The organism is Aquimarina agarilytica ZC1 (assembly GCF_000255455.1).
Taxonomy (GTDB): domain Bacteria; phylum Bacteroidota; class Bacteroidia; order Flavobacteriales; family Flavobacteriaceae; genus Aquimarina; species Aquimarina agarilytica.
The window spans coordinates 57,672-110,378 of the sequence record NZ_JH621258.1 but is presented as its reverse complement, the minus strand read 5'-3'; the positions used below and the strand labels follow the sequence as shown (position 1 = coordinate 110,378).

The following is a 52,707-nucleotide window of genomic DNA, read 5'->3' as shown; positions in this document are numbered from 1 at the left end:
AGAGTAGATGATTTTGGCATCCTTAAATATACGAAATATTTATATTAAAAGCGTATTATTATTAGAAGTTTCAGCTAAAGGAAAGCCTAGTTCTGCTTCAAATGTTCCCGTAAACAATATTATAGTTAAAGGGATACACCATATCCGAAATATTGAGACCAATCAAAATATAATTGCACCAACATGGGCTGATCACAATGCACAAATGCATAATGTGTTAGAAGCAAACGACCAAGTTTGGGAATTTGAGCATTTAGGTAATAAAATACATCAAATTAAAAATATAGGTACTGGTCGTTATTTAGAAGTTTCAGCAGGTAAATGTGCTAATAACGCGAATATAAATACATGGACAAAATCAAATGTGAATCATCATAAATGGTTTGTAACAAAACAAGGAGACAATGTTTATTTGCGACCAGTACATTGTGATAGTCACGCTTTAGATAAAAGTAATGGAACAAACGGCAATGTAAAGTTATGGAAATACAATAAAGATAATTCTAATCAAAAATTTAAGTTGGTTCCAATAAAATTAAATACCACTAAAAATGTAGAAATTAATGGAGTTTATACCATTCAGAATAAAGCAAACAAACAGAATATAATTTCGCCAAAATGGGATAACTATAATGTAAGGATGTATAGAAAATTAACAGCGACTGATCAACAATGGAAATTTGAACATATAGGTAAGGGAGTTCATAAAATAAAAAATATAGGCACTGGTCGTTATTTGAAAGTTCCTTTTGCTAAATGTGAGCGTAATAGTAATGTTGGTACTTGGACATCAGCTAATGCTAATCATCAAAAATGGATTATTATTAAGGAGGGAGATAGTCATTATTTACGTCCAGTACATTGTGAAACATTTGCAATTGATAAAAGTAGTGGAAACGATGCTAATGTTAAATTATGGAAATTCAATGTAAACAATAAAAACCAACAATTCGATTTAATTCCAGTAAAAGGAGCAAAAGGATTAGAGGATGAATTTTTTATTGATATATATCCTAACCCTACAACTAATGTGTTATACATAACAAACTTAAATGCAAGTAAGCAAGTTGATACTATTGTAATTTATTCTCTTACGGGAGAAGTAGTAAAAACAATTACTAAACAATTTGATACTGTAGAGGCAATAGATATGTCGAATTTAGCAAAAGGTTTATACATGGTTAGCTGTAAAGCTAATGATAGTACAGTAGGAGTTTTTAAAGTGTTGAAAAATTAAACACACAATAGCAATAAACAAAAAAAGCAGCTACAGTGCTGCTTTTTTGTTTTATTAGATTAATCAAACAAACGTTTTAAAAAATCATTGGTAAACATTTCTTTGGGATCAAGTTGCTGTTTTAGTTTGTTAAACTCTTTCCATTTAGGGTAAAGAGCAGCCAATTGTTCTTTACTGTAAAAAGTGACCTTGGCCCAATGTGGTCTTCCTTGATGAGCTGCAAAAATATCATGAACATCTTTAAAGTAAGTGCCAAAATCAATAACCTTACCATAGGGTTTATAGGCAATAATACCTATATAACAAGTAGGTGTTCCATGCGCCATACTCAAAGCGGCATCGTCTTTAGGAGCAAATCGAATTTCAATAGGCATATGAACCCGATGATTTTTTTCTTCCAGTAACGTATTTATTTTTAATAAAACAGCTTTTGTTTCTTCGATAGGAATACCATATTCCATTACTTTTTGCTTCACTAAAATAGGTAAGGTAAAACCATCTAAAAAATTAACCACTTTATCTTTAGTTTCGGGCTCCAATAATAGTTTATACATTATTTTATTAAGCCTTGGGATATTTTTGAAATTAAATGAAGTGAGCCATAAGCCTACTTCATGAAGTATATTGCCTTTAAAAATATCATTAAACCACGTGAAATTAGATTTTGTATCCACATTATGTTGTGTTTTGGAAGCTTTCCAATACTGTACTTTATCTGTATGCGGTGCCCACCAAAATCGCATATATTCATCGGTATAAGCAAGGTCTAGCTTTTCGATCATTTCTTTAAAATTAAGTGTGGTGGTGTTAATTTTTAAATGATAGTCAGCTACTAATTGTATGGTGACAGATGATATAATACCTAAAGCTCCCAGGCTTACTACAGCTAAATTAAATTCGGATAGATTAAGGCGTTTATCAAAAATTTTTAAATGACCATTAGCGGTGATCAGTGTAAAGGCAACAATGGATTGATCTATGGCATCATGTTTTAATCCAGATCCATGTGTGCCGGTACTAATGGCACCAGAAATTGACTGTTCAACTATAGTACCTAAATTGTCTAAGGCAAGTTTGTTTCTAAGAGCAAAATTAGCTATTTTTTCTAGGGATGTTCCAGACTGTACTGTTAATAATTTATTTGTAGCATCAAAATGGATTACTTTATTGTAATTTTTAAGGTCAATTAAATAACCACTTTTGGTAGCAGCAATTAAAGAACAGGAGTGTCCAGAGCCTACAACTTTAATTTTTTGATTGGTGTCTTTTGCTGTTTTAGTTAATTGAACAAGTTCTTGCTCGGTAGCCGGGTAAACAATTTGATCTGGGTGAGATATAAATGAGTGTGACCAATTAATCCATTTCAAACCTTTATTCATGTTTTTTTAAGCAAATTAACTGTCTTTTTGTGAATAATTAACATACTTAACGTTTATTTTGTATTAGATTAAGTTATTTTAGAGTAGCAATTTGATTTCCAGTGAATTTAAATTTGTTACCTATTTAATGATGTCAATGGAATGTTGCCACGATTGTGGAACTTTTATACTTAATCCAATACAAAATAATTTACACCATTTATATGAATTCCTTGTCGTAACCCATATAAAATAATTATTCAGAATATGAAACCAGCATAGCGGGTGTCTGCGTGTTGAATAAGTATTTAGAATAGTTTGAATACAATCTTTCTAAGTATTGTTTGGCTTTAGCTTCACTTTTTACTCTACTTACATTCATGTAGAATTTAATACCAGTATCGTAGCTGTTATCTTCCATAAATTGTAAAGCAATAAGTTCAATTTCTGAAATGTATTTGTATTCAAGTTCAGGATGTTCACTTATAAAATCATCATAAACAGTATTACTATCATTTCTTAAATGTATCGAAGCTTCGTTTACATTTGTCATGTCTAATTCGTACTTAGTACCTTCATACTCAAACCTTAATTCATCAATAACGATTTCGGCTTTATATTGGTCATTGGCAATTCCAATAAATTTTCCGCCACTTTTGGTGTTGGCTTCCCATACAGTAATGTCAGCAAAATTTTGTGCTGTTATGTTTCCTAAAAAAAGTAAGAAAGTAAGTACTAGAGTGTAGTTTTTTTTCATAGTTGTTGGTTAAATACGCAACAAATGTATGAGATAAGTGAAGTTTTTAGACGCTAATTTTTATATTTTAGATGTTATGGTTGTTTTTTTCGTTAAAGTACACTTAAGTAGTGAATTTTTTATCTTTTTTCAATAAGCGAAAACGTTTAAGTTGTGTGAATTACATGTTTTTCCTTGGATGAAATTGGGATAAAGTGTCAGAAAGATGTTTTCTGTCTAGGTGCATATAGATCTCGGTAGTTGTAATGCTTTCATGTCCAAGCATTTGTTGTATTGCTCTAAGGTTGGCGCCATTTTCAAGCAGGTGAGTGGCAAAGGAATGTCTAAATGTATGTGGACTTATAATTTTTTGAATGTCAGCTATTTTAACAAGATTTTTAACAATAGTAAAGATCATTGCTCTGGTTAAACTGCTCCCTCGTCGATTTAAGAAGGTGGTGTTGGTGTAGTCTTTTTTTATTGTAATTTTTGTCCTACTGTTTTGTAGGTAGTTTTTAAGTGTTTTTTGTGTATGCGCTGCAATAGGTATTAAGCGCTGTTTGTTTCCTTTTCCCGTTACGGTTATAAAACCTTCTTCAAAATACAGGTCAGAAATTTTTAAATTAGTAAGTTCACTAACTCGAAGCCCACAGCCATAAAGCATTTCAATGATTGCATGGTTGCGTTCTCCTTCAGCTTTGTTTAAATCAATTTTGCTAATAATCAAATCAATTTCTTCTAAACTTAATGTATCGGGTAATTTTCGTCCAATTTTTGGAGTTTCAATTAAATCCATGGGATTATCCTCTCGATAATTTTCAAAAACGAGATAATCAAAAAAACCACGTAAACCTGAAATTATTCGAGCTTGAGAACGTTCATGTAAAATTTTAGCTATTTCGTAAATAAATTGCTGTATTTCTGCTTTTGAAATTGTAATTGGAGTACTATTAATTTCATTAGTTTCAATATAATTGATGAGTTTAGAAATGTCTAAAGAATAATTTGTAATACTGTTAGCAGAAAGTCCACGTTCAATAGCTAAGTATTTAGTGTAATCGATTAAGCTATTTTTCCAGTTCATAATAAGTATTATATCAAATTTTACCTATAAAAAATAGTATGTTGTAAAATATGATTATTTTAGATGAAATTAATTTAACACCTACAAGATTATGAAAAAAATAGTTTTAACACTAATACTAAGTGCATGTGGTTTTGTGCTTGCTACTGCCCAGGGTAAGCCGTCATTTGGACTTAAAGCAGGATTGAATTTTGTTCAATTTGATGCTAGAGATGATGTGGAGGTAGATAATAATTCAGGTTTTCATGCAGGTATTGTATTACATGTGCCTTTGATCAAAAAGTCTGGATTGCAATTTGAAGCTTTGTATTCAGTTGAATCTTCAGATGATATCGATTTGAATTTTATAAATGTGCCAATATTATATACTCATAAATTATTGCCCGGTTTGCGATTACAAGTAGGGCCTCAATTTAAAATTAGTACAAAATCTGAATTTAAAGATGAAGTGGTGGCCGCGACTTTTGAGGAAGATTTTAAGTCATTTAATTTTGATTTATCAGCTGGCTTAGAATATAAGTTGCCTGCAATAGGTGTTTTTGCACAAGCAAGGTATAATTATGGGTTAACAGAATTTGAAGAGAATTTTGAATTAAAATCAAATACATTTCAATTATCTGTAGGATATCGTTTCTAGAGTTTATTAATGAGATGTAAAAACCGAAAGTTTTACTCGTAAAGCTTTCGGTTTTTTTGTGCATAATTTTAGTATTTTTGATTCCTATAGAAATGTAATAGCATATGAAACTTTTAGTGTTAAATGGTCCGAATTTAAATTTATTAGGAACACGCGAGCCTGGTATTTACGGAAGTCAAACTTTTGAAGATTATTTTAAAAATTTGACCAAAAAGTTTTCAGGGGTAGCGCTGTCATATAAACAATCTAATCACGAAGGTGAATTGGTAACTATCATTCAACAAGCTGATGGTATGTATGATGGAATTGTGTTAAATGCTGCGGCTTATACACATACTTCTGTAGCTATAGGAGATGCTATAAAGGCTGTTGGAGTTCCTGTTGTTGAGGTGCATATATCAAATACATTTGCACGCGAGGCTTTTAGGCATCATTCTTTCATTTCGCCAAATGCCAAAGGAGTAATATTAGGTTTTGGATTACAGAGTTATGATCTAGCTATTCAGAGTTTCCTTTAAGAATAAAAAAATAGTGAGGGTTAATCAATAATGCGTTTAATGACACGTAATTTGTGTGTATGTGTTCGTTTTTCGGCATTAAATATCCCTGTATGATCTATGCGGTCAATACGTACTTTTCCATGAGCATGAATAATGTAGTTATCTTTCATCATAATACCAACATGGGTGATTTTTCCTTCGGCATTATCAAAAAAAGCCAAATCTCCAGGTTCACTTTCTTCAATGAAACTTAAGGGGTCACCTTGAGTAGCTTGTTGTGAGGCATCTCGTTTTAGTTTATAGCCATTGATTTTATAGACCATTTGAGTAAATCCACTACAATCAATACCAAAGGATGTTTTACCTCCCCATTGATATGGTGAATTTAAATAAATCAAGGCGGTTTCAATAAGTTGGTTTTTGGGTTGTTTACTATTAGTACTTTCTCCATCAAAACCATGACCTAGTATCGCTAATGAATTTAAGCTGACTCCAAAAGGAACAGGCATCAATTGCTCGTTTGGAAGTAAGATGAAATCCACTAAATTGGTAGATAATATAGGATTTTCCTTGATCAAGGCTTTATAGATTTCCTCTTCACAAAATGTGTATTGCTTGTTGTCAATCCAACCTTCGTACTTGTCATAAGCTAAACGTATGCGACTCCAATTTTTACGGACTTCGAGTACTTTAAAAAGTTCTCCATATAAAACTTGCGAGGTCTGTTCAGCTGTGTCTGAAGGGTTTTCTCGCAGCGAAATCATGCTTAGGTGGGCTATTCCGTACTGCATAAATTAATTAAGCGTTATGATTTGGGTTTTCTATGATCATTGCAGAGGCACCACCTCCACCATTACAAATAGCGGCGGCACCATATTGTGCCTTATTTTCATTTAAAATATGAACCAATGTAGTTAAAATTCGAGCACCAGAACAGCCTAATGGGTGACCAAGAGCAACAGCGCCTCCATTAACATTTAATTTTTCACTCGGAATGGATAATATTTTTTGATTGGCTAAGCCAACTACAGCAAAAGCTTCATTTAATTCAAAATAATCAATATCATCCATGAGTAATCCAGATTTAATGAGTGCTTTAGGTAATGCCTTGGATGGAGCGGTAGTAAACCATTCAGGTTCCTGTGCGGCATCAGCATAACTTTTTATTATAACTAGTGGTGTTAAGCCAAGTTCTTTAGCTTTTTCGGTACTCATTAATACCATAGCCGATGCGCCATCATTTAAGGTGGATGCATTAGCTGCAGTTACAGTACCGTTTGATGAAAAGGCGGGACGCAATGTTGGAATTTTTTCAAAATTTACATTTTGATATTCTTCATCTGTCTCTATTATTTTAGGAGCACCTTTACGTTGAGGTACACTAACAGGAATCACTTCTTCATTAAATTTTCCAGTATCCCAAGCAGTTTTAGCTCTGGTGTATGATTCTATAGCAAAAGCATCTTGATCTTCGCGCGTAAATGCATTTGTGTCTGCGCATAAATCGGCACAAACCCCCATGGCCTGTTGGTTGTATACATCTGTAAGTCCATCTTTCATTAATCCGTCAACAAAATCAGTATTTCCAAATTTATAACCATTACGTAAATGGGCGTAATGTGGTGCTTGACTCATGTTTTCCATTCCTCCAGCTATAACAATATCAGCATCGCCTAAAGCTATTGCTTGAGCACCAAGCATTACAGCTTTTAATCCACTGGCGCATACTTTATTTACCGTGGTGCATGGTACACTATCCGGTAGTCCGGCACCCATAGCTGCTTGTCTGGCAGGTGCTTGTCCACAATTAGCTTGTAATACATGTCCCATGAAAACTTCATTTACGCTATTGAACGAAATGTTTGCTTTTTCAATTGCTGCTTTAATAGCAATAGATCCAAGCTCAGTGGCAGGTACTTTTGAAAGGTTACCTAAAAAACTTCCAATAGGAGTTCTTACAGCTGATACTATTGCTATGGATTTTGACTTACTCATATACGCGAATTTATGAATTTTTACTACGTAATTTGGTAGTTGATAAAACGAATTATAAAATTTTAAGTAATATACACAAGCTATGATGTTTTAGAGTGGCATATTGGTCTTAAATTTTTAAATTTTTATTGAAATGAGATAACAGTCTATGAGTTCGTTGAGTATAATTAGTACCTTTGAATTGAATTATAGTGTTTCATGAATCAAATCAAAGAATCGTTTTACAAAAATCAATCAACGTTATATAAATTGTTGATTTTTATATTGACCACAATTGCTATTGTGTATTTATTTCCTAAAAAAGGGAAGTTTAAATACAATTTTTCTAAAGGAAAACCTTGGCAATATGAAAACTTATATGCCCCTTTTGATTTTGGGGTGTTAAAATCTAAGGAAGATTTGGCTGCCGAAAAAGAGCAGATTATAGCGAATAGTATTCCTTATTTTAATTTTGATAAAGCTGTTTTTGGTCAAATAAAAAAAGAACTTCCTCAAAAATTTTCAAGTGTTTTTGTTGATGTGTTAAATGAGAAACAGGAAGCAGAAGTTTATGATTTTGTAAAGAAAACCTTAAGTGCTGTTTATAAGCGTGGAATTTATGATCAAGTACTCGCTTACACTTCCAAAAAACTTATTTATGTTAAAAAAGGGAATAACGTTTCTGAATCAACATTTGGAGCAGTTTTTTCAACCGAACAAGTAACTCAGTTCATCAATGAGAAAATTAAACTGGCTTATCCTGATTATGAGGATAAGTTAACATTTTTATTTTTTGAAATTTTAAAGCCTAATGTATCTTTAAATAAAGAATTAACAGAAAAAACGGTATCACAAGAGCTTTCAAATGTATTGGATAGTAGAGGTAGTGTAGAAAAAGATCGGAGAATTATAGCACGAGGTGAAATTGTAGATGCGGAAACATTTCAAATATTAAAGTCTTTACAGGAGCAATATGAATCTCAAATTTGGAGTGATAATAATCAAAATTGGATTGTTTTTGGCTATGTTCTATTAGTTTCTTTAGCCTTATTAATGCTGTTTTTGTTTATAAAAAAGTATCGCTATAATGTATATGAAAATAATACAAAAGTCACTTTTGTAATTTTTAATATGTTGTTAATGGTTTTGATTACCACTTTGGTAATTAAATACAACCCTAAATTTGTCTATGTAGTGCCTATTTGTATTTTGCCACTAGTTATAAAAGCATTTTTCGATGCTCGTTTGGGGTTGTTTACGCATGTGATTACGGTATTGATATTAGGTTTTTTAGTGCCTAATAATTACGAATATATGTTTTTGCAAACCATTGCAGGAATCGTGACTATACTCACCGTATCTGAATTGTATAAAAGGGCGAATTTATTTGTGTCAGTTGGACAAATAACCTTGGTGTATGTAATTGCCTATATAGCATTTCATATTATTCAGGAAGGGAGTTTATTTAGCAAAGATGCAGATACTTTTGCTGAAAAAATAGCAGAGCTTCAACCTATTTTATTGTTTGTGCTTTGTGGTTTCGCAACTTTAATAGTGCATCCATTAATTTATGGTTTTGAAAAGATTTTTGGCTTAGTTTCGGATGTGTCTTTGTTGGAATTAAGTGATACAAATTCTAAATTACTAAAGGAATTATCAGAAGTTGCCCCCGGAACATTCCATCATTCACTTAATGTAGCAAATCTTGCTGAAGCTGCGGCGAACGAAATAGGAGCGAATGCAATGCTAGTTAGGGTAGGAGCACTTTATCATGATGTTGGAAAAATGAATGCTCCTACTTATTATACCGAAAATCAGTCTAGTGGTATGAATCCACATGATCATTTGTTGCCAGCCGAGAGTGCTAAAATTATCACGGATCATGTATTAAAAGGAATTGAAATTGCTAAAAAGAATAAGTTGCCTGATCGAGTTATTGATTTTATACGCACACATCATGGGACGAGTACAGTGTATTATTTTTATGTAAAAGCGAAAGAAGATAATCCTGATGTGGATATTTCGCTTTTTCAATATCCTGGACCTATACCTTTTTCAAAGGAAACGGCTATTTTAATGATGAGTGATAGCGTGGAAGCAGCTTCGAAAAGTATAAAAAATCCAACAAGTACTTTAATCGATGCCTTTGTTGAAAAAATTATCAATAAACAAATGGATGAAGGACAATTTTTAAATGCAGATATTACTTTTAAAGAAATTCAGCAAATTAAAAAAGTAATGAAACGTAAGTTGAATAATATGTATCATTTACGAATTGAATATCCTGAGTAGTTTTTTTTTAGTTGTCAGTTGTCAGTTGTCAGTTGTCAGTTGTTGGTTGTCAGTTGTTGGTTGTTGGTTGTTGGTTGGTTGATTTTTTTTGAAGAATTCAAAAAAAATCTAAAATCTAAAATCTAAAATCTAAAATCTAAAATCTAAAATCTAAAATCTAAAATCTAAAATCTAAAATCTAAAATCTAAAATCTAAAATCTAAAATCTAAAATCTAAAATCTAAAATCTAAAATCTAAAATCTAAAATCTAAAATCTAAAATCTAAAATCTAAAATCTAAAATCTAAAATCTAAAATCTAAAATCTAAAATCTAAAATCTAAAATCTAAAATCTAAAATCTAAAATCTAAAATCTAAAATCTAAAATCTAAAATCTAAAATCTAAAATCTAAAATCTAAAATCTAAAATCTAAAATCTAAAATCTAAAATCTAAAATCTAAAATCTAAAATCTAAAATCTAAAATCTAAAATCTAAAATCTAAAATCTAAAATCTAAAATCTAAAATCTAAAATCTAAAATCTAAAATCTAAAATCTAAAATCTAAAATCTAAAATCTAAAATCTAAAATCTAAAATCTAAAATCTAAAATCTAAAATCTAAAATCTAAAATCTAAAATCTAAAATCTAAAATCTAAAATCTAAAATCTAAAATCTAAAATCTAAAATCTAAAATCTAAAATCTAAAATCTAAAATCTAAAATCTAAAATCTAAAATCTAAAATCTAAAATCTAAAATCTAAAATCTAAAATCTAAAATAAAATATGCCCCAATTAATAGCTATAGATTACGGAAGTAAGCGAACAGGAATTGCTGTTACAGATGATTTGCAACTTATTGCTAGTGGGTTAACCACGGTGTCAACAACGGAACTAATTCCTTTTTTAAAGGAGTATGCTCAATTAAATAAAATAGAAGCTTTTGTGGTAGGAGAGCCTAAGCGATTACACGGTGAAGCTTCGGATATAGAAGTAGAAATTAAAACTTTTTTAGAGCAATTGGCTAAAGAGTTTATAGGAGTTCAAATACATCGAATTGATGAACGTTTCACTTCTAAAATGGCTTTTGATACTATGTTGAAATCAGGGATTTCAAAAAAGAAAAGACGCGATAAATCATTAGTTGATAAAATCAGTGCGACATTAATTCTTCAAGATTTTTTAAATTACAGATAATATTCTCCTATTTGCTTAGATTTTGATATGCTGCAAGTTTTCTATAACATAATTTGAATTTGTTGTAATTATAAGCTTTTAGCAAAGTCCTAAATCATAATTTGCCTTTAAAAATGAAGAAGGAAAGTATTTAGTTTAGTACTTTTGCAATTCGAAATTAGCGATATGCAATTTTTAGATTGCTTATTAGTTATTACATATTATAGATTACCAAAATAGAGACCAAATAATGATTTTGCCTGTTGTTGCCTACGGAGATCCCGTGTTAAAAAAAGTTGCGAAACAAATTCCTGAAGATTATCCAAATTTTTCAGTGTTTTTGGAAAATATGTGGGAAACCATGTATAATGCTCATGGAGTAGGTTTAGCTGCGCCACAAGTTGGACGTTCAATTAGACTATTTGTTATTGATGCATCTCCATTTGCTGCAGATGAGGATTTGAGTGTTGAAGAACAAGAGCAATTAAAGTCTTTTAAAAAGGCTTTTATAAACCCTACTATATTAGAGGAAACAGGAAAAGAATGGGCTTTTAATGAAGGCTGTTTGAGTATACCTGATGTTAGGGAGGATGTGGTAAGAAAGGAAACGGTAAAAATTCAATATTTTGACGAGGATTTTAATGAAAAAGTAGAGACATATTCTGGTTTGGCTGCACGAGTAATCCAACATGAGTATGATCATATTGAAGGGGTTTTATTTACGGATAAACTGTCGAGTTTAAAAAAACGCTTGTTAAAAGGGAAGTTGGCAAATATTTCAAAAGGGAAAGTATTTAGTGAGTACCGTATGCGCTACCCATTAGCAAAAAAAGGAAGATAAAATTTATATATTAGCATTCATTAAAATAAAAAAATGAGTTTAGAAAAAATTATAGCCATATCAGGAAAACCAGGTTTGTTTGAATTAATGTCTCAAACTAGAGGTGGATTTTTGGTTACATCGTTAATTGATGGTAAGCGCCAGTCAATTAGTATGCGGAATAATGTAAGTGTCCTTAATGAAATAGCTGTGTACACTTATGATAAGGAGGTGCCATTAAAAGAGGTATTTATCGCTATTCGTGAAAAACAAAATGGGGAAGCTTCAATAAGTCATAAATCTTCAAAAAAAGAATTAGAATCTTATTTTTTAGAGGTTTTACCAGATTATGATGAAGAAAGAGTGTATGCAAGTGATATAAAAAAAATAATACAATGGTATAATTTGTTGCATAAAGCAGATTTAGTTAAAGATTTAAATTTAGAAGCTGTTGATGCTGAAAAAGTATCAGACGAAGAAGAATAACATATCAATATAAAATTTTACAAGAAGCTCTAATTAATTAGGGCTTTTTTTATTGGTCTCAAAAATAGTTAAAACTATGCATTTTAGTGCATTTCGCTTTTAGCTTCTAAAAATAGGACAAAATGCTATTGGCAGTTAGCTTTTAGCTCTTGGCTTTTTATATATTTATCAAATTTCTATTGCTAATTGCTAATAGCTAAGAGCAAAAATGGATGTTTAAAAAGATGGTGACTTTCAGTCATAACCGAAACTATGGTACTTTCAGTCCATAATGGTTCATTCAATGTTTTAGAGATGTATCAAATTTTAACACATAAAATTTAGATAAAATTATAAGATTTTAGTAAAGCTTTTAAAGTATTTAATATTCAAATGGAATTCCTACTTTTTGCACAGAAAAGTTAACCTATTTTGTATTCTTCTTTGTATTTTTGCGCTTTATTTAAATTTAAAGAAAAGCTGCATGAGCCAAACTAAATATATTTTCGTCACAGGAGGAGTTTCTTCGTCACTAGGAAAAGGAATTATAGCAGCTTCGTTGGCAAAATTATTACAAGTTCGTGGTCATAAAGTAACCATTCAAAAGCTTGATCCCTATATAAATGTTGATCCAGGTACGCTAAATCCATATGAGCATGGGGAGTGTTATGTAACCGATGATGGGGCTGAGACAGATTTGGACTTAGGGCACTATGAACGCTTTTTAAATGTGCCTACATCTCAGGCAAATAATGTTACTACTGGTCGTATATACCAAAGTGTAATTCAAAAAGAACGTCGTGGAGAGTTTTTAGGAAAGACAGTGCAGGTGGTGCCTCACATTACCAATGAAATTAAAGAACGTATTCAAATTTTAGGAAATTGCGGTGAATATGACATTGTAATTACCGAAATAGGTGGTACTGTAGGAGATATAGAATCTTTACCATACATTGAAGCAGTACGTCAAATGAAATGGGAATTAGGTGATGATCATTCTATGGTGATTCATTTAACATTGATACCATACTTATCTGCCGCAGGAGAATTAAAAACAAAGCCAACGCAACATAGTGTGAAAACATTAATGGAGAGTGGTTTAAAAGCCGATGTACTAGTGTGTAGAACGGAGCATGAGTTATCAGATGACTTGCGTCGAAAATTAGCATTGTTTTGTAATGTTAAACAAGAAGCCGTAATTCAGTCCATCGATGCTTCGACGATATACGATGTGCCTAATTTAATGCTTGAAGAAAAATTAGATGCAGTGGTGTTAAGGCAATTTAACCTTCCGGTAGAAGAAAATGTAGATTTAACAGCCTGGAATGGTTTCTTAAAGAAACATAAAAATCCAAAAAATACAATTACCATTGGTTTAATTGGTAAATATGTTGAATTACAAGATTCTTATAAATCAATTTTAGAAGCTTTCATTCATGCTGGCGCAGCAAATGAAGTAAAGGTAAAGGTTGAAAGTATACATTCTGAGTATTTAGATAGTAGTAATGTAGCTGATAAAGTGAAGCACTTAGATGGTGTTTTAGTTGCACCAGGTTTTGGTGAGCGTGGTATCGAAGGTAAAATTAAGGCAGTTCAATATGCACGAGAAAATAAAATTCCTTTTTTAGGAATTTGTTTAGGGATGCAAATGGCAGTTATTGAATACTCCCGTAATGTATTAGGACTTAAAGATGCGATTTCAATAGAGCAAGATGAAAGTGCAGTAAATCCTGTAATTAACCTTATGGAAGAACAAAAAGATGTCACCGATAAAGGAGGGACAATGCGTTTAGGTGCTTGGAAATGTGCATTGGAAAAGGGAAGTAATGTATATGATGCCTATCAAGAAGATGAAATATTAGAACGTCACCGTCACCGTTACGAATATAATAATGAGTATAAAAAACAATTAGAAGCTGCAGGATTGTTAACCACAGGTACTAATCCCAAAACAGGTTTAGTAGAAATAGTTGAGGTTAAAGACCACCCGTGGTTTGTAGGAGTACAATATCATCCGGAATATAAAAGTACGGTATTAAAACCGCATCCACTTTTTGTTGCTTTTGTAAAAGCAGCGCTCAATTATAGTAAAAACTAATAACTAGTCACTATTTAAAAACATCTCGATATATATCCTGATGTTTTTAGTATTTTATGACTTTATAAATAAATATGGAAGAAAAACAATTTGACCCTAAATCCTTAATTGGTTATGTGCTAATTTTTGCCATTGCTGCGTATTATATATATACGAACAGACCTACTCCAGAGGAGCTTGAAGCAGAAAAACAAAAACAAGAACAAGTAGCAAGTGCTAAAGCAGTACAAGTGAATGAAGCTGCTGCAGAAGTGAGTTTACCAGCTGCTGTAGATTCTTTAGGAAAAGTAGCTGCTTATCAAAAACTTGGTGCTTTTGGATACTCGCAAACCTTAGCTTCAGCTAATGGAGGAGAAACCTTATTAGAAAATGAAGTACTTTCTTTAAAAATCAATAATAAAGGAGGTTATATTAGTGAGGCGAAATTGAAAAATTTTAAGACTTACGATGCCAACCCTGTTTACTTAATTAAGGATGGTAAAAATGCGAATCTATCTATTGATTTTAGTACAGCGGATAATCGAGTTTTAAGTACTAAGGATTTATTTTTTGAGCCTAAACTTACTAAAGTTGCTGGTGGTAACCAGCAATTGAGTATGCGCTTAAAGGTAGCCAATGATAAATTTTTAGAATATGTATATGTGTTAAAACCGAATGATTACATGCTTGATTTTTCGATACGTTCTCAAGGTTTGGAAAGTGTTTTTGACTCAAGTAAATCGATTGACTTAAATTGGGAATTAGAGGCATTCCGACATGCAAAAAGTAATACTTATGAGAACCGTTATACCGAGGTTGTTTTTGAATATGAAGATGGAAGAGATGATTATACGGGTCAAGGGGATTTTAAAGAAGAAGAAGCGGAAGATGTTACTTATGTAGCCTTCAAGCAACATTTCTTTTCTTCGGTATTATTAACCGATAAAGCTTTCAAAACGGGAAAATTTACTTCAACTAATTTAATTAAGGATGAAGCTATTGATACCTTAAAGTTGAAAAAGTTTACAGCTCAAATGCCTTTAGCCTTAAATGCAGGGAATTTAAATTACCAGATGAATTGGTATTACGGGCCTACAGATTATAAAATTTTAAAAAGCTATGATCGAAATCTTGATGAAATTGTAGCCCTAGGATGGGGTATTTTTGGATGGATCAACAAAATTATATTTATTCCACTGTTTAGTTTGTTGGGAGGGTTTTTACCTTACGGATTGGCAATTATTTTCATGACAGTTTTAGTAAAAATAGGTTTATCTCCAGTAACATATAAATCCTATGTTTCTCAAGCACGTATGAAGGTGTTGAAGCCAGAAATTACTGAGCTTAATGAAAAGTATGCGGATAACCCAATGAAAAAGCAGCAAGAAACCATGAAGCTTTATGGTAAAGCAGGGGTAAGTCCTATGAGTGGATGTATACCAGCCTTGTTACAAATGCCTATTTTGTATGCCTTGTTTAGCTTTTTTCCAAGTGCTATAGCATTACGTCAAAAAGGATTTTTATGGGCAGATGACTTATCAAGCTATGATAAAATATTTGATTTACCATTTACCATTCCTTTTTATGGGGATCACGTAAGTTTATTTCCAATATTGGCGTCTATTGCAATATTCTTTTACATGCAAATGACTACGGGGCAAAATATGCCAACACAACAGCAGCCAGGTATGCCTAACATGAAATTTATCATGTACTTATCGCCGTTATTTATGTTGTTTTTCTTTAATAACTACCCTTCGGGATTATCGTTATATTATTTTATTTCTAATTTAATTACTATTGGAATTATGTTAGTGATTAAAAACTATATTATTGACGAAGATAAAATTCATGCTCAAATACAGGAAAACAAAAAGAAACCAAAAAAGCAGAGTAAATTTAAAAAGCGTTTACAAGAAGCTATGGAGCAAGCTGAAAAGCAACAAAAGAGCAAGAAGTAATTTTAAGTTTATAGAATAATTAATAAGCCCTGTGGTTAAATTCATTGGGCTTATTTTTTTGGAATAAAATTTGATTAAATTTGAGTATTAAATTTTTATTAATGAATGATTTTAAAGTGATAATATTTGGCTTTTTTTTGTTGTTAACTAATGTCTTTAATGCCCAAATTAATCAATATCATAGTGATGGGACACGTCATGGTTTGTGGGAAAAAAAATATGAAGGAACCGAGCAATTAAGGTATACTGGGAATTTTGATCATGGTGTTGAAATAGGTGATTTTAAGTTTTATTCTAAGGGGTTTCCTAAGCAACCATCAGCAATAAAAAGCTTTTCGGATAATGGACGCAAAGCCTTAGTGAAATACTACGCGCAGAATGGGAAATTGATAAGTAAAGGGATGCTTGTTAATAAAAAAAGAGAAGGCAAATGGGAGTATTATCATAATACAAATGCTAAGTTGATGATGGTCGAAAATTATGTGGCGGATTTATTAGAGGGCGAACGCTTGAGTTATTATGATAATGGACGCGTATCGGAAAAAGTAACTTTTATAGATGGTAAAAAAGAAGGTAAAGAGGTGGTGTATACACTTAAAGGAGTACTTTATAAAGTATTTACATACAAAAATGGCCTTTTAGAAGGAGAAAATAAATACTACAACGGAAAAGGAGAGTTGGTTATTGAGGGGGTGTATAAAGACAATAAAAAAACAGGTGTTTGGAGCTATTACGAAAATGGGAAGTTAGTTAGGGAAAAACGCTATAAATAATTCGTTGAAATTAGTAGTAATACAACTAGCGGAGTAACGACATAAAGAATAATAATTCACTTAAAATCATTAATTATGTCATTAACCGCGAAATTACAAGAAACAAAAAAGGCTTTTTCTAAAAATGTACCAGCCGATGTACAAGCAATTATGAGTAATGCTTTAAATACTCTTACAGCAGAAGGCTTACCAAAGACAGCTACTAAAAAAGGAGACCTTTTAACCGATGCTACTTTGGTAGCTATAGATGGTAAAGAAGTAAATGTGCACTCTTTTTTAAAAGATGGACCATTGGTGGTTTCTTTTTATAGAGGAGGTTGGTGTCCTTATTGCAATGTTGAGTTAAAAGAATTGCAGGATGCTTTACCTCAAATAAAAGAACTAGGAGCTAATTTGGTAGCGATAACACCAGAAACTCCGGATAATTCATTAACTACATCTGAAAAAAACAATATTTCTTTTTCAGTGTTAAGTGATATTGATAATAAGTACGCGAAGCAATTAGGTTTGGTGTTTCAAATGCCCGAAGATTTACGCGAAGTATATCATCAATTTAATATTGATGTTCCTAAACATAATCAAAATAAAGATTATGAATTGCCATTACCAGCAACTTACGTAGTGAATATAAAAGGAGAAATTGTGCTGTCATTTTTGCCAGAGGATTACACAGAAAGATTAGATCCTGTGGCGATTATTGATGCGTTGAAATCATTATAAGCTTAAATAATAAGGGAAAGGACTAAAGTTCATTTCCCTTTTTTTTATTATCCTAGTTTCTTTAAAAAAGAAACTAGATACATGTGAAATATTTATTCGTTAATTGTATTGTATCAAATTGTTGTATTTTTGCACTCAATTTTTTAGATCATGAAAAGAGTAGTAGTAGGACTTTCGGGAGGTGTAGATTCCAGTGTTGCAGCATATTTGCTTAAAGAGCAAGGTTATGAGGTAATAGGGCTTTTTATGAAAAATTGGCATGATGATTCGGTTACTATTTCCGATGAATGTCCTTGGTTAGACGATAGTAATGATGCGTTATTAGTCGCTGAAAAATTAGGAATTCCATTTCAAACTGTTGATTTGAGTGAGCAATACAAGGAGCGTATTGTTGATTATATGTTTGCAGAATATGAAAAAGGAAGAACACCAAACCCCGATGTGCTTTGTAATCGAGAAATTAAGTTTGATGTATTTATGAAAATTGCATTGGAGTTAGGAGCAGATTATGTAGCTACTGGACACTACTGTAGAAAAGATACTATTGAAATTGATGAGGAACTAACTCATCGCTTATTGGCGGGTAAAGATTCAAACAAGGATCAATCTTATTTTTTGTGTCAGCTTTCGCAAGAACAATTGGCTAAAACATTGTTCCCTGTGGGAGAATTAATAAAACCTGAAGTTCGCAAGATAGCTGCAGAGCAAGATTTAATTACTGCCGAAAAGAAGGATTCACAAGGTTTGTGCTTTATTGGTAAAGTACGTTTACCTGAATTTCTTCAGCAACAGCTAAAACCTAAAAATGGTGCTATTATTGAAATAGCAGCAGATCATGCTATTTATGATCATGCAGATGCTCCTTCTCAATTACATAATTATAACTATGTTCCCAATGATGGGAAAAAGGTAGGCGTACACATAGGGGCTCATTATTTTACTAAAGGGCAACGTAAAGGTTTGTCTGTAGGTGGAACACCATTGCCTTTGTTTGTTATTGAAACGGATGTAGCAACAAACACTATTTATGTGGGACAAGGAAAAGAGCATCCAGGTTTATATCGTAGTCAATTGTTGGTGAAGTCAAATGAATTGCATTGGGTGCGTACAGATTTAGCTTTGAAACAAGGTGAATTAATGCCTGTTAAAGCGCGAATTCGTTACCGCCAAAATTTAGAAAATGCTATTATTAATCTTACAGAAGAAGGCTTGGTAGTGCGTTTTGAAAATCCACAATCGGCCATACAGGAAGGACAGTTTGTTGCTTGGTATTTGGAAGATGAGCTTATTGGATCGGGAGTAATTTCGTAAACTTAATTAGCTCAATTTTATAATTGAGCAGCTATTACAAGTCAAAAGAAAGTTTTCTTAAACCATTTTCTTCAATGCTAATGTTAATTGTATGAGCATCTTCGGGAATTAAATTTGGAATGTTTTCACTCCATTCAATAAAAAGGTAATCACCTGTATATTCATATTCTTCAAAACCGATAGCATAGGCTTCATCTTCATCTTGAATGCGATAAAAGTCAAAATGATAAATTAAGTTGCCATCACCTTCATACTCATTAACCAAAGCAAATGTAGGACTCGATACGGTGTCTTGAACACCTAAAAATTCGCAAACGGCTTTTATAAGTGTGGTTTTGCCAGCACCCATTTCACCATTAAATAAGAGTGTTTTGTGTTTGGCTTTTGCTATGATTAATTTAGCAATTTCATCCAAGCCGGTAATATCGTAAGTAACTTCCATTTATGCAGCTATAAGATTTTAGACATGAGATTTTAGAAGTCTATTACCTCACATCTAAAATCTCATGTCTATTTTTATTTAGGTTGCAAAGTTACAAAAGGAATAATCATTTCTTCTAAAGAAACGCCACCATGTTGATAAGTGTTTCGGTAGTAGCTTACGTAATGATTGTAGTTATTGGGGTAAGCAAAAAAGTAATCATCACGAGCAAAAATAAAAGAGCTACTCATATTTATAGCAGGTAAGTGGATGGATTTAGGATCTTTAAATGCCACTACCTCTTTATTTTCATAGGTTAAACTTTTACCTGTTTTATAACGTAAATTTAAACTAGTGTTTTTGTCTCCAATAACTTTTGATGGTTTATTAACGTTAATAGTACCGTGATCGGTAGTAATAATTAATTTAAAACCTAAAGTTTGTGCTTTTTGAATAATGTCATAAAGTGGCGAATTTTTAAACCAACTAAGCGTTAAGGAACGGTAAGCTTTGTCGTTAGAGGCCAATTCTTTAATTACTTCCATTTCAGTTTTTGAATGAGAAAGCATGTCAACAAAATTATAGACCACAACAGTTAAGTCATTGTTTTTGCATCCCTTAAAATTATCGGCAAGTGTTCTTCCCGATTTTTCGTTGGTTATCTTGTAATATTCATGTTTTATATCTAAGCGTAAGCGATTGATTTGAGCGGTTAAAAAATCATTTTCATGCATGTTTTTTCCACCCTCGTCAGTATCATTTAGCCACCATTCGGGGTGTTTTTTTTCCATTTCCAAAGGCATTAATCCCGAAAATATAGCATTACGAGCATATTGAGTCGCCGTTGGTAAAATACTGTAGTAGGGAGATTCCTCTATAGTTTTGTAATGTTTAGCAATTATAGGCTCAAAAACTTTCCATTGATCGTAGCGTAAATTATCAACTACAACTAAAAGAGTAGGTTGTTCTTTACTCAGCTCGGGTACAACACGATCCTGAAATAATCTATGGGATAACATTGGAGCGTCTGGTGCGCCATCAAACCAATCTTGATAGTTTTTGTTAATGAACTTACAAAACTGCGAATTAGCTTCTATTTTTTGAGTTTCTAAAATTTCAAACATCCCAGAATCTTCAATGCCTTCTAATTCTAACTCCCAATACAACAAGCGTTGGTACATTTCAATCCATTCATCATAGGTGTTAACCATAGCCATATCCATAGCTATTTTTCTGAATTCTTGTTGATAATTTGATGTAGTTTTTTCAGAAACTAAACGTGAATGATCCAGATTCTTTTTTAAACTTAATAAAATCTGGTTTGGATTTACGGGTTTAATTAAATAGTCCGCTATTTTACTACCAATAGCTTCTTCCATTATATATTCCTCTTCACTTTTGGTAATCATTACCACAGGTAAATTGGCTTGCTTTTCTTTAATTTCGGCAAGGGTATCTATGCCAGATATTCCGGGCATATTTTCATCTAAAAAAACAATATCAAAATTTTCTTTGTCTATTATTTCTAAAGCTTCAGTACCACTCAGGCATTTGGAAACTTTATAATTTTTCTTTTCTAAAAAAAGTATATGTGGTTTCAATAAGTCGATCTCGTCATCAACCCATAGAATATGTATCGAGCTCATAAATATGATTGTATAAGTTAAGTTTATAAAATGACTGAAATTCCAATGGGAAGTTACAGAAATACTAATATCGGATAATGTATATTTGTTTCAGCTTTTAAAATAGTATTTTTTTGAAAAAAAGAAACAAACTCAAAATATTAAACGATCCAATTTACGGGTTTATTACATTGCCTAATGCTTTGGTTTTCGATTTAATTGAACATAAGTATTTTCAGCGCTTACGTAGAATTACGCAAATGGGAATGTCGTATATGGTATACCCGGGGGCGCATCATACACGATTTCACCATGCGATAGGCTCTATGCATTTAATGCAGCAAGCAGTTCGAGTGCTTCGTTTTAAGGGAGTTGAAATTTCTACTGAAGAAGAAAGTGCAGTTTTAATAGCCATTTTATTGCATGATATTGGTCATGGCCCCTTTTCACATGCCATGGAGCATAGTATTGTTAATGAAGTAAGTCATGAAGATATTTCTTTATTATTCATGCAGGCTATTAATAAAGAGTTTGGCGGAAAGCTGGATTTGGCTATTGAGGTATTTAAAGGGGAATATAAGCGAGAATTTTTACACCAATTAATTTCAAGTCAATTGGATATGGATCGCTTGGATTATTTAAAGCGAGATAGTTTTTACACAGGAGTAGCAGAAGGTAATGTTAATAGTGAGCGTTTAATTACGATGCTTAATGTAGTGGATGATTTTTTAGTAGTTGAAGAAAAGGGAATTTACTCTGTAGAGAAATTTTTGCTTTCGCGAAGATTAATGTATTGGCAGGTATATTTACATAAAACAAGTTTAGTAGCCGAAAATTTGTTGATCAATACGCTTAAAAGAGCGAAGTACTTAGTGGAAAATGGTCATCAACTTCCAGCCGGGACGGTGTTGAATTTCTTTTTGACCAATAAAATTTATGCGTCAAGTTTTACTGGAGAAGTATTAAATGAATTTTCAAAATTGGATGATTATGATATTATTTCAGCAATAAAAGAATGGATAAGTTATGATGATAAAGTGCTAAGCGAGTTGTCTCGTATGCTAATTAATCGCGATTTATTGAAAATAAAATTAGCTTCAACTCCTTTTTCAGAGGAAATAATAAATAATTATAACAAGGATTTACAGGAAAAATACAAGATAACCGAAGAGGAAGCTTCCTATTTTGTTTTTGGTGGATCGGTATCAAACCAGGCGTATAATACCCAGAAACAGAATATAAAATTGGTTTTTAAAAATCAAAAAATTGAAGATATAGCAGCAGCGAGTGATCAATATAATATAGAAGCTTTGTCTAAAAAAGTGACAAAATATTTTATATGCCGTCCAAAAGTTTTGGATTAGTAAAATTTCATATTTTTGTTTCAATGAAATTTACAGCCAACCAAATTGCAGAAATACTTGAAGGAACTGTTGAAGGAAATAGTGAAGCTCAAGTTAGTAAGTTAGCAAAAATAGAAGAAGGAACTTCTGGGTCTTTAACTTTTTTGGCCAACCCAAAATATAAACAATACATATATAGCACTAAAGCAACAATTACTATTGTTGATAAAGACTTTATTGTTGAAGAAGCTATTGAAACTACATTAATACGTGTTGATGATGCGCGTAATGCTTTTTCTAAATTGTTAGCGTATTACAACATGATTAAATTAAATAAAACAGGGATTGAACAACCGAGTTTTATTTCAGAATCTGTGACATACGGTGATAATATATATGTAGGGGCATTTGCCTACATAGCTAATGAAGTAAAAATCGGGAACAATGTTAAAATTTTTCCGAATGTATACATCGGTGATAATGTAACTATTGGTGATGATGTTGTATTATTTGCAGGAGCAAAAATATATTCGGATTGTGTTATTGGTGATCGTTGCGTGGTGCATAGTGGCGCTATCATAGGTGCCGATGGATTTGGTTTTGTGCCTAATGAAAAAGGAGAATACGAAAAGGTACCGCAAATTGGAAATGTAATTATTGAAGAAGATGTAGATGTAGGCGCTGGAACATCAATAGACAGAGCTACCTTGGGGTCAACGATTATTCGAAAAGGAGTAAAATTAGATAATCAAATACAAATAGCTCATAATGTGGAAGTAGGTGAGCATACTGCTATAGCTGCGCAAGCAGGTATTGCTGGTTCAACCAAAATAGGGAAACACTGTTTAATTGGAGGCCAAGTAGGCTTTGCAGGGCATTTAGTAATAGGGAATAACGTAAAAATACAGGCTCAATCTGGTATAGGCCGTAATATTAAAGATGGTGAAGTGATTCAAGGTTCGCCTGCATTTGGATATACAGATTGGAATAAATCATATGTACATTTTAGGAATCTTCCTAAAATAGTAGAACGAATTAATGTATTAGAAAAAAATAATAAATAGAATGAGTACTACCGTTGTGAAACAAAAAACAATTCAGAAAGAAATTACACTTAAGGGTGTAGGACTTCATACCGGAAATGAGGTAACTTTAACTTTTAAACCCGCCCCAGCAGATCATGGATATGCTTTTAAAAGGGTAGATTTAGAAGGGGAACCCACTATAAAAGCGAGTGCTCTTTTTGTAACTAATACCCAAAGAGGAACTAATTTTGAAAATAATGGGGTCTCTATAAATACTTCGGAACACGTATTAGCTGCTTGTGTAGGTTTAGGTATTGATAATGTATTAATTGAACTTAATGCACCAGAACCACCAATAATGGATGGCTCGAGTAAATTTTTTGTGGAAGCTTTAGAAAAAGCAGGAATCGAAGAATTAGATGCGGAGATTGATGAATATATTGTAACTGAACCTATTTCATACAAAGATGAAAAAACTGGAAGTGAAATTTTAGTTATTCCTTCCAATGAGTATCAGGTAACTGCCATGGTTGATTTTGATACTAAAGTCTTAGGTACTCAAAATGCAACATTGGATACCATATCAGATTTTAAAGAACATATTGCTGATGCCCGAACATTTAGTTTTTTACATGAATTAGAAATGCTTTTAGAGCATGGATTAATAAAAGGAGGAGACTTAAACAATGCGATTGTATATGTTGATAAAGAGTTGAAACCAGAAACCATGGAACGTCTAAAAGTAGCTTTTGGAAAAGATTCTATTTCGGTGAAACCTAATGGTATTTTAGATAACTTAACATTGCATTACCCTAATGAAGCTGCAAGGCATAAGCTTTTAGATGTAATAGGTGATTTGGCATTAATAGGAACACGTATTAGAGGTAGGGTAATTGCTATTAAGCCGGGGCACTTTGTAAACACGGAGTTTGCTAAAATAATGGCACAAAAAATCAAAAAGGAGCGTCGTAATTATGTGCCTAAATTTGATTTATCTCAAAAGCCTTTAATGGATATTCATCAAATAATGGCCACTTTACCACATAGAGCACCATTTTTATTATTAGATCGTATTATTGAAATGTCTGATAAGCATGTGGTAGGGATGAAGAATGTAACTATGAATGAACCATTTTTTAATGGACATTTCCCCGAAGCACCGGTAATGCCTGGAGTATTACAGGTCGAAGCTATGGCGCAGGCGGGTGGTATTTTAGCATTGAGTACGGTTCCCGATCCCGAAAATTACTTGACTTTCTTTATGAAAATTGATAATGTAAAATTCAAGCAACAGGTAATACCCGGAGATACTTTAATTTTTGATTTAAAATTAATTACACCTATTCGTCGTGGTATTTGTCATATGGCGGCTAAGGCGTATGCAAACAATAAATTGGTATCTGAAGCTGAGTTAATGGCTCAAATCGTAAAAACAAAAAACAAATAGTACCTTTAGTACCAGATTAAGTATAAAACGATTAAAAAATATACCGAAATCGGTAAAAAGTAATCAAATAAACAATTATGAATCAACCACTAGCATACGTTCACCCCGGAGCCAAAATAGCCAAAAATGTGGTTATTGAACCTTTTACAACTATTCATAATGATGTTATTATAGGTGAAGGTACTTGGATAGGTTCAAATGTGACAATAATGGAAGGGGCTCGTATTGGGAAAAATTGTAATATATTTCCTGGAGCAGTAATTTCAGCCATACCCCAAGACAAAAAATTTAATGACGAAGATACAGTTACCATTATTGGTGATAATACCACCCTTAGGGAGTGTGTAACCATTAATAGAGGGACTTCGGACAGAATGAAAACTCAAATTGGGAAAGATTGTTGGATTATGGCTTACAGTCATATAGCTCATGATTGTATAGTTGGTGATCATTGTATTTTTTCAAATAATACTACATTAGCGGGGCATATTACTATAGGTGATTATGTGGTATGTGCTGGAATGGTGGCTATAAATCAATACTGTAGTGTTGGGAGTCATGCTTTTGTAACTGGAGGCTCATTAGTGCGTAAAGATGTACCACCATTTGTAAAAGCGGGTCGTGAACCTTTATCATATGTAGGAATCAATTCAATAGGCTTACGCCGAAGAGGATTTGATGTAGATAAAATCAGAGAAATTCAGAATATATATAGAATTTTATACCAAAAGAATTATAATAATACACAAGCTTCTTCAATTATAGAGGCTGAAATGGAAGCGACTAAGGAGCGTGATGAAATTTTACAGTTTATAAAAAATTCACAACGTGGAATTATGAAGGGCTATTTTCAAAGTAAGTAAGAAAATAAAAAAGTAATAACAACTTTTTAATAAAAAGTATATAATGGCAAGTACAAGTGATATTAGAAATGGATTATGTATTAGATATAACCATGATATTTTTAAAATAATAGAATTTTTACATGTAAAACCAGGAAAAGGTCCTGCTTTTGTGCGTACAAAACTAAAGAGTGTAACCTCTGGTAAAGTGATTGATAATACCTTTTCTGCAGGTCATAAAATTGATGAAGTTCGTGTTGAAACACATAAATTTCAATTTTTATATAATGATGCCGAAGGGTATCATTTGATGAATCAAGAAGATTATTCTCAAATTGCATTACAGGAAACAGCTATTGATCGACCAGATTTATTAAAAGAAGGTGATGTGGTAACTGTAATTATAAATTCAGAAGATAGTATGCCACTGTCTGTTGAAATGCCTCAAACTGTGATCTTAGAAGTAACAGCCACAGAACCAGGAGTAAAAGGGAATACGGCAACTAATGCAACAAAACCAGCAACTGTAGAAACAGGAGCGCAAATAATGGTACCTTTATTTATTAATGAAGGTGACAAAATTAAAATTGAAACTACAAAAGGTACGTATAAAGAGCGTGTAAAAGAATAGTGAGTAATTAACTGGTAATAAGTAGTCAGCACAAAGTACAGAGTTAAAAAACAAGACTATTCACTACTTTAAATAAGAAAGGCTTTCTACTGTTTACTGTGTACTCATTACTATAATACTAAAAAAATGAAGTTTCCTCAACCATATACATTAAAACAAATTGCAGATATATTACAAATTGAATTTGTTGGTGAATCAGACTTTTTAGTCACTGGTTGTAACGAAATTCATAGAGTAGTTGCAGGTGACATTGTTTTTGTTGATCATCCTAAATACTATGATAAAGCTTTAGAGAGTGCAGCAACTACCATATTAATCAATAAAAAAGTAGCTTGTCCTAAGGGGAAAGGCTTATTAATTTCCGAGGATCCTTTTAATGATTTTAATAAGTTAGCTAATTTTTTTAAGCCTTTTGAAAGTGCTTCGCATCAAATTTCACCCACAGCTAAAATAGGTGAAAATGTAATTATTCAACCAGGAGTCTTTATAGGAAATCATGTAAGCATTGGAGCAAATTCAATTATTCATGGAAATGTTTCTATTTATGATAATTGTCATATAGGGCAAAATGTAACTATTCATGCAAATACGGTGTTAGGAGCCGATGCTTTTTATTATAAAAATAGGCCTACAGGTTTTGATAAATTGCTTTCTAGCGGAAGTGTTATTATTGAAGATAATGTTGATTTAGGTGCCTCATGTACCATTGATAGAGGTGTTTCGGATGTTACGCTAATAAAAGAAGGAACCAAAATTGATAATCAAGTGCATATTGGCCATGATACCATTATAGGAAAAAAATGTTTAATTGCATCGCAAGTAGGTATTGCGGGTTGTGTTATTATTGGGAATGAGGTAACTATTTGGGGTCAAGCGGGTATTACAAGTGGAATTAGTATTGGTGATAAAGCTGTAATTTCGGCAAAATCTGGAGTGAGTAAATCGTTAAAAACAGGAGGGCATTATTTTGGTATCCCGGCGGGTGATTTTAGATCAAAATATAAAGAAATTGCCGCTATAAGGCAAATACCTGATATCATTGAAAAAGTTAAGAAGTTATGAGTCCAAAAAAAATTGTACGTACTTTTTATGAAGCGGATTTGATTCACAATGAACAAATTTTGCAAGATTATCTACATCCCGATGTAACATTAAATTGGAATAGTAGTTATGGATTTTCAAAAAAGAATTTTGATGATATTATAAGGATGTTTAAAGGGATGCAAGATGCTTTTGAATTTTCTAAAAATAAGATAACGCACCTATTGGCAGAAAAAAATACAGTTACAGTTAGGCATACTTTTTACGCAAAGGCAATCGAAAGATCAAAAGAACAGGCCATTGCACATTTTATGTGTATTTGGGAGTTTAAGGATGATCAATTGCATACGGGATATATGATCAGTCAACAAGCAGATAGTAGCTTGGAAAATATGGAAACATTTCTGTAAACAAAACTTCACTACTTAGTAATTAATACTTACTTTAGCAAAGCATATTATAAAAAGAAATATATACAATGAGTGTTTTAGTAAATAAAGATTCAAATATAATTGTACAAGGTTTCACAGGTAGCGAGGGTACTTTCCACGCTTCACAAATGATCGAGTACGGAACAAATGTTGTTGGTGGTGTAACTCCGGGTAAAGGAGGACAGACACATTTAGATAGACCTGTTTTTAACACTGTGGCCGAGGCCGTTGAAAAAGTAAAAGCTGATGTATCTTTAATCTTTGTTCCACCAGCATTTGCTGCAGATGCTATTATGGAATCTGCCGATGCAGGAATTAAAGTAATCATTGCTATTACAGAGGGTATTCCAGTTGCCGATATGGTAAAGGCATCAAATTATATAAAAGATAAAGAGTGTAGATTAATTGGTCCTAACTGTCCAGGGGTAATTACTCCAGGTGAAGCAAAAGTAGGTATTATGCCAGGTTTTGTTTTCAAAAAAGGGAAAATAGGTATTGTTTCTAAATCTGGGACATTAACTTATGAGGCTGCTGATCAGGTAGTAAAACAAGGTTTAGGAATCACTACAGCAATTGGTATCGGTGGAGATCCAATTATAGGAACAACTACTAAAGAAGCTGTAGAGCTTTTAATTAATGATCCAGAAACTGAAGCTGTCGTAATGATTGGTGAAATAGGAGGTCAATTGGAAGCTGATGCTGCTAACTGGTATAAAAATTCGGGAAGTAAAAAACCTGTGGTAGGATTTATTGCTGGGGAAACTGCTCCTGCAGGAAGAACTATGGGGCATGCTGGTGCTATTGTTGGCGGATCGGAAGATACGGCAGCAGCAAAAAAAGCTATTATGAGAGCTTGTGGAATTCATGTAGTGGATTCACCAGCTGAAATTGGAAAAAAAGTAGCAGAGGTTATTGGATAGTTCGCTATTAATAATGAGTTGATTATTAGAGTTTAACTCGCTCAATATAAAAAAATCCGCAATTGATAAATTTATCAATTGCGGATTTTTTATTTAGATTTTTTTTGTAAGAAAAATTAGGGAGTAATAATTGACAATAACTACGTATATTGCTAAGTTTAAGCTTAATTATGAGTTAGTATTTTATTTGTGAGTACAGTAAATATAAGGGTTCTTTGCTTTTGGTAGGGAGTTATTATATTTATGTTGAAAACTTTTGATTGTCAATACTATAGTCGGTTTTTTCTGGTTGTTTAGTCTTGATTTATTTTACCTAGTTCGTAAATAGTTGTAACATCTATTAAAAAAGACTATGCAGAAATTTAATATAAAAATTACAAAAAAGATAAATAAAGGTTTTTTGGCGGTAATAATGATAGCCTTTATAATAGGTTGTACGTCAAAAAAAGAACCCATAGTCTATCATTCTGAAAAATCATTTGATATAACTAAGGTTTACAAGTCTTTTGAGAATGATCCAACCGGTTTACGTTTGTATACCTTACATAATGGATTAAAAGTATACTTGTCAAAGAATACTGATGAACCCAAAATTGAAACACTTATAGCCGTAAAAGCAGGTTCCACATATGACCCCGCGGATCAAACAGGTTTAGCTCATTATTTAGAGCATATGCTGTTTAAAGGAACAAGTAAACTAGGTACTGCGGATTGGGAGAAAGAAAAAAAAGAATTAAGAGAAATTTCTCATTTGTATGAGATGCATAAAAACACTTATGATACGGTAAGAAAAAAAATCATTTATAAAAAGATTGATTCTATTTCTGGTATAGCAGCTAACTATGCTATAGCTAATGAATATGATAAAATGATAAGTAGTATTGGAGCAGAGGGTACAAATGCTTTTACTTCCAATGAAATGACGGTATATAAAAACAAAATTCCGGCAAATGAATTAGATAAATGGTTGGCAGTAGAAAAGGAACGTTTTAGTGAATTGGTTTTACGTTTATTTCATACAGAATTAGAAACTGTTTATGAGGAGTTTAATAGGGGGCAGGATAATGATGGGCGTAAACAATTTACAGCTTTGCTCGAAAATTTATTTCCGAAACACCCCTATGGTACACAAACAACTATTGGAACATCGGAGCATTTAAAAAATCCTTCGATGAAAGCGATTCATAACTATTTTGATACTTATTATGTGCCAAATAATATGGCGCTAATCTTGGTTGGTGATTTAGATTTTGATACTACAATTAGAAAAGTAGAAAAAGCCTTTGGAAGTTATGTGTACAAATCAGTGGAGCACCCAGAATTTAACCAAGAGCTACCAATCACAGCACCTGTAGAGGCAACAGTATATGGACCTAATGCAGCATCAGTTTATGTTGGTTTTAGAACGGCAAGTGTGAATGATGATGAAACTATTATGGTTAATTTAATAGATTATTTATTAGCAAATTCAAGTGCGGGTTTAATCGATTTAAATTTAAATAGTCAACAAAAAGTACAGTCGGCAAGTTCATTTACTTCGTTTAAAAAGGATTATGGCATGCATATTCTTTATGGTATGCCTAAAAAAGATCAATCTTTAGCAGAAGTAAAACAGTTGTTATTAGATCAATTAGAATTAATTAAAAAAGGAGCATTTGATGATTGGTTAATTGGAGCTATTATTAATGATTTAACGTTATCGCAAATTCAAAGTTTAGAAAGTTCTAAAGCTGTTGCTTATGATTACATGTATAGTTTTGTGTATAACCAGCCTTGGGAAGATCGTTTACAAAAATTAGATAAATTAAAAAAAATAACAAAACAACAGGTAATTGATTTTGCCAATAAATTTTATAAAGAAAACTACGTAGTAATCAATAAAGTAGTAGGCGAAGATCCTAATCAAGTAAAAGTAGAGAACCCTAAAATCACTCCTGTGAATGTGAACAGAGACCAAGTTTCTGAATTCACTAAAAATTTTAATTTAATGGTTTCGGATTCGTTAGAACCCCAGCAAATTAATTACAAGGAGTTGATTAAAGAAGCTAAAATTTCTAACGGAACAAAATTTTCGTACATAAAAAATAAAACCAATGATTTAGCTTCATTAACTATTACTTTTCCTGTGGGAAGTGATCATAATAAAAAATTACCCATAGCATTTTCATATGCAGATTATTTAGGAACAGCAGCATTGAGTAACGAGGCAGTAAAAAAAGAGTTTTACAAGCTTGGTGTGAAATATAGTTTTGATGTTCAGGAAGATAAAACAAGAATATCAATTTCAGGACTTCAACAGCATATACCAGAAGGCTTAAAATTACTTTTTTCTGTAATAAAAGAGCTAAAACCTGATACACTAGCATATGAAAAATTAATTGATCGCATTGATAAGAGCCGAGCAGATAAGAAAAAGAACAAGTCCGAAATTTTATGGAAAGGGATGATGAGCTTTAGTAAATATGGAGAGCAATCTCGTTTGCGAAATGTGACTCCTATAGTTGATTTAAAAGCACAATCCACTTTTGAGCTGGTTCAGTTAGTGAAAGGTATTTTAGCTTATACACCCGAGTTCTTTTACTATGGAAATAATGTAAATGGAGCGCAAAAAGCAGTGGAAGAAAATTATCCACGAAAAACTTTTAAGGAGGTAACCGAAGAGAAAGCTAAATTTATTGAGAAAGATAATGTGGGGAATGTATATTTTGTGAATTATGATATGGTACAAGCCGAACTGTTGCTAGTTTCCAAATCAATTAATTATGACTCTAAATTAACAGCTGGTACATTATTGTTTAATTCTTATTTTGGTAGTGGATTATCCTCTATAGTTTTTCAGGAGTTACGTGAGTCAAAATCCTTAGCCTATGCTGCAATGAGTAGTTATGCGACAGCACGTGAAAAGGAAAAGCCTAATTATTTATATGCTTATATGGGGACTCAAGCCAATAAATTACCCGAAGCGATTAGTGCCATGAAAGCCCTATTGAATGAAATGCCGTTAAATGAAGCGCAATTTCAATCGGCTAAAGAATCGGTATTAAAGACAATAGCAGCCAGTAGAATCAATAAATCTGGAATTTATTGGAACTATAAGCGTTTACAAAAATTAGGTATTGACTATGATAATAGGGTGGAAGTATATAAAGCAGTAAATGATTTTAATCTGCAAGATCTAAATCAATTTTTTGAGTCTCATATTAAAGGAAAATCTTTTGATATGATGGTAATTGGAAACAAAAAAGATATTGACTTAAACCTACTAAAAAAGTATGGACCAGTTAAGGAATTAGAGGTGGATTATTTATTTAATTTCTAAAGTTTACGAGTAGGAGGAACTTCTTTAACGGGAGTTTCCTCTTCTTGATCTGGAGTAGTAGGACTACCTCCAAAAATCATTTCAGTACTTGAAAATGTAGTACCAAAGTTTACAGCAGCATTAACTACTTGTTCAATAGCGCTTACCACTTCATTTTCACTTAATTCTTTTAAAGGGTGAATAAATACCGCCCATATTATTCCTTTTGAGTTGGCATATTTAACATCAAGTGCAGAATGAAAGTTAGCGGTCAATGTATCTATTAAAAGTTCTTTACTTAAAGAATCAGTTTGTGTAATTGGTGATATGATTCGCATTCTATTATGTGTTTCATCGGTAATACATAATAGTTGTCTGTCTCTGTGTATGATTTCCCAATATCCAGAATATCCATTAACACTATCTGTAACTTTAGTAAGCAATTGCTCTAATGCATCATTATCCATTTTTTGAGAAAAACTACAATGACTTAGTAAGACAAAAAAAAGTATAGTTATTTTAGTAGGCATAATAGTAGGAGTTAAAACAGTTTGTAGGTAGATTCTAGAGGTTACTAATAATTATATGAATAGCCGAAAGAATTAGGCTTACCTTACAGCTATTGCAGAAATTTCAACATTTACCCCTTTTGGTAAGCTGTTTACCGCTACAGTTTCTCTAGCAGGAGCAGCATCATTTGAAAAATAATCGGCATAAATCTCATTAACCGTAGCAAAATACTCCATGTTTGTTAAAAAAATACTTGTTTTAACTATATTTTCAAATGTAAAACCAGCTTCTGTTAATATAGCTTTTAAATTTTCAAGTACTTGTTTTGTTTCTAGGGTAATGGCATCGGTAATTAAATTTCCAGTAGTGGGATCAATGGCAATTTGGCCAGAAATATATAGGGTGTCATTTGTTAAAATAGCCTGGTTATATGGACCTATAGGTGCTGGAGCGTTTTGGGTATTTATAATTTGTTTCATAATCTTTTATATACAGTGTATTACTATTACTAGATTTTAATTCAAGATACAAAAAAAGCTGCCTAAGCAGCTTTTTGAAAATAGTAAATCTATTTTATTATTTATAAATCAAGGCCTTTAGCAGCGGCTTCGTCTAAAAACCAAGTTAGTTTTTCAGTATAAGGGGCAACTAAAGCAGCAGGAAGTTTTTCAAAACCATCATCTTCATTAATAATCGTTTTTACTTTGTCTTCTTTAGATGCTCCTGTAACTAAAAAGGCAACTTCCTTGGCATTATTAATAATGTTACCTGTAATAGTTACCCGTTTTTGACCAGAATCTGGATGCAAAGCCACTTCACAGGTATTTTCACTGTCCCACAATGCTATATTATATGGGAAAATAGAAGCCGTATGTCCGTCATCACCCATACCTAGTATTACTAGATCAAATAGTGGCCCATCCTCATCACTTGGAATTTGTTCTTCAATTAATTTTCCATAGCGTATAGCTTCTTCTTCAGGATTATTTTCACCAAGTACGCGATGAATATTTTCTTCAGGGAAATTAATTTTTGAAAGCAAATGATCAACCGTCATTTTGTAGTTGCTTTCGGAATCTGTAGGAGGAACACAACGTTCATCTCCCCAATACAAGTGTAACTTACTCCAGTCTATACTTTCTTTATAGTTCTCTGCCATATAATCAAAAATGGCTTTAGGGGTACTACCGCCAGAGAGGGCAACATGTATCGGTTTATTGGTAGTTGCTAATAGTTCTTTTAAATATTCAGAAAAAGCTTTAGCTACTTCGTTTTTATCGGGGTATACTTTTAGTTTCATAAAAAATGCAGTTAAATGAAATGTGTCATTTAACTGCAAAATAATATAATTTTCTTAAAAAAGAATTTCTTTATTAAGAATAGTAAATTCTTACATTAGAATTTATAGCCTAAAGAAATAGATATAACACTATTTTTTTGACTAAAGTCATCATCACCTTCAAAATCATTAACACTAGTAAGTCCTAAGTTATAACGTGCATCAAAGAAAATTCCAGAGGCTAATTGGTAACCAGCTCCAAAGTTTAAACCAAAATCAATTGAGCTTATTTCATCTTTAACATCAACTTCTACATCCTGAGCTTCTACGTCCGCAGTAACAAGAATTCCAATTTGTGGACCTGCTTGTAAACTGAATCCTTCGGCTACGTAATATTTGGCCATTAAAGGAATGTTAATATAATTTAGTTTTAGAGTCACATCAGTACCTTCAGAATCATCTTTGACACCTTGAGTTGAAAATAATAATTCTGGTTGAACAGCAAACTTTTCAGTAACAGGTATTTCGACTACAGCTCCAAAGTTAAATCCAATTTTTGCATCATTAGTTTCATCTGCATCACCTACTAAATTGGCAATGTTTAAACCAGCTTTTGCACCAAAGCGAATAGATTCTTCTTGAGCAGTTCCAAAATTAAATGCTGCAAGAGCTAGTAATGGAAGTAAAATTTTTTCATAATAAATGGGTTTGTTTTTTTACTGAAATATCAGTTTGTTAAATTTTAAGCGAATATATTATTTTTATTGTAAGGTTGTAGGTGAAAATAGTGAATGTTTAGTTTTTGTAAGTAAATAATGCATTTAATCTTGTGAAATAGTGTTATGGACTTTTTTGATCTATCAGAAAGATGTTTTTGTAGTGTTGATTATTTTAATAATTTTCTTTTTAGAACCCTAATGGTATAATATAATAAGCCTGTTATGAAGGAGAATTAATTTGAAGTTGTTTGAGGATATTTAAAAAATAAAAACACTCTAAGTAATTGAAAATCAAAAATAATGATTAATTTGTAATTAATTATTTTACTTTTATTATGAAAAAATACATTGTCAGTTTGAGTATTTTAGCAATAACATTAATTGCTTGTACCGATAAGAAGAAAACATCTTCAAAAGAATTACCTAATGAAACTAAAGTCGAATTAAAAAAAGTAGAAAAGTCATTAGATGATATTTCGAATGAAGTAAAAACGAAATCTAAAGAATTAGATGATGCCCTAGATGCATTGGATAATATTTAAAAACCTACCGTATTCTTAAGTCAATACAAATTTGAAAATTATGAAACATATTATAGTATTGATGGGCCTTATGATGGGCTTGTCGACAGGAACTTATGCACAAGGAAAATCAGCAGAAGCAAAACTTAAAAAAGAACAAAAAGCCTTAGAGAGAGAAGCTAGAAAAACTGACAAAGAATTTCAAAAAGGAAAAGATAAAGGAGAAGATATAGAAAAAATTAAGGACAAAGGAAAAGAGAAAAAAGATAAAGCTCAAAAAAAAGCAAATAAGGCATTAAAGAAAGCTGAAAAAGTAAAGGAAGAGAACAAAGATGATTATGAGGATGAAATAGAGGGAATGAAGGGGAAAAAGGAAAAGAAAGAAAAAGAACTCAAAGAAAAGATAGAGAAAAAACAAGGATATTCTAAAGAAAGTGGTGTAACAGGAAGGGAATTCGGTAAACAACGCGCAGCAGCAGCTAGAAATAAAGTAAAAAAAGAAAAAGTTGAGCTAAAAGAAGAAGAAGGACATATAGCTAGAGGAAAAGAAAAAATTAAAGCTGCTAAAGAGCGTCTAGAAAAACTAAAAGAACAAAAAGGAAAAGACATTCCATCAACTGAAGAGATTTCAAAAAAAGAAGAAGCTATTAAAAAAGCGGAAGAAAAGCTTAATGAGTTAGATAATACAATCAAAAGAGGTAAAGAACAACTAAAGAAAAATGAGGAAAAATTAAAGGATATCGTTATAGAATAGGTTTTTGACACTATCCTGTAAAATGTGTAAGTTTAAAATATAGAGGGTTTGACTTTTTTAAAGTTGAACCCTTTGTTGGTAGGATACTACCTATTAAAATTGCCCTTCTTGATAGTATTTTCTATCCTGAAGGGCAATTTGGACACTTTAATAAAAATTATCTTGATTTTATGTTAATATACCTATCTGGAGTTTGAATTTTTTTTGTAGTGATTAAAAATAGAAGTTAAACCCGATTAGTGAATCAATACCCGTACTTACTAATTCGAATTTTCGAATAGGGTTAACAAAGCTAAAACTATTTTGATCTTGCAACTCGGTATCATCTTGTCTGTTAAAATAATTAAGTTTTACGTCAATTGAAATGGATTTCGATATAAAAAAGGCTACACCGGCCCCTAAATTAAATATAGTTGAATTGATATTTATTACATTGGAATCACTTTCAAAACTAGTGCCTCTCCAACCGAAAGTATAACTGCTACTAAGTAAAGGTTTTATTCTTCCTTTTAATAAATAATAAGTAATTTCGGGACCTAAATTAAACGTGTAGGTATTAAAAGCATCAGTTGAATTTTCAAATTTTCTATTGGTACCAAGGAAAGATAAACTCAGACCAGCGCTTAGATTATTAAAAACAAAATAAGAGGCACCGATTTCAAAACCCAAATCTAAATCTTTACTTGTTCGTTCACCGCTCAATTTTGTTGAAACAAAAGAAGCATCAAGATTGCTATTTGCGCCGATTCGAAACTTCCCTTTCTCGGTTTGCGCTGTAATTTGTACTATTGAAATAATTGTTAAGCCTAGTAGTAATAATTTTTTCATCTAAATATAGTTTTGTGTTTTAAGCTTCTTTAGAAGAAATTATTACAAAAACTTACAAAAAAAAACTCCAAATTTTATTTTGGAGTTTTTGAACTAAAGTTTTATGAATGAATGTACTATTGTTACAATTCGCAATAATCTTCGCTATCGGTTAAATTAGGCCCAGGATTTCTAAATCCATTTCCTCCAACATTTCCATTAAATAATTGATCGGCTAGTTTAGGCCCCCAGGTACCCGCAGGATACCCATGCATTTTATCGTCATTATTTTCCCAACGTTTAAGTATTGGGTCAACAAAAGCCCAAGCCGCTTCAACTTCATCGGCACGCGCATAAAGTGTAGCATCTCCTTGCATGGCATCTAATAATAAACGTTCGTAAGCTTCCATTACATAGGTGTCTACTAAATCAGTATAATGGAAATCAAGGTTAGCAGTTTCAACTTTAAAACCTTGACCTGGTACTTTAACACCAAATTTCATTAATATGCCCTCGTCGGGCTGAATACGAATAATTAAACGATTGTCAGAATTTGTTCCTTCAAACAAACGGTGATGACTTGGTTTAAAATGAATGACTACTTCTGTTACTTTCGTTGGCATGCATTTAGCTGTACGCACATAAAAAGGAACATCTTTCCAACGCCAATTGTCAATATAAAATTTAAGAGCTGCATAAGTTTCCGTCATGGAATTCGGATTCACACCTTCTTCCTCTCGGTAGCCTTTTACTTTTTTTCCATTTATGGTGGAAGCTAAATACTGCCCACGAGTAGTATTATCATAAAAAGTAGCTTCATTTAAATGCCTGATGGATTGTAAAGCTTTTACTTTTTCGTTTCTAATGGATTCGGGTTGCGAATCAATAGGCGGCTCCATAGCAACTAAAGAAACAATTTGCATTAAGTGGTTTTGAAACATATCACGTAATGCTCCCGATTTGTCATAATAGCCACCTCGGTTACCCACACCTACACTTTCCGCATTGGTAATTTCGATATGGTTAATGTAATTTCGATTCCATAGTGGTTCAAAAATACTATTCGCAAAACGAGTGACTAATAGATTTTGAACGGTCTCTTTACCTAAATAATGATCAATACGATAAATTTGACTCTCATTAAAGTATTTCTGTAGGCCTTTATTTAAGTTTTGAGCAGTTTCTAAACTATATCCGAAAGGTTTTTCAACAATGATACGTTTCCAACCCTCATCTTCGTTAGTTAGCCCTTGCTCTTTTAAATTTTTGGCAATAAGTTCATAAATTCCAGGAGGCGTGGATAGGTAAAAAATGACATTATTATCAAGTTTTAAATCAGTATTAAGTGTTTTGATACGTTTACTTAATCCATTAAATGGTGTTTCGTATGAATCCCCTAAATCTTCATAAAATAGTTTATCAGCAAATGTTTTGATAAAATCTTTTGCTTCTCCAGAAATGGAGTCGGCTAAAAATTGACTTTCCGTAACTACTTTATTTCTAAATTCCTCATCAGTTAAATTACTTCGACTGGTTCCAAGTACAGCAAAGTTTTCGGCAAGGTGCCCACCTTTATATAAATTGTAAATGGCAGGAATTAATTTTCGTACACACAGGTCACCTGAAGCTCCAAAAATAACAAGTAACTGATTATCTCCTTTTTTCATATGAGTTTTATAATTTGTAATTACTTAGAGTACTTAAGTAATTTAAAATAATTTTTACATTAAATAACTGCAAAAAGAAACAACATTTTGGCTATTTTTGCGCATCTTTTGTCAGTAAAGGCAGTGAATTCTTTTGATTTAAAAAAGAATTACATTGCGTCGCGAAGATACTAGATAATTCAAGACTTAGCTACGTATTTTGACAAAGAAATTAAGTTTTAAAGATAACAGCAGTAATGTTGTAAAAAAATTAAATAGTTGTAAAAGATGAGTACAAAAAAGTATGATTTCGGATTGATTGGTTTAGGTGTCATGGGGCGCAATTTTATTTTAAACGTTGCTGATAATGGCTTTACTGCTTATGGTTTAGACCTTAGCGAAGCACAAGTAGCAGCTTTAAAAGAAGAAGGTGGTGATACCAATAAGGTAGATGCTACTACATCAACTCAAGAGTTTGTTGCTAACTTGAGTACTCCTCGTAAAATAATGATGTTGGTACCTGCGGGTAAGCCAGTAGATATGGTTATTGAAAGTTTGTTGCCTTTTATAGAAGAAGGTGATTTGTTAATTGATGGAGGAAATTCATTTTACACAGATACCGATAGGAGAGAGGCTTACCTTACCGAAAAAGGAATTCACTTTTTAGGTGTAGGCGTGTCTGGAGGAGCTAAAGGAGCGCGAAGAGGACCTAGTATTATGCCAGGTGGATCGGAACCCTCATACAAATACATTAAGCCAATTTTTGATGCCGTATCGGCAAAAGCATCTGATGGGGCACCATGTGTGGCATACCTTGGACCAAAATCAGCTGGAAATTATGTAAAAATGGTGCATAATGGTATTGAGTATGGAATGATGCAGTTGACTTCAGAAATTTATGATTTGTTGCGTAAGTCAGCCAAGTTTACTAACGATGAATTACACCAAATTTTTGCAAAGTGGAATCAAGGACGTTTACAGTCTTTTTTAGTACAAATTACATCTGAAATATTTTTACAGGAAGACGAATTAACAGATCAGCGTATTGTTGATTTAATTTTAGATAAAGCAAAACAAAAAGGAACAGGAAAATGGACATCGCAAAATGCGATGGACTTAGGAATCCCAGTACCAACTATTGATATTGCAGTAAGTATGCGCGAAATTTCTGCGTTGAAAGATGAGCGTATAAAAGCCGATGCACTTTATGGAAGACCTGAAGTAGAAGAAATAGAAAAAGAAAAACTAGTGGAATTGGCTGAGCAATCATTGTATTTTGCATTTATAACAGCTTATGCACAAGGATTACACCAGTTAACGGATGCTTCAAAAGAGTATGGTTATAACTTAGATTTAAGTTTAATTGCACAAATTTGGAGAGCAGGTTGTATTATTAGAGCAGCATTATTGGAAGATATTACTGTCGCTTTTAAAGAAGATAAAAACTTACCTAATTTATTATTGGCACCAACTTTTGTGGAGCGTGTACAAAATGCTGTTCCAGCAGTACGTGAGGTAGTTGCTTTTGCGGCTAAAAATGGTATTCCTGTACCAGGTTTATCAAACTCATTAACTTATTTTGATGCGTATACAAGTAGTAAGTTACCATTAAATTTAATACAAGCACAACGTGACCATTTTGGATCACATACTTATGAGCGTACTGATCGCGAAGGTATTTTTCATACGGAGTGGGGAGCTTAATACTAAGTTTTAAAATTTATAACAAAAGGCTATTTTATTTAATAAATAGCCTTTTGTCGTTAAAAAAAGTCTTTTTATCTTATTTTTAGTTAATTTTTATGAAATCTAATTTTATATATCTTGATAAAGAACCTACCTTTACTATAATCAATCAAAAAAATAAAAATCATGAATTTAGGATTTAATTTAAAATCAATAGCATCATTAGCATTTGCTTCGGCATTATTATTTAGTTGTAGTAGTGATGATACAGCTGTGTTTGATACTCCTACTGATCCAGAGGAGATTCCAACCAATGATGCGACTATTCGTTTTATTGAAGGAGGAACGGATAATAAATCAACTGCAGATATTACAGGTGAAGCAGGAGGAACTGTTAAAGGTAGAGTTATTTTTGAAACTACTGGGACTCAACGTAGATTATATGTGACTCAAACTTTACCAGGTGGAGCAGAAATGCCTTTTTTATTGCCATTGGATAAAAAAGCAACTCGTAGGGCGACAAAAGCAGATGGATCGATTGATTTAGATGCAGAAAATAAAAAAGCATTAGATTTTACCTTAGATTTAGATGTACCATCTGAAATGAGTGATGGAAAAATAATCTATAACTTTTGGACGACAACTGGAAAAGGAGATTTTAGAAACCCTGATAAAAGAAAATCTCAGGGAGTTGGAACGATTACTGTGTCAATTGGAACAGGAGTTAATCCAGCAGCTAAAGTTTTAGAATTTAATGGGGTTAAATTGTTTGCGCCTGATTCTGAAGGGAAAACAGAAACATTCTTTTCATTATTAAATGGAAATGCAAATAGAATTGATCAAGGTCCTGAATTCAGAGCGTTCTGGGATTTCGGTTATTATTATGGAGCTTCAGGAGTTTCCAAAGATCAAGAAGCAAGTTTAGTATCAGTAAAAGATTTTGACGAAACTTTTGGTTTTCCTGTAAAAGGTTTGAAGCCAGGTGCAAATGAAGAAGATGCTGCTAATGAGACTCTTAATCAGACTTATTTTTCTTTATCAACAAAAACTACAGTAGATTTTGATGATACAGATATGGCGGGGCAATTAGAAAGTATTATTAAATCAGCTTCAACAAATATAACTAACCTAACAGTAGGAGATGTCGTTGAATTTGTTGATCAATATGGTAAAAAGGGATTAATTAAAGTAAATGACATTGAACCAGGATTTGCGAATGATGATTTTATTTTGATAGATATCAAAGTACAGCCATAGTTGTAAAACAATAATTGTCATAAAAAACTAAAAGCGATCCAAACGGGTCGCTTTTTTTATAGAAAAAGAGTATTTTTAGTTCATGTCAAATTCAATAGCATTACACTATTTTAAAACTCCTTATGGCGAGTTAGTATTAGGATCATTTAAGAAGCAGTTATGTTTGTGTGATTGGCGCTATCGGAAACAAAGAGCAGCTGTTGATGCTCGAATCAAAAAAGGTTTGGATGCCGATTTTACAGCGGAAACATCAGTTGTAATTGAGGAAACCAAAAAACAGCTTTTAAATTATTTTAATAAAATGCAATCTACATTTGATATTCCTTTATTATTTATTGGAACCGATTTTCAGAAAACAGTTTGGGAGGCACTTATTCAAATTCCTTATGGAAAAACATCGTCCTACCTTGAGTTATCAAATCAATTGAATAATCCTAAAGCGATAAGAGCTATTGCATCGGCCAATGGAGCAAATGCCCTTTCTATCATTGTACCTTGTCACCGTATCATAGGGAGTAATGGTGATTTAGTAGGCTATGCAGGCGGATTACCAACCAAAAAAAACTCCTTCAGTTAGAAGGAGCTTTACAAACAAATCAATTAGATTTATTTTCTTAATTTTCAGAGCGGTATTCATATAGTTTATAACTCGTTTCTCTTACTTTGTCAATAAGTTCGGTATAAGGATTGTCGCAAATGTCCACAAAACCTACGTTATAATTTTCACCATCACCACGGGCAGTAAAAGGCTCGTCATTGTATTGAAACCAGTGTGCACCAACAATTAATGGGTTACGTAATGCCCCCTCAATATAACTTTGGTACATTGTACCTCGTTCAGCTTGGTCCTTGGCTAATTTTACACCATAATGGAAATGACCACGATCCAAAGCGCCAAAATCAAACTCTCCAATCATAATAGGAGCATCAACACCTTCTGGTAAACCGATATTCTCTACACTGTATTCATATTTATTAAAACTCATAATGTCCATGTATTTACTCGCCGCAGTTAGTACAATATCATTATTAGCCCAAGCAAAGCGACAGCCTAGGTAATTTTGTTTAGGAGCAATGGTATTTAGACCTTCTTTAATTATTCTAAAGTAAGTATCCGCTATTTTTCCATAAAAAACAGTTAAATCCTCTTTTGCATCTTCAAATTTAGGAGCTGTAGTAGTATTTAGTAGTGCATCCCATGATGTATGCTTAGTTTTCCAAATGCTATTTAGCTTATCAATATTTATATATTTATTTTTTAAATCTTTTATAAATTCAATTTTTGCCGGTTGGCTAGCAGGACTTTTTAGTGTTCCTATAGCTAAAGAGCCTACATCACCCCATGATAATTCATTATCAACAAAAAAGCCAATACACCAAGGGTCACCAGCGCCATTTTTTTGTGTTTGCATGGATTTATTTACAATTTCTTTGAATTCAGGATCAAAAACATCATGAAAAGGCCCCCAATAACCAGTAGAGCCTACAATTTTAGGAGTTTTTAAAATCCATACGGAACCTACAAAAGGGGTTCTATGTTGCTGTGTAGCTTCTAAATCGGAAACAAAACCAATGGTGTTTAATCCCCAATCTTTTAGTCTATTGTGTGCTAAGTTTTGGAATTCACTTAACCATTTATCACCATACTTTCTACGTAAGTTGGCTTCATAAAAGTTAAAGGCAGTGTAAGGCTTTTTGTCTTTATAAAAGCCATGATCCCCCCAACTACTTTTAGAATAAAATTCGGAAAGTGAGTGTTCTTTTTTAGGAAGAAACTCAAAATAAGATTCACGATATTGTACCCCAGTAGTAGGAGCTTTTGAAGAAACACAGTTTACTCCATTTGTCCAAAATAAGCGCCCATCGGGATCTACCATCCACCATTTTCCTTGGTGTTTTTCGGTTCTAAAAAAGCCAGTAGCTTTTAGTTGAGGTCCTGCTGTCCAGCCTCCGTATTTATTACGATCTTTTGGTCCGGGATTAGTAGCAATTGCTTTTGCTTCTTTTTTAGTAATTTGCTTTAATTCTTTGTCCGAGTGTACTTTTCCTTTCCATTCTTTATGCTTGTATTGTCCATATTTATCAACAAAAGGGAAAAAACCTTTAGGATCTCTTATTTCTAATTTTTGAACAGCTCTCACATTATCAACAGTAAACTTATTTTTAGAAACCGCATAACGCGCATTAAATGATACTTGTTTAATGGCTTTTAAATCGGTTTTTATTTTACCTGGGATGCCACGCATTCCTTTCACTTCAATTTGCGGATTAAACGCCCATGGACTCCAAGCTAAGTAAACTGTTATAGTTTTACTTTCGTTAGGTTTTAAATCAACATAATCTGAACAATACCATTTTACTAAGCCATCAGGGTCATCACCAACATAAAATTCTACTTGCATTTCATTATCCCCTATATTAGTTACATCTGCTTTAACAGAATAATAACCATCTAAATTCCAATTACTGCCTTTAGGTTCTTTTAAAATAACGCCGGGTTTTGATAAATTAAAATCGGTAGCAATTTCAAGTTGATTTCCGTGGTTTGTTTTGGAAATATGGTAAGTAGCATCTTCGGAATTAATGCTAGTTTCATCTAACTCATTTTCAAAATCAAACAGCATAATTTCGTCTGAATTTGTAGTATTATTTTCTTTTTCCTGTGAAGAAATTTTGTTAAAACTAGCACTGGTAAAACTAATTATTCCAATAATCATACTATGTTTTATAAAGGCAGGTATTGTTTTATTCATGTATCATAATTTGAAGTGAAAAGATATAATGCATTGACTAAATTAAATTATACTATGTATTCATGTTAATTTTCGTTATTATCAAAAAAAGCCCCTTCGTTTGGAAGGAGCTTTTAAATCAATCAATAGGTGTTTTTTATTTAGCCGAACGCAATTCAAATAAATTGTAGGCTACCTCTTTTACTTTAGAAATAAATTCTTCATAAGGTCTATCACAAATATCTACACAACCAATATTATAATTTTCACCATCAAAACGACCAGTTAATGGTTGATCTAGGTATTGAAAATAGTGAGCACCAACAATTAAAGGGTTTTGTAAAGCTCCTTTCATATACTTTTCGTAACGAACTCCACGATCAGCTTGGCTATCAGCAGCTTTTACACCAGCGTGATAGTGTCCACGGTCTGTTGCTCCAAAATGGAATTCTCCAATCATTATAGGTTTATCAACACCTTTAGGCAAACCTACATTTTCAACACTATATTCATATTTGTTAAAACTCATAATATCCATATACTTACTAGCAGCTGTTAAAACTACATCATTGTTAGCCCAGGCAAAACGACATCCTAAGTAATTTTGTTTAGGAGCAATGGTATTAAGTCCTTCTTTTATAATTCTAAAATAGGTATCTGCAATTTTTTCGTAAAATGTGACTAAATCTTCTTTAGCTTTGGCCATTTCTGGAGCAGATGTTGAATCTGCAAGTGCTTTCCATGAAGCATGTGTAGTTCCCCATTGATTATTTAACTTATCAATAGTTTGGTACTTCTTTTTAAGGTCTTTTATAAATTCAATTTTAGCAGGTTGTGATGCAGGACTTTTTAAAGCTCCAATGGCAAGTGAACCTACAGATCCCCACGCTAATTCATTATCAATGAAGTAACCGATACACCAAGGATCACCAGCACCATATTTTTGACTAGCTACAGATTTATTTACTGCTTTTCTGAATTTTGGATCAAAAACATCATGGAATTTCCCCCAGAAACCAACAGAACCTTTAATTTTTGGCGTATCGTTAATCCAAATAGAACCTACATAAGGTGTTTTTCGTTTAGCTAAAGCCCCGTTATCAGACACAAAACCTATCGTGTTTAATCCCCAGCTACGTAAGCGTTTGTGTGATAATTCTCTAAATTTTTCTAACCAATCCTTTCCATATTTTTTGTATAAGTTGGCTTGGTAAAAATTGTAACTATCGTAAGGTACCTTATCATGATAAAAACCGTGTGTAGAGTGCTTACTTACTTCATAGAACTGTCCATATTCACTATCGTCTTTTGTAGGTAGGTTGTCAAAATATTTTTCTCTGTATTGTGTACCTGTAAAAACAGCATCAGAGGCTACACAGTTAACACCATTAGACCAAAATAAGTAACCTTCAGGATCTACCATCCACCATTTTCCATCGTGTTTTTCGGTTCTAAAAAAACCTGTAGCCTTTAATTTAGGCCCAGCAGTCCAACCTCCATATTTGTTACGATTTTTTGGTTCTGGACTAGCGGCTAATTCCGCAAGTTCTTTTTCTGCATTCTTTTTTATATCATCTGCTGTATGTGTTTTTCCTTTCCATTCTTTGTGTGCATATTGGCCAAATTTATCTATAAAAGGGAAAAAGTTTGTAGTATCTTTAATCTCTAATTTACCAACAGCTCTTACATTGTTTACCGTAAATTGATTTGGTACTTTAGCATACCTTGAATAAAAAGAAACTTCATCAATAGCAGCAATGTTTGTTTTTAATTTACCAGGAGTTCCACGCATTCCTACAATATCAAGTTGCGGTTGGTGTACCCAATCACTCCATGCTAGATTAACAGTAATCGTTTTTGATTCTTTAGGTTCTAAATCTGCATAATCAGAGCAATACCATTTAATTAATTCGTCAGGGTCATTTCCTACATAAAATTCAACTTGCATTGGTGTATCACCAACGTTAGTTACATCGGCTTTTACTTGGTAATAACCATTTAAATCCCAAGTTTTGTTTGCAGGTTTATGAATAACTAAACCTGGTTTTATAATGTTTGAGTTTGTTGACACTAACAATTGAGCTCCATTGTCATCTTTTACAACTTCAAATTTTGCATCATCAGTTTTTACAGTTGCTGCATCTATTCCATTGTTAAAATCTAATAAGACAAGCTCATTACTATTTTTGGTTTCAGTAGGTTTTACTGTTTTCTTAGGAGCGTTGTTTTGACAACTGGTCAAATTAAAAGTAAGTGCAATGAGGAGGCACTTAAATAGATTGGTACTAGTTAACTTCATTATAAATAGAATTAATTTATTTTAGGCTAAAGATATAATTATTTGCTTTTTTAGCATGGTAATTATGTATAAATAGTGCAGATATGGTTGCAATTGAAAGATTTTTCCTCTAAAACGATTTTGTTTTTGACTTTTAGTGTGAATTATAGGATAAATTTAATGACATGAATGATGAATTTACAGTAAAAAACGGTAACTATTGAAGTTAGTTACCGTTTTAAAACTCAAGAGAAAGTTTTGGGTTAAGTTGGTTGTAAATCGTAAAATCTATTTTGAAAAAATAACAAGTTTACCGAAATCACCACCATTAGCATCTTCAATTACAAATTCCTTATCGGGAAATTCATTACTTACAATTAATAAGTCTTTTCCATTTGGGCTATCCATGGCAGGAACCACAGTTAATCCCTCCGGTGAAGTGTTTGGTAAGTTTTGTAAAAATACAGGAGCTGTGGGATTTGAAATATCGTAAACAAATACATTTCCACTTCTTTCTAAACCTACAAAAGCATAAGTAAAGTTGCCTATAGTGTAGGTAACTACAGCTTCTGGTTCGGTGCCTTTATCATCACTTCTACTTTCTGGGTAGGTTCCTAATTCTACTGTTTTTTGGGCTAATGAATTTCCACTATCATAAACTAGGGATCCATCGGTAGTCCAAATTGAAAAGGAACGTCCACCGTAAGCAAAAATCTGCTCAAATTTACCATCACCGTCTGCATCACCATTAGCGGTAGTTACTTTTAACCTCCCTAAGTTTTCATTTTTTTGTAATGTTTCGGCATCAGGGTATACAGTTTCATCTAAAACCAAATCTTTAACTCTTACTTCTTCACTAAATCCATCATAATCTCTGGCATCACCTTCATTGGCTGTAATGATATATCCCACACCATTTGCAGTAAAATAATCAATAGCATCTGGCATATAAAAACTTTTTACATTCCAGTTGGCTGGAGAAAAGGCATCATCTTTATCGCTAACATCATAGGCGTTCGCAAGATCATTAAAATCTTTAGTTCCTAAAGGTAAAATGTCTGTAATAGTTTGTGTAGTTAAATCAACAACAGCAATACCATTGTTTTCCTGTAAAGCGACATATGCTGTTTTAGAGTCATCGGCAACAGCAATATATTCTGGTTCTACATCAACATCAAGTTCGTTTATTTTTCCGTTAGTTTCACCAAAAACCCTAAAACCTTTTTCTTCTAAGTTAGCCTCTTGACTATTAAAAGCAGTGAAATCTAAAGTTTTAATTGTTTTGTTAGCAATAGTTATAATGCTTATAGAACCTTTAGGATCTATGGTGTTTTCATCATTAGGCTCCCCTTCATTGGCAGATAATATATATGTTCCATCTGGAGAAAAGGTAACCATATCAGGCAAAAAACCAGCTTTTACATTAATTATTGGCGTAGTTAAGTCTTTGGTGTCAAAAACAACAATACTTCCTTCGTCGGCATTTTTGTCCTTGCCTTCAATTGCTACCGCAAGCATTCCATTTTGTACAGCTACACTATTTAGGTTTTTTCCATAAATGCTGATGTCTATGTTTCCTGCTAGCTTAGGGGAACTAACGTCTGAAATATCAATAACCTCTACTAGCTTGGCCTCAGTGTTTGTTGAAAAAACTTGCTGAGTTACTTTGTCATAAGCACTAATTTCTGGAACTCCTTGATTGGATACTTGAATGCTAGATATTTTAGTGAATTCGGTTTCAAATGGATTTTCTGCAGGAGGCAGACCAGCGATATCATCATTTTTACATGAAAGCACCGTGGTAACCGTTGCAAAAACAATAGATTTATAGATTAGTTTCATAGTAGTTGTGTTACTCCTTTTAGAGGTTGTTTTCTAAAAGGAATGTTAATGAACTACAAATAAAAACTACTTAAGTATATTTTTTAAGAAGTGTTTTTTATGAAATTGTAAATAAAAAATTATTTATTGAAGTAGTGATGTTAGGTAAATGTGATGAAGGTTAATTTAATGGTTTTCAGTTTTGAGTTGTCAGTTGTTAGTTTTGAGTTGTCGGTTATCAGTTGTATATACCTAAATAAGATTGACAGTTTTATTAATTATTTTTTTTGTTGTTAAAAATAGTATCAATAAGTTTTTTCTTTTTTTGAAATTTAATTTCATTCTCAAAGCTATTTTTAAAAGCCAAAAGCCAAAAGCCAAAAGCCAAAAGCCAAAAGCCAAAAGCCAAAAGCCCAATGTGCATCCTCAAAATCGGTTAACCACTTTGATAAAAATATCTTTTAAATGTTTATTATTTGAATTTACATATTATAAACTAAAGAAGAATAATCTACCTTTTTGTCAATAATATCAAGATCAAATAATTGGTTTTGAATCTTAGTTAAAGTATCATTACTAATTTGTTGTTGACTCCATTCGGTAATGTTTAACCACTTTGTAATGTCTTCTAATTTTTGCTCGTAACGCTCGGCTAATAATTCTGCAATATTTTCTTTTTGTTTAAAAGTGGTAGTTTTGGTATTAATTACCTGAAGCATTTTTTGAATACTTTCGGGTTCTTGCTCTAAAAGTTCTTCGCGAACTGCAATCACAAAACAAGGCCATGGGGTAGGACAGTCTCCAATTCTTCGGAAAGTTCCGTTATCTACTAAAGGTTTTGTGGTAAAATGTTCCCACATAAAATAATCAGAAGTTCCTTCATGTAAACTTTTTATAGCGCCATTTAAGTTTCCCACTACCTCAAATGAAAGTTCATTGGTGTTCCAAGCCTGTTGTTGTGCGTTTACATAGGCCATTAAATGCGATCCAGATCCATAACGACTTATAGCTGCTTTTGTATTTTGAATATCGGTAATCTGTTTATAATTAGATTTGGCATCTACATGAATCCCCCAAATTAGTGGCGTTTCAATGTAAGTTTGTACAATTTTAGAAGGATTTCCTGCGATACTATCTTTTACAAAACCTTCGGTAAGTATAATGGCTACATCAATTTCCTTTTCGCGTAAAGCCTTACACATCGCTCCTGTACCTCCAGGGAAATCTTGCCAAGTAACTGTTAGGTTTTCTTTTGAAAAATTTCCATTTTCGATAGATAAATGCCAAGGTAAATTGAAATGTTCTGGTACGCCACCTACTTTTATTTTTTTCATTTGTTTTTGATATTAATTGAAAAGATGTTTCTTGTTTATGCGGCTAGGGTTGAGGGTTGTATGTAAGGTTAAATAAGAGCATTCGAGATTATTAATAATTATTATGTGATAGAACAATAAGTTAATTCAGATTTTGTTTCCGAAACTACCAACTACCAACTACCAACTACCAACTACCAACTACCAACTACCAACTACCAACTACCAACTACCAACTACCAACTACCAACTACCAACTACCAACTACCAACTACCAACTACCAACTACCAACTACCAACTACCAACTACCAACTACCAACTACCAACTACCAACTACCAACTACCAACTACCAACTACCAACTACCAACTACCAACTACCAACTACCAACTACCAACTACCAACTACCAACTACCAACTACCAACTACCAACTACCAACTACCAACTACCAACTACCAACTACCAACTACCAACTACCAACTACCAACTACCAACTACCAACTACCAACTACCAACTACCAACTACCAACTACCAACTACCAACTACCAACTACCAACTACCAACTACCAACTACCAACTACCAACTACCAACTACCAACTACCAACTACCAACTACCAACTACCAACTACCAACTACCAACTACCAACTACCAACTACCAACTACCAACTACCAACTACCAACTACCAACTACCAACTACCAACTACCAACTACCAACTACCAACTACCAACTACCAACTACCAACTACCAATATTAGCCTCCAACACGTTTTACGTTATATTTTTCTTTTTTCAGAATTTCCATAATCTTATCTCGGTAATTTCCTTGAATAATGATTTCTCCATCCTTGACTGCGCCACCTACGCCACATTTCTTTTTTAATAATTTGGCTAGTATTTTTAAATCGTCTTCACTACCAATAAAACCTTTAACAATAGTAACTGTTTTACCACCTCTACCTTTGTTGCTAAAATGTGCTTCTAAATATTGTTCATTAGGGGCTAAATTTTCATGATTATCATCAGTTTCAAAATCAAAATCCTCGTTAGTAGAAAATACAAATCCACCTAAATCTTCCAAACCTAATTTTTTCTTTTTTGCCATATTTTTTTAGTTGGGGGGTGAGTTGTCAGTTTTCGGTTGTCTGTTATATTTATTTGAATAAAACAAAGTTAATAGTAAGAATGAATTTTTATTTAAAAATCATTCTATTTTTTTTTAGAAAAAAATATTTTTACTCACAACTCACAACTACTTTATCAATCCAATAGCCACTAAACGTTCGTATAAAAAGTCACCAGCTAAAATATCATCATGCGCTTTAGGGTGTGTTTTGTCAATACAGGCTTCTAAACAATTTAAAGGCATATCTAGGCGAGGATGCATAAAAAATGGAATAGAATAACGCGGTTCGTGCCAACTTTCTTTTGGAGGATTGATTACCCTGTGTATGGTTGATCGGAGTTTGTTATTTGTCAAACGTTCTAACATATCCCCAACATTAATAACTAATTCATTTTCATGAGGTGCGGCATCAATCCATTGTTCTTGTTTATTTAATACTTGTAAACCACCAGTGGAAGCCCCCATTAAAAGTGTAATCAGGTTAATGTCGCCATGGGCACCAGCTCTAATAGCATCTTTAGGTTCTTCGGTAATAGGCGGGTAGTGAATAGGGCGTAAAATACTATTCCCGTTGGTGCTCCATTTATCAAAATAAGTTTCCGGGAGTTCTAAATACAAAGCAATAGCTTTTAATAAATATTGGCCTGTTTTTTCAAGCATTTTAAAAGCTTCCATTCCAATTTGATTAAAATTTGGAAGTTCGGTAACCTGGATGTTTTTATGATAATCCTTAGTATATTCAAGATCGGGTTGTGGTTCCTGTCCAAAATGCCAAAACTCCTTTAAGTCTGCTTTTTTGTGGCCAACAGCTTGTTCTTTTCTAAACGAAGTGTATCCACGTTGCCCGTGGAGTTTGGAGATTTCATAAGCTTTTTTAGTAGCCTTAGGTAAATCAAAAAAAGCTTTAATTTCTTTATAAAGTTGAGTAGTTAGTGTTTCTGAAAGAAAATGATTTTTTAATGATATAAAACCGATTTCTTCAAAGGCATTTCCCAATTGGGTGACAAATTGTTGTTTTTCTGAAGGGTTTTTGGATAAAAATAGAGACAGATCTAGACTAGGAATCGTATGCATAATTAGTATTCGTTAAGCTACTGCTAAATTACTATTATTTCATTTTTAAATCCGAATTATGCTATAGATTTTAAAATCCAATTTATGGATATAAATAAGACCAATGACAGGTTAATATTTTGGCTGATGATGTTGAGGTACTGTTAATGTTATTTGAATATAGGTTTATTAATCGTAATTTGTAGCTAATGAATATGCTAACAAATACTATTTGATCTATGAATATTTATAATAAATTAGGAATATTAGGGGCATTATTGTTACTTACATTGGCATGTAAGAGTACGCAGCCTATACGGCAAGCTGAAAAAACATTAAAAGGAAATTGGACATTAACCGATGTTTCATACAGTAGACCAGGAACTTTTAACGTGAAATTATATAATGATGCAGGTGCTAATTGTTTTAAGGGGAGTGTTTGGCAATTTGTTCCAAATAATAATACAGGAACGTATCAGTTTTCTACGGATGGCTGTGATACTTCTATAAAAAATATAAAATGGACAATTCCATTGCAAGGGGCGCAAGATACCTATAGTTTTATGATGAAACCACTCACGGTAAAAAAGAAAAGTATTGAAGGGAACAAAGGCTTTAGAACAACTTTAGAAAGTTTGGGGGCAACTCAAATGATTTGGTCTCAAAAATTACAATTTGAGGGGAAACCTTTTAAAATAACTATGAATTTCACAAAAAATGAATAAGATGAGAATGATATTAAATAAATTAGGAGTCGTATTAATTTCGGCAAGCATGTTAGTAGGCTGTAAAGCGGTGCAAAATGCGAATAATACACAAAAAGGAGCTGGAATTGGAGCTGTTGGAGGCGCTGTACTAGGAGGTATTTTAGGGAATAATATAGGAAAAGGAGGTAATTCGGAACTAGGAGCAGTACTTGGTGGTGTAGTAGGTGGTGTTGCTGGGGGTATTATTGGACGTAAAATGGATAAGCAAGCAGAGCGTATAGAAGAAGAAATACCAGGAGCAGTTGTAGAGCGTGTGGGCGAAAGTATTAATGTGATTTTTGATGAAGAAAGTGGGATTTATTTTGATACTTCA

General features: G+C 32.6%; 48 protein-coding genes (1 of these 48 cut by a window edge). 29 read left to right on the top strand and 19 right to left on the bottom strand.

From position 1 onward, the window contains the following. The first annotated feature begins 13 nt into the window (after window positions 1–13). The gene (locus KQA_RS0209220; RefSeq protein WP_198283114.1) at window positions 14–1,237 is read left to right on the top strand and encodes a T9SS type A sorting domain-containing protein; all 1,224 of its coding nucleotides are present in this window, start codon (window positions 14–16) and stop codon (window positions 1,235–1,237) included. Window positions 1,238–1,296: 59 nt separating this feature from the next. On the opposite strand, the gene KQA_RS0209215 is transcribed toward KQA_RS0209220, so the two are convergent. The 3 genes from KQA_RS0209215 to KQA_RS0209205 all read right to left on the bottom strand — a co-directional run bounded on the left by KQA_RS0209215 (window position 1,297) and on the right by KQA_RS0209205 (window position 4,415). Next, window positions 1,297–2,616 carry a D-arabinono-1,4-lactone oxidase gene (locus tag KQA_RS0209215; protein WP_010180363.1) on the bottom strand — a complete coding sequence of 440 codons (1,320 nt, stop codon included), beginning with the start codon at window positions 2,614–2,616 and terminating at the stop codon, window positions 1,297–1,299. A 235-nt stretch (window positions 2,617–2,851) separates the two neighbouring features. Continuing rightward, window positions 2,852–3,352, bottom strand: a complete 501-nt coding sequence (locus tag KQA_RS0209210; protein WP_010180361.1) for a hypothetical protein — start codon at window positions 3,350–3,352, stop codon at window positions 2,852–2,854. A gap of 160 nt (window positions 3,353–3,512) precedes the next feature. Then, window positions 3,513–4,415 (bottom strand): site-specific tyrosine recombinase, encoded by a 903-nt coding sequence (locus KQA_RS0209205; protein ID WP_010180359.1) that lies wholly within the window; start codon window positions 4,413–4,415, stop codon window positions 3,513–3,515. 91 nt (window positions 4,416–4,506) lie between these two features. On the opposite strand from KQA_RS0209205, the gene KQA_RS0209200 reads away from it, so the two are divergent. Both KQA_RS0209200 and aroQ read left to right on the top strand, forming a co-directional pair. Then, window positions 4,507–5,052: an outer membrane beta-barrel protein gene (locus tag KQA_RS0209200; RefSeq protein ID WP_010180357.1), complete on the top strand. Its 546-nt coding sequence runs from the start codon at window positions 4,507–4,509 to the stop codon at window positions 5,050–5,052. A 104-nt stretch (window positions 5,053–5,156) separates the two neighbouring features. After that, window positions 5,157–5,570, top strand: coding sequence for a type II 3-dehydroquinate dehydratase (aroQ, locus tag KQA_RS0209195; RefSeq protein ID WP_010180355.1), 414 nt, complete (start codon window positions 5,157–5,159; stop codon window positions 5,568–5,570). Window positions 5,571–5,590: 20 nt separating this feature from the next. Here the strand turns inward: aroQ and KQA_RS0209190 are convergent, their stop codons facing one another. Further along, a complete protein-coding gene (locus KQA_RS0209190) occupies window positions 5,591–6,343 on the bottom strand; it encodes a C40 family peptidase (protein ID WP_010180353.1) in 753 nt (250 codons plus the stop codon). A 7-nt stretch (window positions 6,344–6,350) separates the two neighbouring features. After that, on the bottom strand, window positions 6,351–7,547 hold the full coding sequence (locus KQA_RS0209185; protein ID WP_010180350.1) for an acetyl-CoA C-acyltransferase: 1,197 nt from the start codon (window positions 7,545–7,547) through the stop codon (window positions 6,351–6,353). A 198-nt stretch (window positions 7,548–7,745) separates the two neighbouring features. Between KQA_RS0209185 and KQA_RS0209180 the strand changes: the two genes are divergently transcribed. From KQA_RS0209180 to mnmA, 9 genes are all read left to right on the top strand, one after another. Further along, window positions 7,746–9,818: an HD family phosphohydrolase gene (locus tag KQA_RS0209180; protein WP_010180348.1), complete on the top strand. Its 2,073-nt coding sequence runs from the start codon at window positions 7,746–7,748 to the stop codon at window positions 9,816–9,818. A 764-nt stretch (window positions 9,819–10,582) separates the two neighbouring features. After that, window positions 10,583–10,993: a Holliday junction resolvase RuvX gene (gene ruvX, locus KQA_RS0209175; protein WP_010180346.1), complete on the top strand. Its 411-nt coding sequence runs from the start codon at window positions 10,583–10,585 to the stop codon at window positions 10,991–10,993. 229 nt (window positions 10,994–11,222) lie between these two features. Continuing rightward, complete coding sequence (gene def, locus KQA_RS0209170) at window positions 11,223–11,813, top strand: peptide deformylase (RefSeq protein WP_010180344.1); 591 nt, start codon at window positions 11,223–11,225, stop codon at window positions 11,811–11,813. 33 nt (window positions 11,814–11,846) lie between these two features. Beyond that, window positions 11,847–12,278: a DUF5606 family protein gene (locus KQA_RS0209165; protein WP_010180342.1), complete on the top strand. Its 432-nt coding sequence runs from the start codon at window positions 11,847–11,849 to the stop codon at window positions 12,276–12,278. Window positions 12,279–12,741: 463 nt separating this feature from the next. Then, a complete protein-coding gene (locus KQA_RS0209160) occupies window positions 12,742–14,355 on the top strand; it encodes a CTP synthase (RefSeq protein WP_010180339.1) in 1,614 nt (537 codons plus the stop codon). 74 nt (window positions 14,356–14,429) lie between these two features. Then, window positions 14,430–16,295 (top strand): membrane protein insertase YidC, encoded by a 1,866-nt coding sequence (gene yidC, locus KQA_RS0209155; protein ID WP_010180337.1) that lies wholly within the window; start codon window positions 14,430–14,432, stop codon window positions 16,293–16,295. A gap of 101 nt (window positions 16,296–16,396) precedes the next feature. Beyond that, window positions 16,397–17,068: a toxin-antitoxin system YwqK family antitoxin gene (locus KQA_RS0209150; protein WP_010180335.1), complete on the top strand. Its 672-nt coding sequence runs from the start codon at window positions 16,397–16,399 to the stop codon at window positions 17,066–17,068. A 75-nt stretch (window positions 17,069–17,143) separates the two neighbouring features. Beyond that, window positions 17,144–17,788, top strand: a complete 645-nt coding sequence (locus KQA_RS0209145; RefSeq protein WP_010180333.1) for a peroxiredoxin-like family protein — start codon at window positions 17,144–17,146, stop codon at window positions 17,786–17,788. 150 nt (window positions 17,789–17,938) lie between these two features. Beyond that, on the top strand, window positions 17,939–19,099 hold the full coding sequence (mnmA, locus tag KQA_RS0209140; protein WP_010180331.1) for a tRNA 2-thiouridine(34) synthase MnmA: 1,161 nt from the start codon (window positions 17,939–17,941) through the stop codon (window positions 19,097–19,099). A gap of 34 nt (window positions 19,100–19,133) precedes the next feature. Here mnmA and tsaE read toward each other — a convergent pair whose 3' ends face one another. Together tsaE and porX are read right to left on the bottom strand one after the other, a co-directional pair. Continuing rightward, window positions 19,134–19,541, bottom strand: coding sequence for a tRNA (adenosine(37)-N6)-threonylcarbamoyltransferase complex ATPase subunit type 1 TsaE (tsaE, locus tag KQA_RS0209135; protein ID WP_010180329.1), 408 nt, complete (start codon window positions 19,539–19,541; stop codon window positions 19,134–19,136). Between the two features lie 74 nt (window positions 19,542–19,615). Next, window positions 19,616–21,166 (bottom strand): T9SS response regulator signal transducer PorX, encoded by a 1,551-nt coding sequence (gene porX / locus KQA_RS0209130; protein ID WP_010180326.1) that lies wholly within the window; start codon window positions 21,164–21,166, stop codon window positions 19,616–19,618. A 113-nt stretch (window positions 21,167–21,279) separates the two neighbouring features. On the opposite strand from porX, the gene KQA_RS0209125 reads away from it, so the two are divergent. The 9 genes from KQA_RS0209125 (at window position 21,280) to KQA_RS0209085 (ending at window position 32,144) form a co-directional block, all read left to right on the top strand. Then, complete coding sequence (locus tag KQA_RS0209125) at window positions 21,280–22,509, top strand: HD domain-containing protein (protein WP_010180325.1); 1,230 nt, start codon at window positions 21,280–21,282, stop codon at window positions 22,507–22,509. Beyond that, complete coding sequence (gene lpxD / locus KQA_RS0209120) at window positions 22,485–23,552, top strand: UDP-3-O-(3-hydroxymyristoyl)glucosamine N-acyltransferase (RefSeq protein WP_010180323.1); 1,068 nt, start codon at window positions 22,485–22,487, stop codon at window positions 23,550–23,552. Before KQA_RS0209125 ends, lpxD begins: the two co-directional genes overlap by 25 nt. Window position 23,553: 1 nt before the next feature. Continuing rightward, window positions 23,554–24,960 (top strand): bifunctional UDP-3-O-[3-hydroxymyristoyl] N-acetylglucosamine deacetylase/3-hydroxyacyl-ACP dehydratase, encoded by a 1,407-nt coding sequence (locus KQA_RS0209115; protein WP_010180321.1) that lies wholly within the window; start codon window positions 23,554–23,556, stop codon window positions 24,958–24,960. Window positions 24,961–25,037: 77 nt separating this feature from the next. Further along, window positions 25,038–25,823, top strand: coding sequence for an acyl-ACP--UDP-N-acetylglucosamine O-acyltransferase (gene lpxA, locus KQA_RS0209110; protein ID WP_010180319.1), 786 nt, complete (start codon window positions 25,038–25,040; stop codon window positions 25,821–25,823). 43 nt (window positions 25,824–25,866) lie between these two features. Next, window positions 25,867–26,433 (top strand): elongation factor P, encoded by a 567-nt coding sequence (gene efp / locus KQA_RS0209105; RefSeq protein WP_010180316.1) that lies wholly within the window; start codon window positions 25,867–25,869, stop codon window positions 26,431–26,433. 126 nt (window positions 26,434–26,559) lie between these two features. After that, window positions 26,560–27,495 carry a UDP-3-O-(3-hydroxymyristoyl)glucosamine N-acyltransferase gene (locus KQA_RS0209100; protein ID WP_010180314.1) on the top strand — a complete coding sequence of 312 codons (936 nt, stop codon included), beginning with the start codon at window positions 26,560–26,562 and terminating at the stop codon, window positions 27,493–27,495. Beyond that, window positions 27,492–27,884: a nuclear transport factor 2 family protein gene (locus KQA_RS0209095; RefSeq protein WP_010180313.1), complete on the top strand. Its 393-nt coding sequence runs from the start codon at window positions 27,492–27,494 to the stop codon at window positions 27,882–27,884. The genes KQA_RS0209100 and KQA_RS0209095 overlap by 4 nt, the downstream gene beginning before the upstream one ends. Window positions 27,885–27,952: 68 nt before the next feature. Continuing rightward, window positions 27,953–28,825 (top strand): succinate--CoA ligase subunit alpha, encoded by an 873-nt coding sequence (sucD, locus tag KQA_RS0209090; protein ID WP_010180311.1) that lies wholly within the window; start codon window positions 27,953–27,955, stop codon window positions 28,823–28,825. 352 nt (window positions 28,826–29,177) lie between these two features. After that, window positions 29,178–32,144 carry a M16 family metallopeptidase gene (locus tag KQA_RS0209085; protein ID WP_010180308.1) on the top strand — a complete coding sequence of 989 codons (2,967 nt, stop codon included), beginning with the start codon at window positions 29,178–29,180 and terminating at the stop codon, window positions 32,142–32,144. Here KQA_RS0209085 and KQA_RS0209080 read toward each other — a convergent pair. The 4 genes from KQA_RS0209080 to KQA_RS19900 all read right to left on the bottom strand — a co-directional run bounded on the left by KQA_RS0209080 (window position 32,141) and on the right by KQA_RS19900 (window position 34,601). After that, a complete protein-coding gene (locus KQA_RS0209080; RefSeq protein ID WP_010180307.1) occupies window positions 32,141–32,653 on the bottom strand; it encodes a hypothetical protein in 513 nt (170 codons plus the stop codon). The genes KQA_RS0209085 and KQA_RS0209080 overlap by 4 nt on opposite strands. Before the next feature lie 78 nt (window positions 32,654–32,731). Next, the gene (locus KQA_RS0209075) at window positions 32,732–33,112 is read right to left on the bottom strand and encodes a RidA family protein (RefSeq protein WP_010180305.1); all 381 of its coding nucleotides are present in this window, start codon (window positions 33,110–33,112) and stop codon (window positions 32,732–32,734) included. A 101-nt stretch (window positions 33,113–33,213) separates the two neighbouring features. Continuing rightward, on the bottom strand, window positions 33,214–33,933 hold the full coding sequence (gene pgl, locus KQA_RS0209070; protein WP_029209535.1) for a 6-phosphogluconolactonase: 720 nt from the start codon (window positions 33,931–33,933) through the stop codon (window positions 33,214–33,216). 95 nt (window positions 33,934–34,028) lie between these two features. Next, entirely contained in the window at window positions 34,029–34,601 is a 573-nt protein-coding gene (locus tag KQA_RS19900) for a porin family protein (protein ID WP_262482146.1), read from the bottom strand. Between the two features lie 365 nt (window positions 34,602–34,966). On the opposite strand from KQA_RS19900, the gene KQA_RS0209060 reads away from it, so the two are divergent. Beyond that, complete coding sequence (locus KQA_RS0209060; protein WP_010180300.1) at window positions 34,967–35,173, top strand: hypothetical protein; 207 nt, start codon at window positions 34,967–34,969, stop codon at window positions 35,171–35,173. 40 nt (window positions 35,174–35,213) lie between these two features. Further along, window positions 35,214–35,906: a hypothetical protein gene (locus KQA_RS0209055; RefSeq protein ID WP_010180298.1), complete on the top strand. Its 693-nt coding sequence runs from the start codon at window positions 35,214–35,216 to the stop codon at window positions 35,904–35,906. A gap of 213 nt (window positions 35,907–36,119) precedes the next feature. On the opposite strand, the gene KQA_RS0209050 is transcribed toward KQA_RS0209055, so the two are convergent. Continuing rightward, entirely contained in the window at window positions 36,120–36,734 is a 615-nt protein-coding gene (locus tag KQA_RS0209050; RefSeq protein ID WP_010180296.1) for an outer membrane beta-barrel protein, read from the bottom strand. Between the two features lie 122 nt (window positions 36,735–36,856). Beyond that, on the bottom strand, window positions 36,857–38,380 hold the full coding sequence (gene zwf, locus KQA_RS0209045) for a glucose-6-phosphate dehydrogenase (protein WP_010180294.1): 1,524 nt from the start codon (window positions 38,378–38,380) through the stop codon (window positions 36,857–36,859). 267 nt (window positions 38,381–38,647) lie between these two features. On the opposite strand from zwf, the gene gndA reads away from it, so the two are divergent. From gndA to KQA_RS0209030, 3 genes are all read left to right on the top strand, one after another. Further along, window positions 38,648–40,063 carry an NADP-dependent phosphogluconate dehydrogenase gene (gene gndA, locus KQA_RS0209040; protein WP_010180292.1) on the top strand — a complete coding sequence of 472 codons (1,416 nt, stop codon included), beginning with the start codon at window positions 38,648–38,650 and terminating at the stop codon, window positions 40,061–40,063. Window positions 40,064–40,231: 168 nt separating this feature from the next. After that, complete coding sequence (locus KQA_RS0209035) at window positions 40,232–41,302, top strand: hypothetical protein (protein ID WP_010180289.1); 1,071 nt, start codon at window positions 40,232–40,234, stop codon at window positions 41,300–41,302. 82 nt (window positions 41,303–41,384) lie between these two features. Then, on the top strand, window positions 41,385–41,879 hold the full coding sequence (locus KQA_RS0209030) for a methylated-DNA--[protein]-cysteine S-methyltransferase (RefSeq protein WP_010180287.1): 495 nt from the start codon (window positions 41,385–41,387) through the stop codon (window positions 41,877–41,879). 37 nt (window positions 41,880–41,916) lie between these two features. On the opposite strand, the gene KQA_RS0209025 is transcribed toward KQA_RS0209030, so the two are convergent. The 4 genes from KQA_RS0209025 to KQA_RS0209005 all read right to left on the bottom strand — a co-directional run bounded on the left by KQA_RS0209025 (window position 41,917) and on the right by KQA_RS0209005 (window position 49,467). Next, the gene (locus KQA_RS0209025; protein ID WP_010180285.1) at window positions 41,917–44,055 is read right to left on the bottom strand and encodes a hypothetical protein; all 2,139 of its coding nucleotides are present in this window, start codon (window positions 44,053–44,055) and stop codon (window positions 41,917–41,919) included. Window positions 44,056–44,191: 136 nt separating this feature from the next. Further along, window positions 44,192–46,333, bottom strand: coding sequence for a beta-galactosidase (locus KQA_RS0209020; protein ID WP_010180283.1), 2,142 nt, complete (start codon window positions 46,331–46,333; stop codon window positions 44,192–44,194). A gap of 267 nt (window positions 46,334–46,600) precedes the next feature. Beyond that, window positions 46,601–48,154, bottom strand: coding sequence for a choice-of-anchor I family protein (locus KQA_RS0209015; RefSeq protein ID WP_010180281.1), 1,554 nt, complete (start codon window positions 48,152–48,154; stop codon window positions 46,601–46,603). Window positions 48,155–48,615: 461 nt separating this feature from the next. After that, the gene (locus KQA_RS0209005) at window positions 48,616–49,467 is read right to left on the bottom strand and encodes a substrate-binding domain-containing protein (RefSeq protein WP_010180279.1); all 852 of its coding nucleotides are present in this window, start codon (window positions 49,465–49,467) and stop codon (window positions 48,616–48,618) included. 133 nt (window positions 49,468–49,600) lie between these two features. Here KQA_RS0209005 and KQA_RS0209000 point away from each other — a divergent pair, with 133 nt between their 5' ends. Then, a complete protein-coding gene (locus tag KQA_RS0209000) occupies window positions 49,601–50,206 on the top strand; it encodes a hypothetical protein (RefSeq protein WP_010180276.1) in 606 nt (201 codons plus the stop codon). On the opposite strand, the gene KQA_RS0208995 is transcribed toward KQA_RS0209000, so the two are convergent. Both KQA_RS0208995 and KQA_RS0208990 read right to left on the bottom strand, forming a co-directional pair. Then, on the bottom strand, window positions 50,203–50,553 hold the full coding sequence (locus KQA_RS0208995) for a translation initiation factor (RefSeq protein WP_010180274.1): 351 nt from the start codon (window positions 50,551–50,553) through the stop codon (window positions 50,203–50,205). The two genes, KQA_RS0209000 and KQA_RS0208995, sit on opposite strands and share 4 nt — an antisense overlap. A gap of 147 nt (window positions 50,554–50,700) precedes the next feature. Next, entirely contained in the window at window positions 50,701–51,648 is a 948-nt protein-coding gene (locus KQA_RS0208990) for an isopenicillin N synthase family dioxygenase (protein ID WP_010180272.1), read from the bottom strand. Window positions 51,649–51,866: 218 nt separating this feature from the next. Between KQA_RS0208990 and KQA_RS0208985 the strand changes: the two genes are divergently transcribed. Both KQA_RS0208985 and KQA_RS0208980 read left to right on the top strand, forming a co-directional pair. Continuing rightward, complete coding sequence (locus tag KQA_RS0208985; RefSeq protein WP_010180270.1) at window positions 51,867–52,352, top strand: lipocalin family protein; 486 nt, start codon at window positions 51,867–51,869, stop codon at window positions 52,350–52,352. 1 nt (window position 52,353) lies between these two features. Beyond that, window positions 52,354–52,707, top strand: partial view of an OmpA family protein gene (locus KQA_RS0208980; RefSeq protein WP_029209532.1) — the 5' portion only. The gene runs 345 nt beyond the window's last position; only the first 354 of its 699 coding nucleotides appear in the window; the start codon lies at window positions 52,354–52,356; its stop codon lies off the right edge, out of view.

Coding starts and splice junctions, on each gene's coding strand:
- KQA_RS0209215 (WP_010180363.1), bottom strand. CDS start 2,616: ATGAATAAAGGTTTGAAATGGATTAATTGGTCACACTCATTTATATCT.
- KQA_RS0209210 (WP_010180361.1), bottom strand. CDS start 3,352: ATGAAAAAAAACTACACTCTAGTACTTACTTTCTTACTTTTTTTAGGA.
- KQA_RS0209205 (WP_010180359.1), bottom strand. CDS start 4,415: ATGAACTGGAAAAATAGCTTAATCGATTACACTAAATACTTAGCTATT.
- KQA_RS0209200 (WP_010180357.1), top strand. CDS start 4,507: ATGAAAAAAATAGTTTTAACACTAATACTAAGTGCATGTGGTTTTGTG.
- aroQ (WP_010180355.1), top strand. CDS start 5,157: ATGAAACTTTTAGTGTTAAATGGTCCGAATTTAAATTTATTAGGAACA.
- KQA_RS0209190 (WP_010180353.1), bottom strand. CDS start 6,343: ATGCAGTACGGAATAGCCCACCTAAGCATGATTTCGCTGCGAGAAAAC.
- KQA_RS0209185 (WP_010180350.1), bottom strand. CDS start 7,547: ATGAGTAAGTCAAAATCCATAGCAATAGTATCAGCTGTAAGAACTCCT.
- KQA_RS0209180 (WP_010180348.1), top strand. CDS start 7,746: ATGAATCAAATCAAAGAATCGTTTTACAAAAATCAATCAACGTTATAT.
- ruvX (WP_010180346.1), top strand. CDS start 10,583: ATGCCCCAATTAATAGCTATAGATTACGGAAGTAAGCGAACAGGAATT.
- def (WP_010180344.1), top strand. CDS start 11,223: ATGATTTTGCCTGTTGTTGCCTACGGAGATCCCGTGTTAAAAAAAGTT.
- KQA_RS0209165 (WP_010180342.1), top strand. CDS start 11,847: ATGAGTTTAGAAAAAATTATAGCCATATCAGGAAAACCAGGTTTGTTT.
- KQA_RS0209160 (WP_010180339.1), top strand. CDS start 12,742: ATGAGCCAAACTAAATATATTTTCGTCACAGGAGGAGTTTCTTCGTCA.
- yidC (WP_010180337.1), top strand. CDS start 14,430: ATGGAAGAAAAACAATTTGACCCTAAATCCTTAATTGGTTATGTGCTA.
- KQA_RS0209150 (WP_010180335.1), top strand. CDS start 16,397: ATGAATGATTTTAAAGTGATAATATTTGGCTTTTTTTTGTTGTTAACT.
- KQA_RS0209145 (WP_010180333.1), top strand. CDS start 17,144: ATGTCATTAACCGCGAAATTACAAGAAACAAAAAAGGCTTTTTCTAAA.
- mnmA (WP_010180331.1), top strand. CDS start 17,939: ATGAAAAGAGTAGTAGTAGGACTTTCGGGAGGTGTAGATTCCAGTGTT.
- tsaE (WP_010180329.1), bottom strand. CDS start 19,541: ATGGAAGTTACTTACGATATTACCGGCTTGGATGAAATTGCTAAATTA.
- porX (WP_010180326.1), bottom strand. CDS start 21,166: ATGAGCTCGATACATATTCTATGGGTTGATGACGAGATCGACTTATTG.
- lpxD (WP_010180323.1), top strand. CDS start 22,485: ATGCCGTCCAAAAGTTTTGGATTAGTAAAATTTCATATTTTTGTTTCA.
- KQA_RS0209115 (WP_010180321.1), top strand. CDS start 23,554: ATGAGTACTACCGTTGTGAAACAAAAAACAATTCAGAAAGAAATTACA.
- lpxA (WP_010180319.1), top strand. CDS start 25,038: ATGAATCAACCACTAGCATACGTTCACCCCGGAGCCAAAATAGCCAAA.
- efp (WP_010180316.1), top strand. CDS start 25,867: ATGGCAAGTACAAGTGATATTAGAAATGGATTATGTATTAGATATAAC.
- KQA_RS0209100 (WP_010180314.1), top strand. CDS start 26,560: ATGAAGTTTCCTCAACCATATACATTAAAACAAATTGCAGATATATTA.
- KQA_RS0209095 (WP_010180313.1), top strand. CDS start 27,492: ATGAGTCCAAAAAAAATTGTACGTACTTTTTATGAAGCGGATTTGATT.
- sucD (WP_010180311.1), top strand. CDS start 27,953: ATGAGTGTTTTAGTAAATAAAGATTCAAATATAATTGTACAAGGTTTC.
- KQA_RS0209085 (WP_010180308.1), top strand. CDS start 29,178: ATGCAGAAATTTAATATAAAAATTACAAAAAAGATAAATAAAGGTTTT.
- KQA_RS0209080 (WP_010180307.1), bottom strand. CDS start 32,653: ATGCCTACTAAAATAACTATACTTTTTTTTGTCTTACTAAGTCATTGT.
- KQA_RS0209075 (WP_010180305.1), bottom strand. CDS start 33,112: ATGAAACAAATTATAAATACCCAAAACGCTCCAGCACCTATAGGTCCA.
- pgl (WP_029209535.1), bottom strand. CDS start 33,933: ATGAAACTAAAAGTATACCCCGATAAAAACGAAGTAGCTAAAGCTTTT.
- KQA_RS0209060 (WP_010180300.1), top strand. CDS start 34,967: ATGAAAAAATACATTGTCAGTTTGAGTATTTTAGCAATAACATTAATT.
- KQA_RS0209055 (WP_010180298.1), top strand. CDS start 35,214: ATGAAACATATTATAGTATTGATGGGCCTTATGATGGGCTTGTCGACA.
- KQA_RS0209050 (WP_010180296.1), bottom strand. CDS start 36,734: ATGAAAAAATTATTACTACTAGGCTTAACAATTATTTCAATAGTACAA.
- zwf (WP_010180294.1), bottom strand. CDS start 38,380: ATGAAAAAAGGAGATAATCAGTTACTTGTTATTTTTGGAGCTTCAGGT.
- gndA (WP_010180292.1), top strand. CDS start 38,648: ATGAGTACAAAAAAGTATGATTTCGGATTGATTGGTTTAGGTGTCATG.
- KQA_RS0209035 (WP_010180289.1), top strand. CDS start 40,232: ATGAATTTAGGATTTAATTTAAAATCAATAGCATCATTAGCATTTGCT.
- KQA_RS0209030 (WP_010180287.1), top strand. CDS start 41,385: ATGTCAAATTCAATAGCATTACACTATTTTAAAACTCCTTATGGCGAG.
- KQA_RS0209025 (WP_010180285.1), bottom strand. CDS start 44,055: ATGAATAAAACAATACCTGCCTTTATAAAACATAGTATGATTATTGGA.
- KQA_RS0209020 (WP_010180283.1), bottom strand. CDS start 46,333: ATGAAGTTAACTAGTACCAATCTATTTAAGTGCCTCCTCATTGCACTT.
- KQA_RS0209015 (WP_010180281.1), bottom strand. CDS start 48,154: ATGAAACTAATCTATAAATCTATTGTTTTTGCAACGGTTACCACGGTG.
- KQA_RS0209005 (WP_010180279.1), bottom strand. CDS start 49,467: ATGAAAAAAATAAAAGTAGGTGGCGTACCAGAACATTTCAATTTACCT.
- KQA_RS0208995 (WP_010180274.1), bottom strand. CDS start 50,553: ATGGCAAAAAAGAAAAAATTAGGTTTGGAAGATTTAGGTGGATTTGTA.
- KQA_RS0208990 (WP_010180272.1), bottom strand. CDS start 51,648: ATGCATACGATTCCTAGTCTAGATCTGTCTCTATTTTTATCCAAAAAC.
- KQA_RS0208985 (WP_010180270.1), top strand. CDS start 51,867: ATGAATATTTATAATAAATTAGGAATATTAGGGGCATTATTGTTACTT.